The sequence below is a fragment of the Alteribacter salitolerans genome (assembly GCF_016901055.1).
In the GTDB taxonomy this organism is placed as follows: Bacteria; Bacillota; Bacilli; order Bacillales; family Salisediminibacteriaceae; genus Alteribacter; species Alteribacter keqinensis.
The window spans coordinates 57,672-112,392 of record NZ_JAFEUX010000010.1 but is presented as its reverse complement, the minus strand read 5'-3'; the positions used below and the strand labels follow the sequence as shown (position 1 = coordinate 112,392).

General features: G+C 43.3%; 70 protein-coding genes, 1 pseudogene and 1 riboswitch (1 of these 72 running past the window's edge). Of the genes and pseudogenes, 41 read left to right on the top strand and 30 right to left on the bottom strand.

Annotation, left to right across the window (positions count from 1 at the left end; all coding sequences use genetic code 11):
- Positions 1-117: 117 nt before the first annotated feature.
- Positions 118-438 carry a hypothetical protein gene (locus tag JSY36_RS17160; RefSeq protein WP_205167288.1) on the top strand — a complete coding sequence of 107 codons (321 nt, stop codon included), beginning with the start codon at positions 118-120 and terminating at the stop codon, positions 436-438.
- A 79-nt stretch (positions 439-517) separates the two neighbouring features.
- On the opposite strand, the gene JSY36_RS17155 is transcribed toward JSY36_RS17160, so the two are convergent.
- A complete protein-coding gene (locus JSY36_RS17155; protein WP_205167287.1) occupies positions 518-949 on the bottom strand; it encodes a ferritin-like domain-containing protein in 432 nt (143 codons plus the stop codon).
- Positions 950-1,152: 203 nt separating this feature from the next.
- On the opposite strand from JSY36_RS17155, the gene JSY36_RS17150 reads away from it, so the two are divergent.
- Together JSY36_RS17150 and JSY36_RS17145 are read left to right on the top strand one after the other, a co-directional pair.
- Positions 1,153-1,596 (top strand): VOC family protein, encoded by a 444-nt coding sequence (locus tag JSY36_RS17150; protein WP_205167286.1) that lies wholly within the window; start codon positions 1,153-1,155, stop codon positions 1,594-1,596.
- Between the two features lie 98 nt (positions 1,597-1,694).
- Positions 1,695-2,627: a manganese-dependent inorganic pyrophosphatase gene (locus JSY36_RS17145; RefSeq protein WP_205167285.1), complete on the top strand. Its 933-nt coding sequence runs from the start codon at positions 1,695-1,697 to the stop codon at positions 2,625-2,627.
- 54 nt (positions 2,628-2,681) lie between these two features.
- On the opposite strand, the gene JSY36_RS17140 is transcribed toward JSY36_RS17145, so the two are convergent.
- The 3 genes from JSY36_RS17140 to JSY36_RS17130 are packed head-to-tail and all read right to left on the bottom strand — an operon-like array spanning position 2,682 to position 4,781.
- Positions 2,682-3,359, bottom strand: a complete 678-nt coding sequence (locus JSY36_RS17140) for a P-II family nitrogen regulator (RefSeq protein ID WP_336511514.1) — start codon at positions 3,357-3,359, stop codon at positions 2,682-2,684.
- Positions 3,295-4,086: a DUF1538 domain-containing protein gene (locus JSY36_RS17135; protein WP_205167283.1), complete on the bottom strand. Its 792-nt coding sequence runs from the start codon at positions 4,084-4,086 to the stop codon at positions 3,295-3,297. The genes JSY36_RS17140 and JSY36_RS17135 overlap by 65 nt, the downstream gene beginning before the upstream one ends.
- Complete coding sequence (locus JSY36_RS17130) at positions 4,083-4,781, bottom strand: DUF1538 domain-containing protein (RefSeq protein ID WP_205167282.1); 699 nt, start codon at positions 4,779-4,781, stop codon at positions 4,083-4,085. Before JSY36_RS17130 ends, JSY36_RS17135 begins: the two co-directional genes overlap by 4 nt.
- A gap of 701 nt (positions 4,782-5,482) precedes the next feature.
- Between JSY36_RS17130 and JSY36_RS17125 the strand changes: the two genes are divergently transcribed.
- From JSY36_RS17125 to JSY36_RS17105, 5 genes are all read left to right on the top strand, one after another.
- Positions 5,483-5,689: a helix-turn-helix transcriptional regulator gene (locus JSY36_RS17125; RefSeq protein ID WP_205167281.1), complete on the top strand. Its 207-nt coding sequence runs from the start codon at positions 5,483-5,485 to the stop codon at positions 5,687-5,689.
- 1 nt (position 5,690) lies between these two features.
- Positions 5,691-6,137, top strand: a complete 447-nt coding sequence (locus JSY36_RS17120; protein WP_205167280.1) for a hypothetical protein — start codon at positions 5,691-5,693, stop codon at positions 6,135-6,137.
- Between the two features lie 2 nt (positions 6,138-6,139).
- The gene (locus JSY36_RS17115) at positions 6,140-6,634 is read left to right on the top strand and encodes a small multi-drug export protein (RefSeq protein ID WP_205167279.1); all 495 of its coding nucleotides are present in this window, start codon (positions 6,140-6,142) and stop codon (positions 6,632-6,634) included.
- A gap of 265 nt (positions 6,635-6,899) precedes the next feature.
- Positions 6,900-7,154 (top strand): hypothetical protein, encoded by a 255-nt coding sequence (locus tag JSY36_RS17110; protein WP_122896132.1) that lies wholly within the window; start codon positions 6,900-6,902, stop codon positions 7,152-7,154.
- 243 nt (positions 7,155-7,397) lie between these two features.
- Entirely contained in the window at positions 7,398-7,964 is a 567-nt protein-coding gene (locus JSY36_RS17105; RefSeq protein WP_205167278.1) for a hypothetical protein, read from the top strand.
- 34 nt (positions 7,965-7,998) lie between these two features.
- Here JSY36_RS17105 and JSY36_RS17100 read toward each other — a convergent pair whose 3' ends face one another.
- Entirely contained in the window at positions 7,999-8,622 is a 624-nt protein-coding gene (locus JSY36_RS17100) for a hypothetical protein (RefSeq protein WP_205167277.1), read from the bottom strand.
- Positions 8,623-8,807: 185 nt separating this feature from the next.
- On the opposite strand from JSY36_RS17100, the gene JSY36_RS17095 reads away from it, so the two are divergent.
- From JSY36_RS17095 to JSY36_RS17085, 3 genes are all read left to right on the top strand, one after another.
- Positions 8,808-9,383: a DeoR family transcriptional regulator gene (locus JSY36_RS17095; RefSeq protein WP_122896135.1), complete on the top strand. Its 576-nt coding sequence runs from the start codon at positions 8,808-8,810 to the stop codon at positions 9,381-9,383.
- Positions 9,384-9,404: 21 nt separating this feature from the next.
- The gene (locus JSY36_RS17090; RefSeq protein WP_205167276.1) at positions 9,405-10,163 is read left to right on the top strand and encodes a FixH family protein; all 759 of its coding nucleotides are present in this window, start codon (positions 9,405-9,407) and stop codon (positions 10,161-10,163) included.
- 160 nt (positions 10,164-10,323) lie between these two features.
- Positions 10,324-10,890 (top strand): biotin transporter BioY, encoded by a 567-nt coding sequence (locus JSY36_RS17085; protein ID WP_205167275.1) that lies wholly within the window; start codon positions 10,324-10,326, stop codon positions 10,888-10,890.
- Positions 10,891-11,174: 284 nt separating this feature from the next.
- Here the strand turns inward: JSY36_RS17085 and chrA are convergent, their stop codons facing one another.
- The 3 genes from chrA to JSY36_RS20540 all read right to left on the bottom strand — a co-directional run bounded on the left by chrA (position 11,175) and on the right by JSY36_RS20540 (position 13,409).
- Entirely contained in the window at positions 11,175-12,350 is a 1,176-nt protein-coding gene (gene chrA, locus JSY36_RS17080) for a chromate efflux transporter (protein ID WP_205167274.1), read from the bottom strand.
- Between the two features lie 169 nt (positions 12,351-12,519).
- The gene (locus tag JSY36_RS17075) at positions 12,520-13,032 is read right to left on the bottom strand and encodes a hypothetical protein (RefSeq protein ID WP_205167273.1); all 513 of its coding nucleotides are present in this window, start codon (positions 13,030-13,032) and stop codon (positions 12,520-12,522) included.
- Positions 13,033-13,160: 128 nt separating this feature from the next.
- Positions 13,161-13,409, bottom strand: coding sequence for an FbpB family small basic protein (locus tag JSY36_RS20540; protein WP_336511516.1), 249 nt, complete (start codon positions 13,407-13,409; stop codon positions 13,161-13,163).
- Positions 13,410-13,957: 548 nt separating this feature from the next.
- Between JSY36_RS20540 and arsC the strand changes: the two genes are divergently transcribed.
- The 4 genes and pseudogenes from arsC to JSY36_RS20740 all read left to right on the top strand — a co-directional run bounded on the left by arsC (position 13,958) and on the right by JSY36_RS20740 (position 15,702).
- Entirely contained in the window at positions 13,958-14,377 is a 420-nt protein-coding gene (gene arsC / locus JSY36_RS17065) for an arsenate reductase (thioredoxin) (protein WP_205167272.1), read from the top strand.
- Between the two features lie 55 nt (positions 14,378-14,432).
- Positions 14,433-14,789, top strand: coding sequence for an arsenite efflux transporter metallochaperone ArsD (arsD, locus tag JSY36_RS17060; RefSeq protein WP_205167271.1), 357 nt, complete (start codon positions 14,433-14,435; stop codon positions 14,787-14,789).
- A 15-nt stretch (positions 14,790-14,804) separates the two neighbouring features.
- Positions 14,805-15,530 (top strand): annotated as a pseudogene (locus tag JSY36_RS17055) (TRC40/GET3/ArsA family transport-energizing ATPase); the annotation flags it as partial.
- Between the two features lie 40 nt (positions 15,531-15,570).
- On the top strand, positions 15,571-15,702 hold the full coding sequence (locus JSY36_RS20740) for a hypothetical protein (RefSeq protein WP_272873319.1): 132 nt from the start codon (positions 15,571-15,573) through the stop codon (positions 15,700-15,702).
- A gap of 308 nt (positions 15,703-16,010) precedes the next feature.
- Here the strand turns inward: JSY36_RS20740 and JSY36_RS17050 are convergent, their stop codons facing one another.
- Both JSY36_RS17050 and JSY36_RS17045 read right to left on the bottom strand, forming a co-directional pair.
- The gene (locus JSY36_RS17050; RefSeq protein WP_205167269.1) at positions 16,011-16,877 is read right to left on the bottom strand and encodes a permease; all 867 of its coding nucleotides are present in this window, start codon (positions 16,875-16,877) and stop codon (positions 16,011-16,013) included.
- 88 nt (positions 16,878-16,965) lie between these two features.
- On the bottom strand, positions 16,966-17,289 hold the full coding sequence (locus JSY36_RS17045; RefSeq protein ID WP_205167268.1) for an ArsR/SmtB family transcription factor: 324 nt from the start codon (positions 17,287-17,289) through the stop codon (positions 16,966-16,968).
- 198 nt (positions 17,290-17,487) lie between these two features.
- Between JSY36_RS17045 and JSY36_RS17040 the strand changes: the two genes are divergently transcribed.
- The 3 genes from JSY36_RS17040 to JSY36_RS17030 all read left to right on the top strand — a co-directional run bounded on the left by JSY36_RS17040 (position 17,488) and on the right by JSY36_RS17030 (position 18,610).
- A complete protein-coding gene (locus JSY36_RS17040; RefSeq protein WP_205167267.1) occupies positions 17,488-17,901 on the top strand; it encodes a DUF3139 domain-containing protein in 414 nt (137 codons plus the stop codon).
- A gap of 106 nt (positions 17,902-18,007) precedes the next feature.
- On the top strand, positions 18,008-18,439 hold the full coding sequence (locus JSY36_RS17035; RefSeq protein WP_205167266.1) for a hypothetical protein: 432 nt from the start codon (positions 18,008-18,010) through the stop codon (positions 18,437-18,439).
- Positions 18,440-18,610: a hypothetical protein gene (locus JSY36_RS17030; RefSeq protein ID WP_183163659.1), complete on the top strand. Its 171-nt coding sequence runs from the start codon at positions 18,440-18,442 to the stop codon at positions 18,608-18,610.
- Between the two features lie 123 nt (positions 18,611-18,733).
- Here the strand turns inward: JSY36_RS17030 and JSY36_RS20735 are convergent, their stop codons facing one another.
- A complete protein-coding gene (locus JSY36_RS20735; protein ID WP_205167265.1) occupies positions 18,734-19,726 on the bottom strand; it encodes a peptidoglycan-binding protein in 993 nt (330 codons plus the stop codon).
- Between the two features lie 369 nt (positions 19,727-20,095).
- Here JSY36_RS20735 and JSY36_RS20525 point away from each other — a divergent pair, with 369 nt between their 5' ends.
- A complete protein-coding gene (locus JSY36_RS20525) occupies positions 20,096-20,884 on the top strand; it encodes a class I SAM-dependent methyltransferase (protein WP_236785055.1) in 789 nt (262 codons plus the stop codon).
- A 26-nt stretch (positions 20,885-20,910) separates the two neighbouring features.
- Here JSY36_RS20525 and JSY36_RS17015 read toward each other — a convergent pair whose 3' ends face one another.
- The 4 genes from JSY36_RS17015 to JSY36_RS17000 form a co-directional block, all read right to left on the bottom strand.
- Positions 20,911-21,462, bottom strand: coding sequence for a GNAT family N-acetyltransferase (locus tag JSY36_RS17015; RefSeq protein WP_205167264.1), 552 nt, complete (start codon positions 21,460-21,462; stop codon positions 20,911-20,913).
- Positions 21,463-21,586: 124 nt separating this feature from the next.
- Positions 21,587-22,165, bottom strand: coding sequence for a VOC family protein (locus JSY36_RS17010; RefSeq protein WP_205167263.1), 579 nt, complete (start codon positions 22,163-22,165; stop codon positions 21,587-21,589).
- 131 nt (positions 22,166-22,296) lie between these two features.
- Positions 22,297-22,923, bottom strand: coding sequence for a response regulator (locus tag JSY36_RS17005; protein ID WP_236785089.1), 627 nt, complete (start codon positions 22,921-22,923; stop codon positions 22,297-22,299).
- A 13-nt stretch (positions 22,924-22,936) separates the two neighbouring features.
- Entirely contained in the window at positions 22,937-24,058 is a 1,122-nt protein-coding gene (locus JSY36_RS17000; protein WP_205167262.1) for a GAF domain-containing sensor histidine kinase, read from the bottom strand.
- A 78-nt stretch (positions 24,059-24,136) separates the two neighbouring features.
- Here JSY36_RS17000 and JSY36_RS16995 point away from each other — a divergent pair, with 78 nt between their 5' ends.
- Positions 24,137-24,286: a hypothetical protein gene (locus JSY36_RS16995; protein ID WP_205167261.1), complete on the top strand. Its 150-nt coding sequence runs from the start codon at positions 24,137-24,139 to the stop codon at positions 24,284-24,286.
- On the opposite strand, the gene JSY36_RS16990 is transcribed toward JSY36_RS16995, so the two are convergent.
- Positions 24,283-24,750, bottom strand: coding sequence for a prepilin-type N-terminal cleavage/methylation domain-containing protein (locus JSY36_RS16990; protein ID WP_205167260.1), 468 nt, complete (start codon positions 24,748-24,750; stop codon positions 24,283-24,285). The genes JSY36_RS16995 and JSY36_RS16990 overlap by 4 nt on opposite strands.
- A gap of 59 nt (positions 24,751-24,809) precedes the next feature.
- On the opposite strand from JSY36_RS16990, the gene JSY36_RS16985 reads away from it, so the two are divergent.
- The 5 genes from JSY36_RS16985 to JSY36_RS16965 all read left to right on the top strand — a co-directional run bounded on the left by JSY36_RS16985 (position 24,810) and on the right by JSY36_RS16965 (position 28,510).
- A complete protein-coding gene (locus JSY36_RS16985; protein WP_236785053.1) occupies positions 24,810-25,241 on the top strand; it encodes a type IV pilus modification PilV family protein in 432 nt (143 codons plus the stop codon).
- Positions 25,241-26,101: a hypothetical protein gene (locus JSY36_RS16980; RefSeq protein WP_205167259.1), complete on the top strand. Its 861-nt coding sequence runs from the start codon at positions 25,241-25,243 to the stop codon at positions 26,099-26,101. Before JSY36_RS16985 ends, JSY36_RS16980 begins: the two co-directional genes overlap by 1 nt.
- Before the next feature lie 113 nt (positions 26,102-26,214).
- Complete coding sequence (gene map / locus JSY36_RS16975; RefSeq protein ID WP_205167258.1) at positions 26,215-26,970, top strand: type I methionyl aminopeptidase; 756 nt, start codon at positions 26,215-26,217, stop codon at positions 26,968-26,970.
- A gap of 286 nt (positions 26,971-27,256) precedes the next feature.
- Entirely contained in the window at positions 27,257-27,931 is a 675-nt protein-coding gene (locus tag JSY36_RS16970) for a DUF421 domain-containing protein (protein WP_236785051.1), read from the top strand.
- A 63-nt stretch (positions 27,932-27,994) separates the two neighbouring features.
- Positions 27,995-28,510 carry a hypothetical protein gene (locus tag JSY36_RS16965; RefSeq protein ID WP_205167257.1) on the top strand — a complete coding sequence of 172 codons (516 nt, stop codon included), beginning with the start codon at positions 27,995-27,997 and terminating at the stop codon, positions 28,508-28,510.
- Between the two features lie 67 nt (positions 28,511-28,577).
- Here the strand turns inward: JSY36_RS16965 and JSY36_RS20730 are convergent, their stop codons facing one another.
- Complete coding sequence (locus tag JSY36_RS20730) at positions 28,578-28,703, bottom strand: hypothetical protein (RefSeq protein WP_272873318.1); 126 nt, start codon at positions 28,701-28,703, stop codon at positions 28,578-28,580.
- A gap of 240 nt (positions 28,704-28,943) precedes the next feature.
- Here JSY36_RS20730 and JSY36_RS16960 point away from each other — a divergent pair, with 240 nt between their 5' ends.
- Together JSY36_RS16960 and JSY36_RS16955 are read left to right on the top strand one after the other, a co-directional pair.
- Positions 28,944-29,837, top strand: a complete 894-nt coding sequence (locus JSY36_RS16960; protein WP_205167256.1) for an STAS domain-containing protein — start codon at positions 28,944-28,946, stop codon at positions 29,835-29,837.
- Positions 29,838-30,055: 218 nt separating this feature from the next.
- On the top strand, positions 30,056-30,718 hold the full coding sequence (locus JSY36_RS16955) for a CAP domain-containing protein (RefSeq protein WP_205167255.1): 663 nt from the start codon (positions 30,056-30,058) through the stop codon (positions 30,716-30,718).
- Positions 30,719-31,158: 440 nt separating this feature from the next.
- Here JSY36_RS16955 and JSY36_RS16950 read toward each other — a convergent pair whose 3' ends face one another.
- Entirely contained in the window at positions 31,159-31,974 is an 816-nt protein-coding gene (locus JSY36_RS16950; protein WP_205167254.1) for a TerC family protein, read from the bottom strand.
- Between the two features lie 157 nt (positions 31,975-32,131).
- Between JSY36_RS16950 and JSY36_RS16945 the strand changes: the two genes are divergently transcribed.
- From JSY36_RS16945 to JSY36_RS16895, 11 genes are all read left to right on the top strand, one after another.
- On the top strand, positions 32,132-32,608 hold the full coding sequence (locus JSY36_RS16945; RefSeq protein WP_205167253.1) for a GNAT family N-acetyltransferase: 477 nt from the start codon (positions 32,132-32,134) through the stop codon (positions 32,606-32,608).
- A 148-nt stretch (positions 32,609-32,756) separates the two neighbouring features.
- Complete coding sequence (locus JSY36_RS20865; protein WP_205167252.1) at positions 32,757-33,611, top strand: GNAT family N-acetyltransferase; 855 nt, start codon at positions 32,757-32,759, stop codon at positions 33,609-33,611.
- Positions 33,612-33,631: 20 nt separating this feature from the next.
- On the top strand, positions 33,632-34,258 hold the full coding sequence (locus JSY36_RS16935; RefSeq protein ID WP_205167251.1) for a histidine phosphatase family protein: 627 nt from the start codon (positions 33,632-33,634) through the stop codon (positions 34,256-34,258).
- 32 nt (positions 34,259-34,290) lie between these two features.
- Positions 34,291-34,995 (top strand): aspartate/glutamate racemase family protein, encoded by a 705-nt coding sequence (locus JSY36_RS16930; RefSeq protein WP_205167250.1) that lies wholly within the window; start codon positions 34,291-34,293, stop codon positions 34,993-34,995.
- A gap of 133 nt (positions 34,996-35,128) precedes the next feature.
- Entirely contained in the window at positions 35,129-35,764 is a 636-nt protein-coding gene (locus tag JSY36_RS16925; RefSeq protein ID WP_205167249.1) for a hypothetical protein, read from the top strand.
- A gap of 20 nt (positions 35,765-35,784) precedes the next feature.
- Positions 35,785-36,327, top strand: coding sequence for a GNAT family N-acetyltransferase (locus tag JSY36_RS16920; RefSeq protein WP_205167248.1), 543 nt, complete (start codon positions 35,785-35,787; stop codon positions 36,325-36,327).
- A gap of 61 nt (positions 36,328-36,388) precedes the next feature.
- Positions 36,389-36,522, top strand: a riboswitch (TPP riboswitch).
- Positions 36,523-36,638: 116 nt separating this feature from the next.
- Complete coding sequence (locus tag JSY36_RS16915) at positions 36,639-37,241, top strand: YkoF family thiamine/hydroxymethylpyrimidine-binding protein (RefSeq protein ID WP_205167247.1); 603 nt, start codon at positions 36,639-36,641, stop codon at positions 37,239-37,241.
- Positions 37,242-37,257: 16 nt separating this feature from the next.
- Positions 37,258-37,863 carry an ECF transporter S component gene (locus JSY36_RS16910; protein ID WP_205167246.1) on the top strand — a complete coding sequence of 202 codons (606 nt, stop codon included), beginning with the start codon at positions 37,258-37,260 and terminating at the stop codon, positions 37,861-37,863.
- Entirely contained in the window at positions 37,844-39,538 is a 1,695-nt protein-coding gene (locus JSY36_RS16905; protein ID WP_205167245.1) for an energy-coupling factor transporter ATPase, read from the top strand. Before JSY36_RS16910 ends, JSY36_RS16905 begins: the two co-directional genes overlap by 20 nt.
- Positions 39,531-40,310: an energy-coupling factor transporter transmembrane component T family protein gene (locus JSY36_RS16900; protein ID WP_205167244.1), complete on the top strand. Its 780-nt coding sequence runs from the start codon at positions 39,531-39,533 to the stop codon at positions 40,308-40,310. Before JSY36_RS16905 ends, JSY36_RS16900 begins: the two co-directional genes overlap by 8 nt.
- A gap of 134 nt (positions 40,311-40,444) precedes the next feature.
- The gene (locus tag JSY36_RS16895) at positions 40,445-41,317 is read left to right on the top strand and encodes a hypothetical protein (RefSeq protein WP_205167243.1); all 873 of its coding nucleotides are present in this window, start codon (positions 40,445-40,447) and stop codon (positions 41,315-41,317) included.
- Between the two features lie 22 nt (positions 41,318-41,339).
- Here the strand turns inward: JSY36_RS16895 and splB are convergent, their stop codons facing one another.
- The 8 genes from splB to JSY36_RS16855 all read right to left on the bottom strand — a co-directional run bounded on the left by splB (position 41,340) and on the right by JSY36_RS16855 (position 49,299).
- The gene (gene splB / locus JSY36_RS16890; protein WP_205167242.1) at positions 41,340-42,368 is read right to left on the bottom strand and encodes a spore photoproduct lyase; all 1,029 of its coding nucleotides are present in this window, start codon (positions 42,366-42,368) and stop codon (positions 41,340-41,342) included.
- Between the two features lie 71 nt (positions 42,369-42,439).
- Entirely contained in the window at positions 42,440-42,691 is a 252-nt protein-coding gene (locus tag JSY36_RS16885; protein WP_205167241.1) for a transcriptional regulator SplA domain-containing protein, read from the bottom strand.
- A 156-nt stretch (positions 42,692-42,847) separates the two neighbouring features.
- Entirely contained in the window at positions 42,848-43,219 is a 372-nt protein-coding gene (locus JSY36_RS16880; RefSeq protein WP_122896171.1) for a phasin family protein, read from the bottom strand.
- A 22-nt stretch (positions 43,220-43,241) separates the two neighbouring features.
- The gene (locus JSY36_RS16875) at positions 43,242-44,888 is read right to left on the bottom strand and encodes an ABC1 kinase family protein (protein ID WP_205167240.1); all 1,647 of its coding nucleotides are present in this window, start codon (positions 44,886-44,888) and stop codon (positions 43,242-43,244) included.
- Between the two features lie 362 nt (positions 44,889-45,250).
- Positions 45,251-46,666: a PTS system trehalose-specific EIIBC component gene (gene treP / locus JSY36_RS16870; protein WP_122896173.1), complete on the bottom strand. Its 1,416-nt coding sequence runs from the start codon at positions 46,664-46,666 to the stop codon at positions 45,251-45,253.
- A 393-nt stretch (positions 46,667-47,059) separates the two neighbouring features.
- Positions 47,060-48,049, bottom strand: a complete 990-nt coding sequence (locus tag JSY36_RS16865) for an ABC-2 transporter permease (RefSeq protein ID WP_205167239.1) — start codon at positions 48,047-48,049, stop codon at positions 47,060-47,062.
- Positions 48,039-48,914, bottom strand: coding sequence for an ATP-binding cassette domain-containing protein (locus JSY36_RS16860; RefSeq protein WP_205167238.1), 876 nt, complete (start codon positions 48,912-48,914; stop codon positions 48,039-48,041). The genes JSY36_RS16865 and JSY36_RS16860 overlap by 11 nt, the downstream gene beginning before the upstream one ends.
- The gene (locus JSY36_RS16855) at positions 48,904-49,299 is read right to left on the bottom strand and encodes a GntR family transcriptional regulator (RefSeq protein ID WP_122896176.1); all 396 of its coding nucleotides are present in this window, start codon (positions 49,297-49,299) and stop codon (positions 48,904-48,906) included. The genes JSY36_RS16860 and JSY36_RS16855 overlap by 11 nt, the downstream gene beginning before the upstream one ends.
- A 222-nt stretch (positions 49,300-49,521) precedes the next feature.
- On the opposite strand from JSY36_RS16855, the gene JSY36_RS16850 reads away from it, so the two are divergent.
- The gene (locus tag JSY36_RS16850; protein WP_205167237.1) at positions 49,522-50,409 is read left to right on the top strand and encodes an NAD-dependent epimerase/dehydratase family protein; all 888 of its coding nucleotides are present in this window, start codon (positions 49,522-49,524) and stop codon (positions 50,407-50,409) included.
- Between the two features lie 41 nt (positions 50,410-50,450).
- Here the strand turns inward: JSY36_RS16850 and JSY36_RS16845 are convergent, their stop codons facing one another.
- Positions 50,451-50,900 carry a GNAT family N-acetyltransferase gene (locus tag JSY36_RS16845; protein WP_122896178.1) on the bottom strand — a complete coding sequence of 150 codons (450 nt, stop codon included), beginning with the start codon at positions 50,898-50,900 and terminating at the stop codon, positions 50,451-50,453.
- A 222-nt stretch (positions 50,901-51,122) separates the two neighbouring features.
- Here JSY36_RS16845 and JSY36_RS16840 point away from each other — a divergent pair, with 222 nt between their 5' ends.
- Together JSY36_RS16840 and JSY36_RS16835 are read left to right on the top strand one after the other, a co-directional pair.
- Positions 51,123-51,299: a hypothetical protein gene (locus JSY36_RS16840; protein ID WP_205167236.1), complete on the top strand. Its 177-nt coding sequence runs from the start codon at positions 51,123-51,125 to the stop codon at positions 51,297-51,299.
- Complete coding sequence (locus tag JSY36_RS16835) at positions 51,299-52,351, top strand: N-acetylmuramoyl-L-alanine amidase (RefSeq protein ID WP_205167235.1); 1,053 nt, start codon at positions 51,299-51,301, stop codon at positions 52,349-52,351. The genes JSY36_RS16840 and JSY36_RS16835 overlap by 1 nt, the downstream gene beginning before the upstream one ends.
- Before the next feature lie 474 nt (positions 52,352-52,825).
- Here the strand turns inward: JSY36_RS16835 and cydS are convergent, their stop codons facing one another.
- The 3 genes in view from cydS to JSY36_RS16825 are tightly spaced (at most 14 nt apart) and all read right to left on the bottom strand, a layout consistent with a single transcriptional unit that may run on beyond the window.
- Positions 52,826-52,948: a cytochrome bd oxidase small subunit CydS family protein gene (gene cydS / locus JSY36_RS20725; RefSeq protein ID WP_272873317.1), complete on the bottom strand. Its 123-nt coding sequence runs from the start codon at positions 52,946-52,948 to the stop codon at positions 52,826-52,828.
- Positions 52,949-52,961: 13 nt separating this feature from the next.
- The gene (locus JSY36_RS16830; protein ID WP_205167234.1) at positions 52,962-53,975 is read right to left on the bottom strand and encodes a cytochrome d ubiquinol oxidase subunit II; all 1,014 of its coding nucleotides are present in this window, start codon (positions 53,973-53,975) and stop codon (positions 52,962-52,964) included.
- A 14-nt stretch (positions 53,976-53,989) separates the two neighbouring features.
- A protein-coding gene (locus JSY36_RS16825) for a cytochrome ubiquinol oxidase subunit I (protein ID WP_205167233.1) crosses the window boundary here: on the bottom strand, positions 53,990-54,721 show its 3' portion. Its footprint extends 630 nt past the window's final position; 732 of the gene's 1,362 nt are visible here — the last part of the coding sequence; the start codon falls outside the window, past its right edge — the gene reads right to left on this strand; its stop codon occupies positions 53,990-53,992.

Here is a 54,721-nt window from a genome sequence, read left to right as displayed (position 1 = left end):
AGGTTACCCTGTCAAATATCACAGTTTTTCTTGATAATAACTGAATTTTATGAATTTATTTGTCGGAAAAGGGTAACGGAAATGTAGAGTACTCTTGATTTCGGAAAGGGGATTTCTGTGACTAAGAAGAGAAGAGTTATCCTGGTTCTGCTGCTCTCTGTTTTGGTTGTTGCTTTATCCTACGGTACTCTCAGGCCGAGTGCGGTCCATGAGTTTCCCGTTCCGTTCCATGCGGAGATCGAAACGGTTCATTCTGAAAACAGCTTTACCTACAAACACACAGGGATTAACCGTTTATATCTGCTTCAGGCACGACTGTGGGGATGGAAGAAAGTTGACAGCATGGGATCTCTGCAGGTCTTTGAGAAAGACGGAAAAAAGGTCGATGTGATCACGTTTCAGGATGGATTTGATATCGGGGCTTCCATTGAAGAATAGTATATGGATACTCTTACCGGAGGGTCTGGTAAAAGAAGCACGTACCTCAATGCTGATGGACGTGCTCTTTTCCATGTGCTTAACGATTTGTCAGTAAATACAACAGCCACACACCATGGTTTTGTTCATCCCATGAGGCTCTGCGAAAGGTGTTTCTTACGGCAGGTACGTCGGCCTGCTCGGCTGCATTCAAGTATTCAGCTACGTTATTCTGTTTGTTAAAGAATGCTTCTTTTAGTCCCCTTTCATAAAGATTACTGCAGACGGCAATCATTTGAGGAGTATGTTCCCTGCCTGTTAAATTAAAGTAAAGCTCAGCAAACATCCGATAATGACGGAATTCATCAGCGCGGATGGCAAGGATACGCTCCCTCTCTTCCAAAGAAGGTGCCAGTTGGGCAAGTGTTTCAAGACAGAATATAGATGTGTATTCCACGTTCATCGCTCTTGCAATGTTATTAATCTGTTCGGGGTTAATCCCTTCAGTCAGCTGCAGTGTCGAGTTATACATAAGACAGACTCCTTAAAAATCGTTATCGTGATCATTATGTTATTCGCTAAAAAGCTGTCCCGTGTAAGTTGTTATCCTGTGAAAAGCCAGGATTTTTTTCGCGGTGATTTCCAGGTTGAGACTCACTGTAAGTTATTATTAAACAGATCTGAAAGTAAAGAATGGTAAGATAAAAAAAGATAAATAAAAAGGAGGAAGTTTGCATGAAACTGGACAATTTACGCCTTCTTGTAACCTCTTTTGAAGAGTGTTTTTACTTTTACAGAGATACGATGGGCCTGACAGTCACATGGGGAGAGCCATCAGGGGAGTATGCGAGTTTTGAAGATTCAGGAGAAAATACGGTGGCCATCTTTAATCGCCAATTAATGGCCGAAGCTCTCGGAAAAGGAGAGCTTCCCAGCTTTTCAAACAGCCAGGATCGCTTTGCTTTAATTTTCAGAGTGGAGGACCTGACTGAAGAGGTCAGCCGTATCAGGGGAAATGGCGGAGATGTGTCTGACATCAGGAAGCAGCCGAGCTGGGGGATCGAATCAGCATATATCCGTGACCCTGACGGAAACCTGATTGAACTCATGTCCAGTATTCCGAAGTCATCGTGGGATGAATCGTTATTAAAAGAAGATGATAGATATTCCCGTCAGTGAATGAAGAAAAAGATAATGATTATTTGTCCAAGCCTTGTTAAAATGGCAATGGATCGTTAAAAATAGCAAAGAGCAACATAAAAAGGAGTTTTGACATTATGGCAAATGAAAAAGTACTTATCTTTGGTCACAAAAGCCCGGATACAGATACAATCTGCTCAGCCCTTGCGTATGCTGAGCTGAAAAAGGAATTGGGAATGGATGCTGAACCTGTCCGTCTCGGTGAAGTAAGTGAAGAAACACAATATGCTCTAGATCGTTTTAAGGTTGAAGCGCCCCGGCAGATTGACAAGGCAGCACCTGACGCAGATCTTGTTATCCTTGTGGACCATAACGAGCGCCAGCAGAGTGTCGAAGATATTGACAGTGTCCGTGTACTTGAAGTCATTGACCACCACCGTATTGCAAACTTTGAAACAAAAGATCCCCTGTACTATCGTGCTGAACCGGTTGGTTGTACGGCAACGATTTTAAACAAGCTTTATAAAGAAAACAATGTAGAAATCAAACCTGAGATTGCCGGGTTGATGCTTTCTGCCATTATTTCCGATTCATTATTATTTAAATCTCCTACCTGCACTGAAGAAGATATCCAGGCAGCCAAAGAGCTTGCTGAACTCGCCGGGGTTGACGCTGAGAGCTATGGTCTTGAAATGCTCAAAGCAGGTGCAAACCTTCAGGACAAAACAGTTGAACAGCTGATCTCTCTTGATGCAAAAGAATTTACGATGGGAAGCGCAAAAGTGAAAATCGCCCAGGTAAACACAGTAGACACAGACGAGGTATTTGAGCGGCGCAGCGATTTGGAAAAGGCCATCAACAACGATGTTTCTGAAAAAGGACTCGACTTATTTATCCTGGTAGTGACAGATATTCTAACAAATAACTCTACGGTTTATGTAGAAGGTGAAGCATCTGAGAGTGTGGAAAAAGCATTTGATGTGAAGCTTGATAATAAAACAGCCGTTCTTGAAGGTGTCGTTTCCCGTAAGAAACAGATCATTCCTCCACTAAATGGTGTATTAGCATAGTTGAAAAAGAGGCTGCCGCAATGGCAGCCTCTTTTGTCATGCTGTTTTTTCCGGTCAGTGATTAATCCCGATTGTTTCTTCTACCGGGAGGATGAAAGCAATTCCCTTTCCCGGCTGATTGAGGGAGGCTTCTTCTTCGATTTGGTGTAAGACTCGTTTGACCTTATCCCGGGTAACCAGGGTAAGCACGATTTCTTTCTCAGGTTCAATAATCATGGAAAGAAGCTTTGCCTGTTCATGAATGCCTGATCCTCTCCCTGATAATATGGTTCCACCTTCAGCCCCGGCTCGTTTGGAAGCATCAACAACGATACCGGCATCTCCTTTATTTACAATGGTCACGATTAAGTCAAAATTCACTTTGCCGGTCATTGTATCCAATGCCTCCTCTTCGAATGTCAGATCCATCTGATTATGAACAATCCCTCTTACAGCCAGAATATCAACAACAAATCCGATGCCGGTCCCTTGTTTATTTAATTTTGCTTCTTCTTTAATATGTTCAAGGATATTTGACAGCCGGTCTTCCGGAATAAGCGTGAACACGATCTCCTTTTCATAAAGCATATCAATTCCGAAAAAGGATTCTTTCTCATGAATCCCGAGCCCCGAACCGAGAAGAATCGTACCACCTTCAGCGCCGGCTTTTTTTGCTGCAGCCATTACTTTATTGGCTTGTTTCTTTTTCACGATTGTGATGATCAGCTTGTAATGGTTTTTTGATGTCTTCACGGTGTACATCCTCCTTTTTGCTATACAAGAGTCCGAGAACAAGTACGGATAGAATTGGCGTCAGTGCAACGAGAGAAATCATTCCAAACCCATCCAACAGAGGGTCCCGTCCTTCAGTTACATTTGCTACCCCGACAGCAATGGCCATGATAAACGTCACTGTCATCGGGCCGGTAGCCACTCCACCGGCATCAAAGGCAATAGTGATGAAGCGTTTTTTAGAAAAACGTATTAAACAAAATGCTGCGAGGTAACCGGGCACGAGAATCATCCATAATGGAATACCCACAATGATCCTGATCATTGATAAAGCGATAGAGACAGCAACCCCGATCGACAGCGTGAAAAGCAGGATATTACTTGAAATGGATCCTGCTGTGACTTTTTCCACTTCGTGATTGAGTATCCGTATGGCTGGCTCTGCGAATGTCACGACAAACCCAAACAATAATCCTATTAGGGGAAGATAGAGCCAGGCTCTTGTATTCTGCCCGAGTATCTCTCCGATAGCCTGACCTGCCGGGAAAAAGCCGATGCCTACCCCTTGGAGGAAAAAAGAGAGACCAAAGAAAGTAAGGGTAATACCAAACATCATCTTCCACACTTTCTTCAAGCTAAGGCGGAGAAAGAAAATCTGAAATGCGGCAAACAAAATAATTAAAGGTAAAACGGCCAATGCCACTTCATGAAGAATATGGTCAAAACCTTGAAAAAAGTGAGTGATCAACCAAAAATCACCCCCAGGATCATAATAGCCAGTACAGGACCGATCGAAGCCAGTGCTACAAACCCAAATCCGTCACTTGTCTGCTTGGAGTCGGCCCGTCTGACTACAGACGCCACACCTACACCAAGGGCAAGAATAAACGGTACTGTCATCGGTCCGGTTGTGACTCCGCCGGCATCAAAGGATATGGGAATAAAATTAGGAGGTGTGAAGAGGGCAAGGATAAAAATAAGGGTATATCCCCCAATCAATAAATGAATGAAATTTAAGTTATATAAAATCTTAACCATTGCCAAAGCAACGAAGATAGCAACCCCAAAGGCGACAGTATAAACAAGAAGGTCATTTGAAATACGCCCCCCTGATACCTGGTCAACCTGGAAGGCGAGAACCCGTACATCCGGTTCGGCAATGGTAACCACGAGTCCAAGAAAGAAGCCAACCCCGATAATGAGCCACGATTTCTTGATTTTTGGGAGAGAAGAACCGATCAATTCCCCAATAGGCAGAAGGCCGATATGCACCCCCACAAGAAACAGAAACAGTCCGATCCCAACAAGTACAACGCCTGCTAAAAAAGATATAAATACATCAGAAGGAAGACCGATGACAGTAAATTGAAGAACAATAACAACGAGGGCCAGGGGAATGATTGCAAACGTCACTTCTTTTAACTGATCAAGAATGTTGGCCATGTGTTTCTCCTCTCTGTGTTCTGCCAAAAGGAAAGAGAAGCCGGAACGCTGCCATCTGTTTTATGTAAGGAGTCATGTTCATTAACGTGACTTAGGTGAGGCGTTCAAATGTTACATAACTCTATAAAATTATTATATTATGTAACCTTTGGAGGATTCCTATGAAAAATGTCGATGCTGTAAAAAGATTTGTGCTCAACCAGAATATAGTGAGGCCGGTAATCCTCATAAATACAAAAAGAGAGACATCCTGATTTCAGGACTGTCTCTCTTAAATTTATTAAATATTCCTTTCACATTGCATAGTGACCGATGATTGCAAAGAAAAAGACAAGTCCAAAAGCAAAAAATGTACGGCGCATGCTGCAACCCTCCTCGATAAAATAGTCCGGAATAAGCGATAAAACCTGGTTGAATGCTATAAAGCATCATAAGAGTTGTTTACCGTTAACTAACGTTAATTAACTCTTAATAACTTGATTTTAAATCATATATCGACAGATTTAAAGTATTTTAATTATTATTTTTCCGTTTTTTTGTCAGTTAAAACATAGGATTTCAAAATGGGGAATATTTGAAAAATGACAATAAAATCACACATTTTGCCAATAAAAGATTACAAAATGCAAAAAAAACTTTACATTTTGTAATGGATACCGTACAATAAAAAAGTAAGATGATGGAAAAGGAAGGAATGCCATATGCTAAGAAATCGTGTAAAGGAGCTCAGGGCCCGGTTCAGCTTAACACAGACAGACTTAGCCAATAGAATTGGTGTAACCCGGCAGACAATCGGGCTGATTGAAAAAGGTGACTACGCCCCGAGTATTACCCTTGCCATCAAAATGGCAAAAACATTCGATACGTCCATTGATGAAGTATTCTGGCTTGAAGGAGATGAAGAGTAGGATGTTGGAAAAAGTGATTCGGTCCCCATTGGTTCTGATTGTTACTTTGTTGTTTATGGTCATTATGCTCTGGTCTATTTATTACGGAAATTTGTCTAATGTAACTGAACAAACATTGGTTGTTATCTTTCTAATCTGGAGTGTAACGTTTATAATCCTGATCGGTCTTCATAATCATCGGAGCCCGGAACGGAAAATAAGCTGGAAAAGCTGGACACCCTACGAATTACAGGAAGAAGATGAAGGTCAGCAGTGGGTAACATACCGGGCTACCCGTAAAGTGTACATCTTTTTCTATTTCGCTATTCCTGCAGGGTTATTGGTGGTGGCTGTCTTCAGGCACATTGAGTTCATGCCTTTGATCGTTTTGTTTGTATTAGGAACAACCCAGTATGGAATCTACTGGTATGAATCCAGAAAATATTTAAATGACCGGGAGGAAGTTTAAGAATGACTACATTTATTGCCTATGTTGTTGTGTTTTTACTCGCTGCCACTCCGTTTTTTGAAATGATTGCCGTTATTCCTCTCGGCGTTGCTGCAGGTCTTCATGTTGTTCCTGTTACGATTCTTGCATTTGCAGGTAACGTAGTAACTGTTCTTCTTGTTATTCTATTAATCAATCAGATTCAGGCCTGGTTAAAAAGAAGAAGAGAAGCAAAAGGAAAGGACGGCGATTCCAAAAGAGAAGGCAGGGCAAAGAAAGTATGGAAGCGATTTGGACTTCCCGGCCTTGCCATTGCGGGACCGTTTTTTATCGGGAGCCACCTTGCTGCTCTTATGGGAATGAGTTTTGGAGGAACGAAGAAACGAATGGCTGTCTGGATGGTGGGGAGTTTAACAATTTGGTGTCTTGTAACAGCTGTAGCTTCTCATATTGGAATAGACTTGTTCTTTACCCACACCGACCGGGAAGGTTTTCTGGTAGATTACCTGGATCAGTAGAAATAGTGAAATACAGGAGGGCGGCTTAAAGGTCCGAAAGTAGCTTTGATATGGCTCCACACACCGCTCGACCGGCAGGAGAAACCGACTCCTGCCGGTCTCTTTAAAAAGGACATCGGCTCCGCTCATTGCTTCGAGGTTGATCCGGATTTTGGGTCAACCTCTTTGTTTTGTATCTGGCGAAATAGTGTACGTAATTGGAGCATATAGTGAAATAACGTCTTTAGAATACAGATGAATCATTTAATAAGAGGAGTGAAACATCATGAGGGCAGCAACCATAAACCTGATCACTTTCTTGTTTGTTTCTCTGTTTGCCGCATTGGGGATTTCAGGTCAATTCACAGAAGTAAACAATGCTCCCCACTGGTGGCTGTACCCGAGCATTGTCTGGACCTTTGCATTATTCATTCAGCAGATTCCCCATCTTTGGGTAAAGTTGAGCGGTCTGGCACTTGCCTGCCTGAGTGCACTATTTTGTTTTGTATTTATTTTACCGGAGTTGTTCAACCTGCTTTAAGGACATTGGAAAAAATGGCAAGCAGGAAATCTCTGATCATCGTTGAATACGTTTATTAAGAGATGAACATTTAGATCTGCTGTGCGTCACGATTCGTTGTTAAATTAGTTACAACTGTACACGCTGATGTTTTCTAATGACACAGCCGGAGCATCGTTCCTTGAAACCTTTGAATAGAAAAATATGTTAAGATTATTTCTATAAACAGATAGAAAATAAGTAAAAAAGTTAGGAGAGGGCTTTATGAAAGGGTATCTGTTGATGATCCCATTCCTGCTTATGGCGGCCTGTTCAAATCAAGTTGAATCAGAAATTAATAAACAAATGCTTGATGATGAAGTTGATTTTTCATATACCATTCCTGAATTGGATGGATACCTGATTACGAAAATTGACGTCAGTCCCCGTGGCGGTGATGTTAGCCGAATAGATATTTACTACACGGATGTTGATAATGTTGACGATGACCGGCAGCTGCTGGATGCTGAAGAAGAATATGATGAAGAATTTAATATCAGGACGGTATACGGTCCTTATGAAGAGTGGGCGGAGCATGGAATTGTACTGATTCAAAGTCCGAAAGAGCTGGGTTATTCATACAATGAGGTCATAGAGGTTGAAGGCCGGGAAGTCCCTTATAATCATACGAAGAGCGGAAAAGAGTCTATCATTGCCTTTGAATTAACGACTGAAGAAACGTATTATTACGGGACGATCTTTAACGTGAAAGACAATCCGTCTGATAGACAGATCAGACGCAGCATTTCTCCAATCTTCGAACAAATTTTAGAGGAATACGGCGAGGAGTAAAAAGAAAGCCTGGACATAGATGCCAGGCTTTCTTTTATGTGTCCTCTGACTCTATAAGCTGGTGCTCAAGAATCTCCGCTCCGTGGGCTTCGAGAGTTCTAAAGATGTTCCGGCGCATGGATGCCAGGTTGTGGTCGTATGTGAGGGTGAAAGTATCATTGTTCTCGGTTCTGAAGACGAAGTGGGTATAATAATCCCCGTTTTCCTCTCCATAAGTCTGAACTTCTTCTATACTTCCCCATGGGTAATGGTCTGCCTGGTAGGAGGTGAGTTCGTTTATATGGAATCCCTCATCGTCAATAAAGTAATAGTTTGTTACACCGAGAGTGCAGATGGGAATAAACAGCAGACCTGCCAGTACAAAAGCCCAGCCGTGCTTCGTTTCCTTTTTTGCTCTGTCCCTCAGATGACTCACAATCATATAAGCTACCATGATAAGTACCGTCCAGAGCATCCCGGCCCCAAAAGTGTAATAGGCAGAACGGGGGGCTACAAAAATCCAGTGATCACGTGAAAAATAAAACACATCCTGTAAAATTAAAATAAACACTAAGGGCAGCATAAAACTGCTCAAAAAGATCATGACACTTAAAATCACGAGAACCATATTAAGCTGGTCCGGGTCAATCTTCCATTTTATCAGCCTTTCTGTTGACATATATACCGCTCCTTTTAAAGGGTTCTAGCTAAGTCTACGGTATGGTATCACGAAAGTTTCAGAAATTTCCATCAAAGAGGTTGTTAAAATTCATCATCTATTCACAAACTCCCACATAATCATCTTGTGATGCCATTGAAATTTCACTATAATTTACATACAGAATACGGATAGGAGGAGGATACATGCTTCGTGAGGAACGAAAAAAACGAATACTTAACTGGATTGATGAGGAAGAATACATTCGCATTACAGAATTGAGTAAGCGGTTAAATGTATCAGAAATGACCATATACCGGGATATTCAATCTTTATCTGAAAAGGGTCTGCTGAACAGGTCCAGTGGCGGGGTGACAAAAAAACACACTTCAACACATGAGGGTACTAACATTTGTGCGTATTGTAAAAAAGGACTTCACAGACGCCAGCAGGTACAATTGATCTTTAAGGATCAAAAAGTGGAAGAGCTGTGCTGTGCCCATTGCGGACTTCTACGTTATCAGGAAGTGGATATTGAAGTCTCTCACTTATTATGTAAAGACTTTCTCGATGATTCTACAATGAGTGCGAGTATGACGCATTTTCTAATTGGTTCAGATCAGGTAATGAACTGCTGTTACCCCCAGACTCTTCCATTTGCTTCCAGAGAGCAGGCTGTAAGGTTTCAAAAAGGATTCGGAGGACAGCTCTGTACATTAAAAGAAGCACTCAGTGAATTGAATAAACAGATGAACGTTTCAGGATGCTGTAAAGACCACTAGACACATCAAAGGAGTAATTCTATGAAAAAGTTTCTCGCATTTGCGTTGATAAGCGTATTAATGATCGCTTGTGGACAGGAAGAAGAGGAAAGCCACGGTAACGAATTGGAAAACCTGGGACCGATCGATGTTGAAGTAACGATGGACAGTGAAGGGGATCCTGGTGAGTGGACACTTGAAGCTTTAGTTACCCAGGGGGAAAATCCGGTAAATGACGCGGATGAAGTCACATTTGAAGTATGGAAGCAAGGGGAGAAGGAAAACAGCGAAATGCTGGATTATGAAGATGTCAATGAAGGAATGTACACAGCTTCCTACACATTCGAGGAGGATGGCCATTATTTTGTGATTCCTCATGTCACGGCTCACGGTATGCACGTTATGCCAACCCATGAACTGACAATCGGGGAACCGGAATCAACAGAATCTGAAGAAGCCGATGACCATGAGCATGGACACGATGATCACGACCATTCTGATGGTCACAGCCACCATTCTGACATTGTAGATGTGGAAAGTAACTTTGAGGATCTTGACCGTGATACTCCAATTGAAGTGACCATAACTGAAGATGGAGAAACCCTTGAAGATGCCCGTGTCCGCCTTGAAATCTGGCAGCATGGTGATGAGATGAGAACTTGGATCGATGCTGAAGATGAAGGGGAAGGTGTGTACAAAGCTGCCCACGATTTTGAAGAAGCAGGAGATTACCACGTTGTGATCCACATTGAAAACGATGAGATTCATGAGCACCTGGATGATTCATTTACAATTGAATAGAGGTCTATATTCCTCTTATTAGATAAAGCAAGAGACAAAAGCCTGTTATGGAGGCTCAGGAAAACTGGGTCTCTTTTTTATGCTTTGCTTTATACAAAAACTAATGCCTTAATATATGTTAACTTAAATTAGAGTGAAGTTAACATATGGAGGGATTTTATTGTTTAATGATTTATCAGTATTAAAAAAGTCGGGCTTATGTTTATTGTTTGCTTTAATAACCGGTGTTTTTGCACAAATCACGATTCCGCTCCCTTACATCCCTATAACCGGTCAGACACTGGCTGTTGGTCTGGCAGCAGTAATACTGGGAAGCAAGCTGGGAGCGGCTACCATGGTTGTCTACCTCCTCCTTGGTGCAGTCGGTCTTCCTGTATTCTCTGACTTGCAAAGTGGAGTTAATGTTCTTGTTGGACCGAGCGGCGGGTATATATTCGGGTTTGTGTTAACCGCGTATGTTACGGGGCTGATCCTGGAAAAGTCATCTTTCACGCTTGGCTGGGCGACAGTGGCTAATATTGTTGGAATGGGGATTACACTCGCATTTGGAATGATCCAGCTTATGATCGTGCTGGAATTGACTTTTACAGCCGCTTTACAGGCCGGTGTTATTCCGTTTCTTATAACAGGTGTTATTAAAGCTTTTCTGGCAAGTGCAGGAGGCGTCTGGGTGAGGCGTTTTTTAGGTCATGAGCCGAAAGAGGAACGACTGGAAAAAGCCAGCTGACTGCAGCTGGCTTTTCGTTTTAAAAATGAGTATAGATATACTTAAATGAAGCGTTTCATCTTAAATATGCATATCGTAGTAAAAAACGAGGTGCACAACATATGAACCCTGAAGAAGCATTTCAGTACTATGCTGCCCATTCATCTGCATGGTGACCATTTTGGAAGGTTAAAAACAGCTGCGGCCGGCAATCCGAATCAATATTACGCCTATGCTGAAAGAGAAGCCTATCATCGCTGGCAGGCTCTCTATTACCGGAGGTTTTTTAAGTCACCTCTGGCTGATTAAACGAACATAAAAATAATAGTTCCTCCTGCAGCACCGATGAGTACGACCATCCATGCCGGTACTTTCCAGAACACGAGAAGTCCGAACAAGCCTGCTGCCAGTGCAAAATCTACCGAAGATGTTACTGCGCTTGTAAAAATCGGATTGTAAAACGCAGCGGCTAAGATCCCCACAACAGCTGCATTGACACCTAATAAGGCTCCTTGAATAGTTGGATTTTTACGAATCACATTCCAAAAAGGAAGAGTGCCCAGGATCAGCAGAAATGCGGGCAAAAAGATTGCTATGGTTGCTACAAGTCCACCGGTCCAGCCGTTTGCAATCGTCCCGAGATATGAAGCGAAGGTAAATAACGGTCCTGGAACAGCCTGTGTGGCTCCATAGCCTGCAAGAAAGTCTTCAGCTCCTACAATACCTGCGGGAACAACTTCACGTTCAAGTAAAGGCAGGACGACGTGCCCGCCTCCGAAAACGAGAGCTCCTGCTCTGTAAAAACTGTCGAAAAGAGCAAGCAGATCAGATGTAAACACATTCCTCAGGGCAGGAAGAACGGTCAGAAGAGAGAAAAAAGTTACAAGACAGAACGAAGCGAAGCGGTAGCTTAGCCTGATTCCCATATCAACAGGATCTTCGTCCTTTTTTCCCCGGTAAATGATAAGTCCCGCTACGCCGGCAAGAACAATCAGCACTACCTGGCTGTAGACGGTCTGCCATACGAGCAATAAAATAAGAGTAATGATGGCAATGCTTGCTCTTGTCCGGTCCGGAGCCAGTTTTTGACCCATCCCGAGTATCGCATGTGCGACGACGGCAACAGCTACAAGCTTGAGGCCGTGAATCCATCCTGCCTGGCTGATATCAAAGCTTTGCATCAGCGTGGCAAAAATCATAAGGGCGAGAACGGATGGAAAAGTAAATCCGATAAAAGACAAAATAGCTCCCATAAGCCCGCCGCGCATCAGGCCGATGCCAATGCCTACCTGGCTGCTTGCCGGTCCCGGAATGAATTGGGCCAGTGCAACGAGATCAGCATAGGCTTTGTCACCAAGCCAATTCCTGCGTTTTACATATTCATTGTGAAAATAGCCTAAATGGGCAATAGGTCCCCCGAATGAGGTAAATCCAAGCCGGGTGGAAACGAGCAAAATTTCAAGTAATGTTTTAAGATGCATGCACAGCACTCCTGTTTCGCAGAATCGCAGTCATTATACCATAAGGATTTCAGTGGTTTGTTAATTCAATGTAAAAAATTGAGTGAAATGAAACATTTAGAATTTATATGTCTCAGGTATGATGAATGAGGAAACTGGAACTCCTGTATTGAGGAGTGGGTGAATATAATCAGCCAAAAAACAGCTTGTAAATGCCAATGGTGATTAATACGAGGGAGGGAAGTACTTTTTTGTTTTTTGTAAGGTAAGGAAATCGCGCAGAGTTTCCTATAATGATTCCAGTTACAAACAAGGCGAAAAAGCTGCAGGCAACAAACACACTTGTAAGAGGGTGAACTTCCTGTACACCTGAGATAACTCCGTATCCAATATTGTCGATATTAACAATGATAAACAGGTTCCTGACAAGCCGGCCGAACATAAACCCTCCCGAGTGTGTGAGCTGAAAAAATCCGATTGCCAAAAAAACCAGCCCTGAAGCCTGGTTTAAAAAGCGGGTCGATCCTTCAAACCCGATTATGGAGCCGAACATGTACGTAAAAAAGAAGACAAAACCTACTCCTGCTGAAAGGAAGAGGAGCTGCCCAACCGGGAAGTATATTCGCTTATAACCGATAATTGCTCCCCATAAGAGCCCGTCAAACCCAATCAGGAGGCAAAACACAAGTGTTGTTAATACCATTATCCTCACACCTTTACTACATGTGTATTACCCGGGCAGGACGAGTAGGACTTAGGGATAAAAAAAGGGATGCCCTTTGTGCACTTGCACATCGGACATCCTCTACGTTCGGGGGGCACTTCATTAAATTAATTAGCGCGTTTATTTTTCCCTGGCTTACTGCTTGTTTTATTGGCAAGTTTGTCGTCAAGGCGCTCTTCAATTCTAGAGAGCTCCTTTTCGTTCGTCATCAGTTCTTCTTTATTTTTATTAATAAGAATACTCATTGATGTTTTAATCACAAGAATCATCCTTTCCAGTTGATTTAACCCTGCGTTCATGACATCGTTTAAAGCGCTAAAGCTTATACTTATAATATAGATGATAACAATTCTCACCGTCAAGAAGATTGCACCCACTTCCACAGTTTCACATAGAAAGCCGGAATTATGCTTACTTTATAAACAGGGTTGTTCTAAGATGCTGGCGGAGCAAGAAGCAGGTTATCCCCCCAGGCATTATGAAAATAGCCTTTTTAAACCTTTGGCTTTGTTAAAGATCTTGTTGATTTTTTATAAATAATGTTAATTGCAGCGAATAAGTGACACTCCTGCTGGAAAAGCAAGTTCCGGGGAGACCCCGCATTCGCAAAGCGTCGAGGAGGCTCCCGAACCGCCCGCGAGTGCAATGAGCGGAAATCAACACCTGGCTTTTCTTAGCCTATTTTAAAGGGAATGGACTTTTTCAGTGGCCTCTGCGGAGCACTAGGAGGCTCACCGGCGCCCCCGTGGAAAGCGAAATGAGCGTAAACCAACAACTGAATTTAACAGAGCCCAACCTTTAGTAAAAGCGGGTATAAAAATAATATATTAGAGGTTGATTATATAACTGGTTGATTATATAATGGTGTCGAAAGCTGAATCCAGTAAAAAAAGGAGTTCTATCTATGACGAAACCAATCATTTACTTCTTATGCACAGGAAACTCCTGCCGCAGCCAGATGGCTGAAGCGTGGGGAAAACATTATCTGGACGGTAAATACGACGTTTACTCTGCCGGAATTGAAGCTCACGGGGTTAACCCTAAAGCTGTAAAGGCAATGAACGAAGTGGACATTAATATTAGTGATCAGACTTCAGATACGATCGATAAGGACCTGCTTGACCGTGCGGATCTTGTTGTTACGCTATGCGGACATGCCAATGACGTTTGCCCGGCTACGCCTCCTAACAAGGATCGGGTGCACTGGGGCTTTGATGATCCGGCCAAAGCAGAAGGTACGGATGAAGAAAAATGGGCTGTATTCCAGCGCGTCCGTAACGAAATTGGCGAGCGGATAAAACGCTTTGCCGACACAGGTGAATAAACCAAAGAAGCCGGGACGTTCTCGGCTTTTTCTATAGGAAAGGATGTTGAATAACATGACAGTCATTCGGGTTTATGATCCGGCTATGTGCTGTGAAACCGGAGTTTGCGGGCCCGTAGTAGACCCGGAACTTACAAGAGTAGCTAATGCATTATTTCTCCTGGAGCAAAAAAGTATTGATGTGAAACGCTATAATCTTGGAAATGAACCTCAGGCGTTTGTCGATGAAACACTCATACAAAAGCTTTTGGAAGAAAAAGGGGTGGATGCTCTGCCGGCAGTCATTGTAAATGGAACTGTTGTAAAAACAGGAGAGTATCCAACTAACAAAGAACTAGCTGAATGGGCAGCGGTCCGGGAGGATGAACTTCAGCCTGAGAAGAAAGAAAAAGACGATTTGACTTTATTTTAGCCGGAGGTGTACAGCATGTTTACCAATTTTACTTTACCGGAGGTTTCCCGGACACCATTTATTTTTTTTACAGGGAAAGGTGGAGTCGGGAAGACATCGACTGCAAGTGCCACAGCTGTAGCCCTCGCTGATGAAGGTAAAAAAGTTCTTCTCGTCAGTACCGACCCGGCCTCAAACCTCGAGGATGTGTTTGGGATAGGTGTTAGCCTGAAACCTGTCAGGGTTCCGGAAGTAGAAGGTCTGTTCATGATTAACATCGACCCCGAGGCGGCTGCTTCCGACTATCGGGAGAGTGTGGTCGGTCCTTACAGAGACAAACTTCCTGAACCTGTTGTTACTCAAATGGAAGAGCAGCTGTCCGGAGCTTGTACTGTGGAAATTGCGGCTTTTAACGAATTCGCTTCATTACTTACAAAAAAAGAAGTAATTGACTCTTTCGACCACATTATCTTTGATACTGCACCCACAGGCCATACATTACGGCTTCTTCAGCTGCCTGCCGCATGGTCTGGTTTTTTGGAAGAAAGCACTCACGGAGCTTCCTGTCTTGGCCCATTATTAGGGCTTGGAGAAAAGAAAGCTTTATACGAAAGCACTGTTCAGGCGTTGTCGGACCGTGAAAAAACAATTCTCATTTTAGTTACCCGGCCTGATGAAAGTGCGATATGGGAAGCAGAGCGGACAGCTCGTGAACTGAATGACATCGGATTGTCCAATCAGCGCCTGCTGGTCAATGGTCTTTGGTGTCCGTCTGGAGGAAGCGCAGCCTGAAGATGAAACAATGGAAATAAACGGCGTTAACGTTGCGATTGATCCGACGATCAAGGGTCAGGCTGCAAACGTGACTCTGGATTTTGAAGAACGGGAAGGCTCAAGAAGTATTGTCCTGCACGGCCTGGATTACTGTTGTTGATCAAATGCTATTTTTGTTCTATAAACAACGAAGAAGCAAATGAAGCCTGACTATTATCCTTCGTTTATTCATTCTCTTCACTAAAATAAAAGGCGGCTCAGAAGGTGGAATTATCCCTTCTGAGCCGTCTTTTTTGATAGCCGGTGAAACCCCTGGCCCCGCAGCTCATCCTCTACTTCTTTTTCGCATTTTCTTTTACTTCAGTGATTTTAACGCTGCAGCAGGAAGGTTTTTTCTGATCTTTCTTCAACGAAAAAACGAATTTTTTAAACACCACAATCCCTCCTTTCCCGGATAATAGCAACGCCTTATACAAAATAGAAGATAAACCCTGATAGTGTGGACATGGTAAGAACCGATACTACGAAAGCGAAAATCAATTGTTTTTTAAAGATCGACTTAAGCAGAACGATTTCGGGGAGGCTTGCACCTGCAGAACTGATGAGCATAGCCATCACTGGCCCGGTTGCCATCCCGCTTGAGATCAGAACCTGGGATACAGGGACCATACTGGAAAGCCGGATGTAGAGGGGGATTCCAATAATTGCAGCTGCAGGTATGAGCCACCATGCATCTCCGCCGAGATGACTGGCAATGAAATGAGCGGGTACAAGACCGTGAATAACTGCACCGATAGCAGCGCCAATCAGCAGATACGGATAAACGGTTTTCATCATGTTCCACGTTTCTCTCAGTGCACCTTTTAATGAAAAATGACGTTCAGCCTCTGGGTCAAACCCCTCCAGAACGACTTGCTTTAAGGATGAGGCAAAGCCGAGTTTCTCTAACGTTAATCCCATTACGATGGAGAAAGTGACGGTTACAAATGTATAGATGAGTGTGACTTTCCATCCCATGATTACAGCCATTACAGTCAATATGGTTGGGTCGAGAATCGGTGATGCGAATAAGAACACCATTACGACGCCAAAGCGAACGTGGTTTTTCAAAAGGTTTACGATAACCGGGATGGTAGAGCAGGAGCAGAATGGTGTGATAAAAGCGAAAAGGACTGCCAGGAAGCTTGCTTTCACAGGGCTGGTACGCTTTAACCAGCGCTCCACTTTAGCGTAGGGGATGCGGGACTGGATAAAATAAAGGGCAAAAGAAACAGCGACAAACAAGACGGTAAGCTGTAGTGCGATGTGGATAAAACTTTGAATGGTTTCGATCATGGTAAGAACCTCTTTTCGTTTTTTTATCAAATATATTTGATGTATAAATCAAAAAAAAAATTGATATTAAGTCTAAGTCCTGCCGGTACTATTCGGCAGGACGGAAGAGGCAGCAAAGGTCTTCTGACAATAAAGCTGAAAGCTGTGAACCACTGCTGCTGTAGTAGTTCCAAGTGCCTCTTTTTTCTCGTGTAATTAACTCTGCGTCAAGAAGAAGCTTCAGGTGATAGGACAGTTTGGATTGAGGCATGTTCATGTCTTCCTGAAGGTCACACACACAAACTTCGCCTTTATTACAAAGCAAAAAAAGAATCTCCAGTCTTTTTTCATCGGCAAGTGCTTTAAATTGTTTTTCGTACGTTTTAAATGGCGTTGGGCCTGACAACTGGTCTTCAGATAATGTACGGCTCATGTGGAAAGGTCTCCTTTGATCAAAAATATTTGATGAATTAATCATAATGGAAAATAAATGAAGATGCAAGTGTTTCATCAAGAAAAATTGATGTATTCTTTTGTCTTTTTTTGTCTTTCACCTGTGGTACAATCATGATGATGGAAAATAGCACCAGTCACCTTGTCTTTGGAATGTAATTCTTCAGGAGGGACGTCTATGAACAGCAAACCGTCAGCGATGTTTACGATGATTCTTGTTGCTTTGTTTTTACTTATTCCCCCGCTGATTGTTTTCCTGCATAGTACAGGTAATCCTATTACAAATAACCAAATTGAACAGGACATACTTGCCTACCTGGAGGACCGGGGATACTCGGAGTCTGACATCACATCGTACAAACAGATCAGGAATGCAGACGACAGTCTGAATACTCATCGTACCCGGCTGAAGGTTGTTTTTGAGGATGAGCCGGACCATGGGTACGTTTACGTGAAGATGGAGAGCGGTGATGTACAGCAATTATGTACGGTTCGCCGGTTAAATTCGGGCAATGTAAGTGGGAATGAATCAGATCCCATGCATCTTGACGACCATTGCTACAACCCTGAAAGAGGGGAAGCATCAGGTTAGAAACGCTTTTACTTAATTGAGATAAGCTTCTTGATATATAAGAACGGGGAAGCTCTTTTCCAGCTGTTTAGATAAAGAGATGATAATAGAATAGGAGAAATGGGAAATGGAGTATGGTTTTGTTGCAGCTTGTTTCGTTTTTATAGTTGGTTTTTTAGCATTGTACAGTAAAGTGATGGGCCCGGTGTCACGCGAAGAAGCAGGAAGAGAGGAGTTTCGGAAGCTGCAGACTGCTTTTTTCATTCGTTTTGCCATTATGGAAACGCCGGTTATTGCAATTATTGTTCTCGTTTTTATATTATTGGAGGGTCAGGTGGGGATTGACTTTATCATGCCTGCAGCTATTATAATGGTGGTGACTCTCGTTGGCATTGTTTTTACGTTTATCATGGCAAGGGGCGCATGGGAAAGCAGGGGTGGAGAAAAGTTCCGGTTTTCACTTCATACGTTCTTCTTTATCGGTGTGGCACTGATTACTGCCATCCCCATTGTATGTGTGGTTCTCCTATATGTACTAAGAGAGCAGGGAGTGTCGTAATTGCGTGGAAAGAATAGTTTCTCTCCTTTGTATGTTATAGGAGGAGCGTGTTTTTTAGCAGCCATGGCAGCGGCTCATATTTATGATTCTGATTTATTCAGGGCTGTTGGCAGAGCGGGACTGCTGGGGTTGCTTATCGTTCTTTTCTTTCAGACGAAAAGAGGGAAATGAATGTTTCAATTTAAATATTTCAGGCTATATGAAGTAATACAAAAGCAGACGACTCATAGTGAGCCGTCTGCTTTAATCATTCTATAAAATCAGAGAGATTTACAAGAATGGAAGGATTATTGATTAATTGGATTCAAGAATTTGAACTTCTACTGTCTGACGGCCGAACTCTAGAGCTTCCTCTTTTGTAGCCATGTGAAGATCGATACGGTTACCTTTGATTGCACCGCCGATGTCGCCGGCAATTGCTTCTCCGTAACCCTCAACATATACTTTAGAACCTAGAGGAATGACGTCCGGGTCAACGGCAACAACTTTTTTGTCTGGGTTAGCACGAAGATCCTGCCCAGTGTAAGTGATGCCTGTGCAACCGTCACAATATGCAGTGTAAGCAGTTGCTTCCATTTCAATTACAGATTGTACTTCAGAAGAAGACTCTTCTTCTGAGCCAGAAGTTGTTTCTTCAGTCGCTTCCTCTTGAGCTGGCTCTTCAGATGAAGATTCTTCCTGAGCTGGTTCTTCAGACTCAGTGGACTCTTCTGCCGGAGCTTCTTCGGAAGTTGTTTCTTCTTCTTTTGCCGTTTCATTAGAACCTGTCAGTGCGGCATGCAGCGTTCCGTAGGTTTGTGGGCCTGCTAAACCGTCAACAAGAATGTCTTTAGCAGATTGAAAGTCTTTTACTGCATCGTGAGTGCCACGATCAAATTCTCCATCTGCATCTGCCTCAAAATATCCAAGTTCCTGCAGGCTTTCCTGAAGGGCTGCAACAGCTTGTCCTTCATCACCTTCACCCAGGATCGATAATGCACCGACTGTTTGTACCCCAGCCAGTCCGTCTACTAAAATGTCAGAGTCCGTCTGGAACTCTACTACTGCTTCTTTTGTTTGTGGATCAAATACTCCGTCTATGGCATCCTGATCTAAGTATCCGCGCTCATGAAGAAGTTCCTGAAGTTCTTCAACCTGGGAGTTCTCCTTACCTTCAAGAAGAAGTCTGTCCCCTAAGTTTGTTTCACTTCCCGCTTCACTGATCGCCGGTGATACAAAGAAAAGTGCACCTGCTGCGATTATGGGTAAGCCAAGTGTTTTTAGTTTTGATAAACCAAAGCTTTTCATATGTCAGCCTCCTTAAAGTTTAAGTGATCTTCGCTAACGAGTTCAATACTACCAATCAGGCCGATACAAAAGCAATGGAAAAAGGGTTACTTAAAGGAATTGAAATATAGTTGTAATTGCTGCAATCTGTTTTAACACATTCGCCATGAATGTAACTGTATTTGTGACAAATACCGCTAAATTACGTACTTTATTTGACGCAAATTCCAATAAAAGGAACATTGTGTGGGTGATTGTGGGAGAGTGCAGATATTATATCTTTAAAGTAATATATTAGTTTACCATATAAACAAAATAAAATATTGTCTCTTTTATTCAGCGAAATCCGATATAATAGAATAGAGTCTTAATTGGAGGAGTGAATGCAGCTTGGTTCTATATAATCGAATCGGGTCAACTTATGATGTCTCGAGAAAAGCTGATGCTGAAATTGTCAACCGTCTTCTTTACTTGTTGCAGATGAATTCAAAAGAACAGGCGAGTATACTTGATATTGCTTGTGGTACAGGAAATTATACGATTTCTATTAAAGACAAAGGATACTCCGTCAGCGGCCTGGATATCTCTGAAACAATGCTGGATCAGGCCAAAAGAAAAAGTGCTGACATAGAATGGATTCATGATGACATTAGAAGCTGTAATTTACCGGAGAGTCGCTTTGATGGGGCTACATGTGTTCTCAGTGTACATCACTTTGAGAACCTCGTTGAAAGCTTTTCCAACGTATATAAGACATTAAAACCGGGTGCGAGGTTTGTTATTTTCACCTCAGGGTCTGAGCAGATGCAGCGATACTGGCTGAATGCTTATTTTCCTGAGATGATGAAAGCATCCATGGCAAAAATGCCGTTGATCAGAGAAGTGGCGAAAGCGTTGAAGAAGGCCGGATTTACTTTTCAGGGGTCCGAGTCATTTCTCGTGCAGCCTTCGTTGGAGGATGCCTTCCTGTATGTAGGGAAAGAAAACCCGGAGATGTATCTTGATCCTGATGTGCGAAAAGGGATCAGTTCTTTTTCAAGCCTCATTACAGATGAGGAACTTGAGAAGGGGCTTGATTTATTAAAAAAAGATATTGAAGAAGGGACCTTTGCCGAAAGAACAGCTTCATTCGACAGCCGCAAAGGTGATTACTTGTTTATGGTGGCAAAAAAATCATAATAAAAAACGATGGTCCAGCGCTTTTTCTAAGCAGGATCATCGTTTTCTATTTTTTGTACATAATCTTTTTTTAACATGGCCATTTCATACATATCCCAGTATTCATCCCCAACACGTCTGAAGTCACGGAAGTATCCTTCCTCCGTAAAGCCCGTCTCCCGATACAGTTGGTAAGCCGGGGTATTAAATGAGAAAACGCCTAAAGCAAGACGATTCAGGTCGAGGTATTCAAAGGCGAATTCCAAGGCTTTTCTGATGGCTGGCTTTGCAAATCCTTTTCCGCGGTAATCTGGAGAAATAAGAACTTTACCAAGCCTGGCACAGCTGTGGTAGCTGTCAATTTTCCGTAAAGCCAGGTGACCTGCCGCCTCATTTGTCTCATCCACAACCACTTTAAAGATAAAAGCGTCACTGCCGGATTTGTTAGCTCCTTCCGAATAGTTATTGAGCTGTTCTATTGTGAGGGGATAGGTAAAGGTAGGGCCGCTCCACTTCATAAAAAAAGCAGGGTCAGTGTCGTTCACCCATGAAATGAGATCGTCAAAATCCTCTTCCGTAAAGTAGTCCAGTCTGATCACAATTTGCTGCTCCTTTGTCATCGGTTTCTGATCATAGTTTATCATAAAACGAATGAGCAAGGTTCAATCTTTAAATAATGAAGGGAGTCTCATAAGGCGTACAGCCACCTTATGAGACTCCCTTTTAGAAACGGTTGATCCGCTGGGAAAGAAGGCGGTTGTAATTTTCATTTACAACGGCTTTTTGTCTGGGGATATAAGGTTTATAATGCTGCGTTTCGAGTGTCGGTTCCGCTTGAACAGGACTGCTCGTGTGTTTTCCATGTTTCTTTTCCCAATCACTGAAGTAGATGACTTTAGGATCATGATCAGGTGGTTCAGGCAGGTTGGCTGCGAACTCAAGCAGGTTTCCGTCCGGGTCTTCAAAGTAAACAGAAGCCATCGGTACCCACGTATGAACGAGTGGCTCTGTGGGATCGAGTCCGAATGCTTGTTTTGCAACAATTTCACGGTCTTTCAGCCAGCTGATCGCTGCTTTCATATCTTCAACAGGGATTTGAAAGGCGAAGTGGCTTTTTTTCCATTCCACCTCGGGTTTTTCCCAAATGCCAAACACCTGGCCGGAGCCTCCGGGAGTGTAAAAAATGACGCCCCGTTCTTCCATTACTAAAGATGGCGTCAGGCCTAGCTGTTCTTCATAAAACGCTCTTGCTTCTTTCAGATTCCTTACATCTGCATGGGTTTCATATATGCCGTTAATCATTAGGATCTGCCTCCTTAAGGATTTTCTTATAATTTCATTATAGGAAGGAGGCAGGTTAAAAAAATCGGGTCCGGGATTGATCTTTTTCCGGTAAAGAGAATGATTTTTTCTAAGACCTGAGTCGTATTGAGCTACAGAAGTTTATGGCGGATGGCGAGAAGAGCGGCCTTTGTTCTGTCTTCAACAGCTAATTTTGCAAAAAGGTTTGTTATGTGTGTTTTAACTGTTTTTTCAGTAATAAATAAAGTGGCGGCAATCTCGCGGTTGTTTTTCCCTCTGGCGATTTCAATGAGCACTTCACGTTCCCGTCTTGTGAGCGATTGAACTGCTATTACCTCGTCTGACTTTTCGTGGTGGACGTGCTGAAAAAGGTGACCTGCCACTTTTGGATCAATATTTTTAGATCCTTTTACTACTCTTTGGATCGCTTTAAGGAGCTCTTCAGGGTCCGTGTCTTTTAAACAGTAGCCATCGGCACCGGCTTGAACGGCGGAAATGACATGGTCCTCGTCCTCAAAGCTGGTAAGGACAAGAACCTTAACAGAGGGATATTGTTTTTTTACAAAGCTGGTTACTTCAACGCCCCCTATACCGGGCATGGAAAGATCAAGGAGGATCAGGTCGGGCTTTGTCCCCTCTGAAAGAATCTTCATTGCTTCCTCTCCTGTGCCGGCTTCTGCTGTTATCTCCACGCTTGCTTCCTGTTTAAAAAAGTAGCAGAGCCCTTTACGGACTACAAGGTGATCATCTACAATCATCACTTTAATTTTGTCAGTCACCCGGTTCACCTCTCTTCAATACCGTAATTGTAATCGTTGTTCCCTGCTCAGCTTCGCTTTCTATACAAAAGGACCCGCCGAGAAGAGAAGCGCGCTCTTTCATGCTGATCAGTCCCATCCCGTCAGATGTAAGAGTATCGGGTTTAAAGCCCTTTCCGCTGTCCGAGACTTTCATTTCATAGTAGAGGCTGTCTTCTTTCAGGGATATTGTACATGTATTTGATCCTGAATGTTTCGAGATGTTGTTTAATGCTTCCTGCCCTATCTTCCACAGCCCCACTTCGATTTGTGAAGGAATGGAAGTGAACTGTCCGGTGGTGATAAGTGTAAGGCCGAGCTTTTTTGAATACGTACCAAGCCGGTTTGCAAGCCCTTCTTCAACTCGGTCTGACCTGAGTTGCCAAATCAGAGCTTTCATTTGAGCAAGGGCATCTTTTGACATCGAATGGATGTCTTTAAGAGCAGCATTGACAAGGGGGTCTTTTGTCTGGCGCTTTACTCCGGTAGCTGTATACATGATGGAAAAAAGCTGTTGATTAACTGAATCATGGAGATCTCTGGCAAGTCTGTTGCGCTCTTCAAAAACTTTCATTGTTTTTTCTTTTTCAGAAAGGCGGATCCGTTCATATGCCGAGCCGATCTGATAAGCGATGGATTCAAGGATATGCAATTCATCCTGAGTAAAAGAATTTTTGACAGGGGCGGCAACGTTTAAAATACCGAAAAGTTCTTCACCGGATTTCAACGGGACACTAGCATGGTGGGTAATATCATCAATTTTTCCTCTGTCTGAGCGAATGGCGTCTTCGATCCGTTTGCATTCAATGATATTTGCTGCCTCTTTCAGGCGCCCGTCTATATATTGATTAATGCAGTAGCATCTTCCTTCACAAAGATATCGTTTATTTTCGTATGCCAGTGCTTCAGGTAAACGAGAAGAAGCGGCAAGAGTGTAGTGTTGCTTCTCGTCGAGGAGGAAGATCCAACCAGTCTGCAGGCCGGTTAAGTGGAGTAATTTATCAAGGACCTGCTGAAGCATTGAGGTCAGATCAGTTTCTTTATTCAAAAGTTCAGCTATGTTTTTTATAAGGTAAAGTTCCTGGTCACGGTTCATATAGCATTCTCCTTTGAGCTGGTGACGGATATGAATTCAGTGTAGCAGAGAAGTGTGAAAAGTTGGGAGGAAAAATGAATGGATTTGAAAAGTGAGGGAGGTGAAAAGCAGTGGAGTCAAACGATCACAGTATTTTGGCAATGTCTCCGCACGCTGCTCCTCCGGCAGAAGAAAACCACCCCTGCCGGTCTCTTTAAAGCGGGCAACGACTCCGCTCAACCTCTTTAGTCTGTTGTATAGTTAAATGGTTGATTAGACGGGGTGAGGGTAGTCAGGAGATCATAGGAAGAGCTCTTGTTTACAATAGTAAATGAAAGGGGGAGAGCTTCTGCTCTTAGAATACCCTCCTCGCAATGGGGGCCTGAAACGAGATCCTTGTCAGAGTAGATTTTAAATGAATCAAAAGGGATGCTTGAAATTCGAGTGTGATTATGAAATAAATATCCGTCTTCAATACATAGTGTATACGAATCTCCCATTTCTTCTGTCTGGTGGATACTTCGTAATTCCGACACGACCAGGTTTGCTTCCTGTGTCAGTGAAATGTCCGCCCCGGTCCGTACGTGGAACAAATTAGCCTGGATTAGAAATGTAATTGCAATGGCACCAATGACACCGAACAAGGCCAAAGCAGCGAGTAATTCGATTAAGGTGACGCCTTTTTGGTTCGAATTTCTTATTTTTTTCATCATATCACCTTACAATTTGTGAGTTTTATACTATTATTTATTATATAGGAATTCATAGGGAAATGGTGAAAAAAATGGCTCAAACAAAGAAATGGTACACGACTGAACAGGGATTTACTCTTATAGAACTTCTGGTTTCAATATCTATTTTGTCCATCGTTGCAGTGGCTTTCTTTTCTTTTTTCACTCAGGCTTCCCTGTTTAACCAAAAAGCGGATACTCAGGTCGCAGCAGTGAATGTTGCAGAACGGGTACTGAATGATATAAAAAGCAGCGGTCCAGCACTTGGTTGTGATGAAAGTCAGTTAGGATATGAAAATGACGGAAAGGGGTTCTATATAGTTAACGGTAAGGAAAAATATTATGTAAGTGTTACTTGTGACGATACTTATGACGTAAATGGATTAATGCTAGTTGAAACTGTCCTTTACGATGATGAGGATAGAGAGTTAGTAACCATGTATGATTATTTCATTGACTGGGAGGAAGAGTGATGATCAGAAATGAGAGAGGTGCCGCTCTTATTATTGTGTTACTGACTATTGTTGTAATTGGATTAATGTCTGTGGCGTTGGTGAATCAGGTTGCGGGAAGCCACCTTCAAGGACAACGGGCTGAAGAGAAAGTAATTAGTAAACATAATTCCGGGCTCGGTAAAGTCCATTTCCGCCAGCTGGTTATAGATGAAGTAGGTAGGTTACCCGGAAACATTGCGGATGCAAAAAAGATTCTGAAGAATACTTTGGAAAATGAAAGGTTTATATTTTTGATCGGACATAATGGAAAAGAACATAATGTGGAAATAGATGGTGTAAAAGTGAATGTTGGTTCTGATAATGAATCTATTGAGATATCCTATTTAAGTTACGGTTATTATGATGATGTTTTGAATATAGAGCATGAGATGCTTACCCTTAATTTAACAACAAAAGAAGTGGAGGTTCCTGGCTGGAACTTGGAGGGTTACGATAAAAAGGAAAACCGGGTTTTTAACAGGGGACGAAACAGACAGAATTATGGGGCCCCTAATCCAACCTTAACAGGTAATTTTCATTTTTATAACGCAGAATTCAGAGGAAACAGTCATGTGACTGTAGGTGGAAACTTATACATTTCAGGTGATTATGTTATGGTTCCGCCCGCTAAATTAACTGTAACAGGTGACTTAATTATTGGTAGAGGAACGAACATAAATTTAATAAACAATGATGATGTTTGCGTCTTAGGAGTCATTCATATAGAAGGTTTGAACGATATCAGAGGTGAAAATGGTTCTTGCACGATGCTGGAAAACGGATATTATAACAATGGAAATTCTCGAATGGAAGAAACAACATGGTCAATAAGAAACTAATCACATTTGCTCCAACCTCCTTACAATTGGTATGATAAAACCGGTCACCTTTTTGAGGGTGATAACATTATTTAAAGGTAGGCATTTAGATTAGTGTGGAAGGGGTTCGTCCAGTGATTACAATAAAGTCGGAGCGTGAAATAAAATTAATGCATGAGGCGGGAAAACTTTTGGCCCGCTGCCATAAAGAAATAGCAAAGATGATCAAGCCAGGCGTAACAACGATGGAAATTGATACGTTTGTTGAAAAATACTTAGCAAAGCACGGTGCCACGCCTGAACAGAAAGGGTTTCACGATTACCCTTATGCAACGTGTGCGTCGATTAACGATGAAATCTGCCACGGGTTTCCCAGAAAAGAGCCGTTGAAAAACGGAGATATCGTTACCATTGACTGCGTTGTCAATCTGAATGGGGGACTGGCTGATTCGGCATGGACATATACAGTGGGAAACGTGTCTGATGAAGCAGAGGAATTGTGTAAAGTAACGAAACAGTCTCTTTACCGCGCTATTCGTCAGGCAAAACCGGGAAAACGTCTCGGTGATATCGGGCATGCGATCCAATCCTATGTGGAAGCGAAAGGCTACTCTGTTGTCAGGGATTTTGCAGGGCACGGTCTCGGACCTACCATTCATGAGGAGCCGAACATCCCTCACTTCGGTGTCCAGGGAAGAGGTCTTCGTTTAAAAGAAGGAATGGTCATCACAATCGAACCGATGATCAATCTCGGTGCCTGGGGTTCACAGATGGATTCCAACGGCTGGACGGCAAGAACGGTAGACGGATCCCTGTCTGCCCAATATGAGCATACCCTTGTGATTACAAAAGAAGGTCCGGTTATTTTAACCGAACAGGATGATATATAGAATCAGGCACTCCTCTCTAAAAGAGGGGTGTTTTTTTATGGCTGTGTTTAAGATCATTGTTAATTTAATGCATCAGATGCACCACACTCCTGTTTGAAGAGGTTCACTGGCGACCCCGGTGCAGTGAGCGTAAATAACACCTGAGTTTAACAGAGATTTTATTATATAGCCGGATTCCCGATAACCAGTCAAATGATCCGGCAAACCAGCCTGAGACCACTTCGATACATAGGATCACCCCTGAAAGGAGACCCTAATTCAATATGTATAAGGGCAGGTGGGACAGTTGGACAGCCAAATTACGGAAGTTGTAATCCGGAGCTTTGGTGCGTATACCATTCTTTTGATTATTAACAACATGCTCGGGAAGCAGACTTTGTCACAGATGACCAATCATGATTTTATTACATCCATCATGATGGGAGCGATCGCCGCCAATCTTGCCTTTGATACTCAGGTCAGCTACTGGCACTCCTTTATCGCCCTTTTAATTATCGGAGGAATCGGGTATTCGACCACGTATCTTTCCATGAAAAACCGAGGTGTCCGTAAGTGGTTTTCAGGATCACCGTCAGTGTTTATCGAGAATGGAAAAATACTTGAGAGCAATATGAAAAAACAGAAGTATAATATGGATTCCCTCAATCAGTCACTGAGGGAGAAGAATATTTTCAATATAGAGGAAGTTAAATATGCTGTTTTGGAGCCGGACGGTCACCTCTCCGTTATGAGAAAGGAAAAAGGGGCGAATTTATTCCCGGTCGAACTTATAATGGATGGGAAAATTGTAGAAAAAAACTTAAGGGACATTAAACTTTCCGAAGATTGGCTGATTAAGGAAGTGAGCAGACGTGGGTATGCGGTTAATGATGTATTTTACTGCGTCCGTGGGCCTGATGGGACACTTGCTTTTGATTATAAGGATGACAGGCTTAAGGCACCGATTGACCGTGAGCGGTAGGCAAGCACCCTTCCACTTTTCCTGACATAGTTTATTAAGAACTATTTGAAAGGGGAGGGCACTGTGTATAACGACGACAGACAATTTCCTGGCGGGATTTATTCATTCCTGTTACCAGGGCAGCAACAACAGTTTGGACCTTCAGGACAACAATTCGGACCACCTCCATTCGGACCGCCACCAGGACAGGGGGGACCGCCATTCGGTCCACCACCAGGGCAGGGTGGGCAGGGGGGCCCGCCGCCGTTTGGACCGCCGGGACAGGGACAGCAAGGAGGCCCGGGGGGACCTCCTCCAGGCCCGCCGCCATCGACACCGCCGGCACAAATGCAGGCAGGTCCGGCAGCTGCATCCGTTCAAGGAGCTGGAGGAGCTCAGGTATTTGCAGTTGATCCCGGATCATTGTATGGATGTTTGTTCCGCTACACCTACATCCGTTTGATTACAGGTCAGCGTTTCTGGTTCTGGCCGGTATTTATCGGCAGAACTTCCGTTGCAGGGTGGCGCTGGAGACCACGTGAGTACCGCTGGGTTTATACCGGCTTTGATACGCGCTTAATTCTGTCATTTTCATGCTAAGAGGTTTTCAACTGTCATAAAGAAGAAGTCCCGAAAGGTAACGCGCTTTTGGGACTTTTTCAATTAGTCATTCAAAAGCGCTTTCTGAGTATGTCAGTTCATAGCTGTTGCTGTCATCCGCTTCTTGGAAGTGATCGGCTTTTTTTACGTCAGGGACTGTGAGACCGATGAAGGAGACAGATCGTGGATACATGAAAAACCTCTTTTAGGTAAAATGGTTGACCATACATGTATATACCTTTTGTTTTTCCTTTTTTTAACGGCAAAATGTTCTCGTATTACGTGTAAATATATGCCATAATTAATCCTGTCGATCTATTTTATGTTTAGATTAAAATTAATGTATTTTGTTTAAAAAACAGGTTTAATTAAGTTTCGTTTGAGGTAAAGGCTTAGGATATCTACATTAGAGATAAAGCGGGAGGAAAGAAAGATGATGAGCGAAAATCATATGGTTAAGATAGGTGAGGCGATTATTGAAAGAAGTGAGGAACTTTCAATCCGTCTTTCCCGGGAGCATGATGGCAAGTACAGCTCCTCCCAAAATCTCAGTTATTCTGCTGAAGAAACCATTGAACATCGTAAAGGCTTTTTTGTTTTGCTTGGAGAAGCATTGCTGACCGGGGATATTGAAGAAAAATTAAATCAGGTTTATATGTGGGGGAAAAATGCCGGGAAAGAAGCTGTCAAGCATGGAATTTCGGCAGATACAGCTGTATTAAGTTTAAACCCCATTAGAAAAGCGCTTTATGAAGCAATCAGAGAAGAGTTCAACAAGCTCGGCTTAGGATTCGATGCTTATTTTGATGTTTCGGACAGGCTGGATCCAATTATAGATCACGCTGTTTATTCATTTACCCAGGCGTTTGTAGAATATAATGACGAAACGTTTTCGCAGGCACAGGATGAACTTTTAGAGCTTTCTGTTCCTGTTGTTCCCTTGACAGGTAATGTGGCTATACTTCCTGTAATTGGAACGATTGATACATTCAGATCCAAAAAGATGCTCGATCAGGCCCTGGAGAGAGGAACAGAACTCGGTCTCTCTTATATGATTATTGATCTTTCAGGAGTACACATGATTGATACTGCCGTAGCTCATAATCTTTTCCAGCTGAACGATGCCTTAAAAATTGTAGGGATTAAAGCCATTATCAGCGGATTGCGCCCCGAGCTTGCGCAAACAATTGTAAGTTTAGGCATTTCCTTTAACCATATGACCGTTACGAACAGCCTTGAGCAGGCACTGATGAAAACCGGCTTGACGATTCAGCCGGAGGATACAGTTGAGACTAAAGAAAACTTCAAAAAAGGTTTGCTTATATAAAAAAATGAAGCACTCGCGCCTTGCGGGTGTTTTTCTTTGTTTTTTGTCCGTCGCAAAAGTATGAATATTGTTTACATTTTCAAGAAATGAATGATAATAAATGGCATTTACCTCAATCTTTAGCTCGATTTCTAGGTTTTAATCACTGGAAATCCTTTCCCTTTGCACACAATACGGAATTCTTATGGCATAATGATGTCCGTGGAGGTGTTGAGTACATGTTAAAAAAACTCATTTACTCAGTATTGGCTGTTGCAGTTGCAGTTCCTTTGGTTGTGGGGAACACAGCGGAAGCGAGCTCAACTCATACAGTTGAATCAGGAGACACATTGTATAAAATTTCTCAACAATACGATGTAAGTCTTTCTGATATTATTGATGCAAACAGTGACATCGATAACCCGGACATGATCTACCCAGGGCAGCAAGTGACATTGCCTTCTGCTCAATCAGCTCAGCAACCAAGTCAAACGTCTGAGCAGACTTCAAGCGAACTTAGTGAGTTCGAGCAGGAAGTTGTTCGTTTGACGAATGAAGAGCGTGCACAGCACGGCTTACCTGAGCTTGAGATTGCAGAGGACGTTTCAGAAGTTGCTCGTGATAAGTCGGCTGATATGAGAGATAACAACTACTTTGATCACAACAGCCCGACCCACGGAAGCCCGTTTGACATGATGCGCAGCTACGGAGTAGATTACAACGCAGCTGGTGAAAACATTGCTGCAGGTCAGCAGACACCAGAGCAAGTTGTCGATGCTTGGATGAACTCTCAAGGTCACCGTGAAAACATCCTCAGCAGTAACTACACTGAAATTGGTGTAGGGCACGTTGAAGGCGGACAGTACGGCCACTACTGGACACAAATGTTTATTTCTCGATAAAGAGATTGCAAGAACAATAGATTATCATGTTAACCTGAGCACCTGCCTCCAGAAATGGAAGCAGGGTAAGCTCGGGTTTTTTTATTGTGTTTTTAATAGAGAGGGGGATTTTACTGAAATTTGCTACCGGCTGAAAAAAAGCTGAAATATAAAATGCCAGGCCCGTTAATGTGGATCTTTAATTGAAGAATGACCTCATTCATGTGTGAAAAAATATAGCGAAAGAATTCAACGTGTTTTTGATAGAATTAATGGCATTTTCGGTAGAAAAAATGGAATTATTGATAGAATTAAGAACGGTTTCGGCAGAATTAAATACAGTACCGGCAGAATAAACAATTAATCCCGATGGCAATCCCCCAATCCCCAGCAATCAATTCACATATAACATAAGCAGCCTTAAATTGTCGGGGGACAGACCCCGCACAATTTCGCACAATTTAGAGGAGGTTGTCTTCGGTTTGGAGGGCACGGTCTGTTTCAGGGTTATCGGGTCCGGGGGGCACCGCTTTTGTGAGGAACCAGCCTCCGATCGCAATAATGACCAGTACAGACCAGAAGGTTATCTTCCAAGGAGTGGATTCCGGAAACGAATGTGGAATAACGGCAACATCAGGATGTGCAAGGGTAAAGACCACCAGCTTTACACCTACCCATCCAACGATGAGAAACGCTGCAGTTTCAAGTCCGGGTCGTTTGTGAAGGATACGAACAAAGTAGGTTGCTGCAAATCTCATAATGATCACTCCGATCAATCCCCCTGTTAATATGACGGCAAACTGACCCCCGTCCAGCTCCCCGACGTTCGGAAGCGGGGTCGGAGACAAGGTCAATGCGAGGGCAATGGCCGCAAGAATAGAATCAACGGCAAAGGCAATGTCTGCAAGCTCCACTTTCAAAACGGTCATCCAGAATCCCGATGAGCCCTTTTTCTGTGCAGCTTTTTCAAGCTTATTTCCGTATTTTTTAAATACATATTTCTTAAATAGATGATTACAAGCGATAAACAATAAATAAGCGGCTCCGATAGCCTGGACCTGCCACACATTTACGAGAAACGATATAGCAAACAGGGATAAAAACCTGAAAATAAAAGCTCCTGCAAGCCCATAGAACAATGCTTTTTTTCGTTCTTTTTCCGGGAGGTGCTTTACCATAATGGCAAGAACGAGAGCGTTATCTGCAGCTAAGATTCCTTCAAGTCCGATTAATACAAGCAGAACCCATCCGTATTCCAGAAGAAGTGTAAGATCCATAATGAGCAGCCTCCTTCTTCCTACTTTGTCCAACATTTTTGAAATTAGTAGTAAGATTACACAAGTTTAATTTGAATTTTTAGAAAATAGACGATAATTCACCTAAATTATGGTACGATTAATTACAATCATGCGTTATAAAGTGAGGTGAACTCGTTTGTTTGATTGGAAGTGGATGACGAAAGAGGACGCGTTGACAATTGCAAACTGGGAATACGAAAAACCTTACGACTTTTATAACATGAATGAAGATTCGGAGGACTTGGATGAGTTTTTGAATCCGTTTAACTGGAAACACATGTGTACAGCTTACATGGATGGCAGACTTGCCGGTTTTGCAGTTTTTAAGAGGTCCGATGAAACAAATGAAGTAGAAGTAAGCCTGGGACTCAGACCGGATCTTACGGGAAAAGGATTCGGTACTGCGTTTGTTGAAGCAACAATGGACAAGGCGTTTGAAAACGGCCATGTGGATGTTCTGGTAATTAACGTAGCTGCGTTCAATGAAAGAGCAATCTCTGTTTATGAACGTACAGGTTTCAGGAAAACAGCGGCTTATTTGCAGAAGACCAACCAAAGCTCCTATCCATTTGTGGAAATGAAAAAGGTCTCCAAAATGGAAATAAGTAAATAATTTATGATGAGAGTATCTCAAAAGTAGATTGGCAATGGCTAGGCTCATTGCTTCGAGGTTGATCCAAAGGTAAATACCTGCCTTTTGGGTCAACCTCTCTTCACAACCTGAGAGAAAGAAGAAGCGCGAAGAAGGTGAGGTGATAGAGGTGGCTTTAAGAAAGTTTGATTCCCCTCGTGAATTTTTACATTATACTGAAGCCTTTCTTGAAGAACGGGAAGCAGTCCATAATCTTCCGCTCGGACTGCTTGGAAGGCTTATAAAAGACGAAGATGTAAACAAAAAATATGAGAACCGTAAAGCCCCGTTTATGGCCGGAAGTACAAATGGAAGGTTCTGTATGATTCAAACACCTCCATTTAACCTGATCATTGCAGGAAAGGAAGAAGGTGTCCCTGATGCCGTTTCCTGGCTGGTAAACCAAGGGATTGATATGCCGGGTGTAACAGGTGAAAAAGAATTAACATTTGCTTTCATTGATGAATGGGAGAAGCAGACAAAGAAAAAAGGAAAGCCTTTTATGCGTCAGCGGATTTATAAGCTTGAAAAGGTAAGGGACGTCATAAGGAAGAACGGTACTTTAACCGTGGCAAAAAAAGAAGACCTTTCCCTTATTACGGAGTGGGTTCAACTCTTTCATAAAGAAGCCCTGACACCAATCAGTAAGTCGGAAGCAGAAGACTTTGCCGGCAAATCAATTGAACAAAGAACAATCTATTTATGGAAAAATGAAAAAGATGTACCTGTTTCCATGGCAAAGAAAGCCCGTGAAACAAAAAACGGAGTATCTGTAAGTCTCGTCTATACCCCGGATCAATATAAGCGTGAGGGCTATGCTACAAGCTGTGTGGCTGCACTTAGCGAACATCTACTTAATGAGGGATATTCGTTTTGCTGTCTTTACACCGACCTGGACAACCCCGTCTCAAATTCAATTTATACAAAGATAGGGTATGTACCTGTAGCTGATTCCATTGATTATCGATTTGGATGGGATAACTGACGTAAAGCAGGGAGGCAACTATGTTATCACTTTATTTTACAAGACATGGTGAGACAATGTGGAACCGTGAAGGACGCCTTCAGGGCTGGCATGACTCGCCACTCACAAAAGAAGGAGAAAACATCGCAAAAAGTCTGGGCCATTATTTCAGGGATATCCCTCTTTCTACAATCTATACAAGTACGAGCGGAAGAACGATTCGAACAGCTGAATTAATTAACAGTGGACAAAAGACCCCGATCGTACTTGATGAAAGACTAAGAGAAATTCACCTTGGTGAATGGGAAGGAAAAACAAGAGAGGAGATTGCTTCAGGCTACTCAAAAGAAAGACTTGAGGCGTTTTGGAACAATCCTGAAGCCTACAAGCCTGCAGGAGGAGAAACCTTTTGTCAGGTTGAGAGCAGAGTGAATGATTTCATCAGTGACATTTACAGGAACCATCAAAATGGGCATGTGCTGCTTGTTACTCACACAGTAATTGTAAAGCTTTTGCTGAAACGGTTTAAAAACAGGATGCTCCATCAATTATGGGATCCCCCTTTTATACACCCGGGATGTTTAAACCTGGTTGAAATAGACCGGAACAGACAGATGAACGTCCTTCTGGAGGGAGATTTGAGTCACGAAAAATATTATGGCAGCTGACAGGTGCTGGTTAATTCAAGGGAGGACAGTCGATGAAGACGATAGGTGTAATTGGCGGTATGAGCTGGGAATCAACGCATATTTATTACAGGTTGTTAAATGAAAATATAAAAAAACGGATGGGTGGTCTCCATTCTGCTGAATGCATTATTTACAGCGTTGATTTCGCACCTGTGGCTAAAATGCAGGAGGAATCAAGCTGGGGAGAAGCAACCGAAAAGCTTGTTGGGATTGCAAGAAATTTGGAAAAAAGCGGTGCAGAGGGTATTGTAATCTCGTCTACTACTATGCACAAACTTGCCTGCGGGATTGAGGATGCTGTTTCCATTCCCCTTATCCATATCGGAGATGCACTGGCAGAGAGTGTAAAACTTCGCGGCACTGATAAAGTTGCCCTTCTGGGAACCCGCTATACGATGGAAGAATCTTTTATGACCGACCGGTTGGAACAACACGGGTTACAGGTGATAACGCCTGAAAAAAATGAACGTGAACTCATTCATCATATTATCTTTGAAGAGCTTTGTGTCGGGAAAGTCCGTGATACGTCAAGAAAGCGTATGCTTGAAGTAGTAGAACGGCTTTATGAAGAAGATGTACAGGGTATTATTCTTGGATGCACGGAACTTCATATGCTGATCAATCAGGAAATTGTAGATCTCCCTATTTTTGATTCAACCCAGCTTCATGTCGAAAGAATAGCCGATTTTATGCTTGATGGAGTGGATGTCAGATAATAAACGGAAACGTCATCGTGTTATCAGGTGCACAATTCTTTAGAGGAGGGAATGCGCCTTGAAGAGATGGATGATTATTCTGTCATGTGCTTTCTTCATGGTTTTTGCAGGGTGTTCACAGGAGGAACCCGTGATGAATTCGGATGCGGAGGAAACGGCATATGAAGAACGGATAGGAGAACTTGAAGAGGAAATAAAGGCTCTGTTATCAGAGCTTGATGAAGACCAAAAAGAACACGATCTTTCAAAACAGGAGTATCAGGAAAGAATTGACGTGCTTGAGAGCAAGCTTGCTGAGCAGCAGAATGGACTGGAAGAAACAGAATCCGGTGTCAGTCAATTTCAACTGTCAAATGAGGAAGATTTCTATACTCAGTTCTGGTTTTCAGATGACAAAACCGACATAGAAGAAGAATTGGGGTTTGAGCCTGGAATAACGGATTGGCAAACCTTTGCTCACGAAGGAGATGATCATGAAGGTGACGGCGGTTTATCCATTTCGGCACTTGCTCTTGACTGGATACGTGAACGTGAGCTGGATGTTCACATGGATACAGAGGAGGAACTGGCTTTTCGTACACAGATAAATTACGAGTCAGGCATCGGAAAGGTATTGGTCCTGCTTTGGGGACTGAAGGATGATGCTGTTGCCGGTACTGATTATCTGCTTCATTTTAACAGAACAGAAGAGAAGTGGAATCTCGAAGAAGTGGAAGTGAGGCACTACTGCAGGCGCTCGGTTACAGAAGACAGGGCTATGTGCAATTAAAGAATCAGAGGGGAAAAAGCATGTTTTACTATACAATAAATGAAGTTACAAAGCTTGAAATCCTACAGGAAAAACACGGTGACGCTCTTTTTGCTTTAACAGAATCAGGAAGAGAATATCTCAGCCAATGGATGCCATGGGCGCCTGATATTAAAGGAGCGGAAGATACGAAAGCGTTTATCCGCTCTACTTTAAAAGCTTTCGGAAACCAGGGAAGCTTGTCCTGTGCCATTATTTATAAAGAGGAAGTTGCAGGAGTTATCGGTTTTCATGAGATTGATTACCGCAATAAAAAAACGAGCATGGGTTACTGGCTGGGAGAGGGATTTCAGGGGAAAGGTATCATGACTGAAGCATCACGGGCTTTTGTTCAATATGCCTTTAATGAAATCGGCCTGAACCGCCTGGAGATCCGTGTAGGTGTCGAAAATAAAAAAAGCCGTGCTGTTCCTGAAAGGCTTGGGTTTATGTATGAAGGAACTCAGCGGCAGGTGGAAGTCGTGAACGGACGTTTTATTGATCATGCCCTTTACGCCATTTTAAAGGAAGACTGGAAAGGATAATCATTTGGTGGTTTACAAGAAAGGGATTTTGTGGTTAGAATACAACTAACAACATATTCCGCGATCGCACTAGGGGTGCATAAAGAACTGTTCTTACACGGACAGCTCAAATAGCTGAGATTCAGGTGAAAATCCTGTTAACCCTTTGAACCCGAACTAGGTAATACTAGCGTGGGGAAGTGCAGTAGACGTCTTTAGCGTAATTGCGCTTTATCTTTCTGACTAACACTGCATTTCTCACTTTGAGAAATGCAGTTTTTTATGTTTTTGCGGCCGGACATGTTGAATACGATCATAATGGAGGATACAAAATGCAAGGTTTAAGCTGTGGTACAAGCAGAATCGTAGGATGTCGTTTTTCCATCTATCCGATGGCTGACAACTTCGTAGACATTATTATAGGAGCCCTTAAAGAAGTTGATACGAGTAAAGTGTGGATGAAAACAGATGATGTCAGTACATGTGTAAGAGGAAGAAGTGAACATGTTTTTGATGTTACAAAAGCAATCTTTACCCATGCTACAAAAACAGGTGTTCATGTTGTGTTCAATGGTACCTTTTCGATCGGCTGCCCGGGGGATTCAGAGGGAGATACGTACATGTCGGAAAGTGATGAACGATTAAATGAAGAAGCAAGCAGGGTTGAAAAAGTAGAAGTAGCGACACAGTTTGCTCTCTATCCCCTCAACAACCCTGACTATATGCAGGTGATCGCCGACCAGGTTGGTGTCGCAGCCGACCACGGAACATTTACGAAAGGTGTTCATTATGCGAGCCGCCTGGATGGAGATGTACACGACGTGTTTCAAAGTTTGGAAGAAGCCTTCGTAAATGCATCAAAAACGGACGATCGCAGCCACGTAACAATGACAGCTGCAGTTTCTGCCAACAGCCCATCAACGAAAGACAACTAAAAGGACGGTGCAGCTAATGTCACATGCATGGAAACTACGAGAAATTGTTTTAATGTCCATATTAGGCGTCGTGTTTGGCGTCATCTACCTGATGTTTTATTTCTTCGGTCAAGGTCTTCGAAACGTTCTTGCCCCGTTTGGTCTTGGGCCGTTTGGCTACGAAGTGATTTTCGGGATCTGGTTTATCGTTTCAATCATTACCGCCTATGTGATCAGAAAGCCGGGTGCTGCATTGATCTCGGAAACCATTGCAGCTACAATTCAGGTGCTGATCGGAAGTCCCGCCGGACCCAGGCTGATTGTTTCAGGTCTCATTCAGGGACTGGGAGCAGAAGTCGTCTTTGCCGCCACCCGGTGGAAGAATTATAACCTCAGCGTTCTCGTTCTGGCCGGGGTTTCAGCAGCCATTTTCAGTTTTGTATGGGGCTGGTTTATTTCCGGGTTTGCTGCCTTATCCACTTCGATGGTCCTTGCCATGTTCATTGTCCGCTGCATAAGTGGTGCACTGCTTGCGGGGCTTCTTGGTAAGTGGATCAGTGATCAGCTGGCAAACACCGGCGTATTACGAAGCTATGCCCTCGGAAAGGAGTGGCAGGCAAAGCGTGAACAAAAAGCATCGTAACCGCACGCTTGTAGAAGTGGATAACTATTCCTTTGACTACGAGGAGAACAAGGATGATCCTCTTTTTAAAAACCTGACGTTTTCCATAAAAGAAAAAGAAACCATCCTTTTAATGGGGCCCAGCGGGGCAGGAAAAAGTACCCTCGCTCTCTGTTTAAATGGATTGTATCCCGAGGCTGTGGAAGGATGGGCTGAAGGAGACATTTGCTTTAAAGGAAAGTCGATAAAAAATTTCAAGCCGGGTGAACTCAATAAGCGTATAGGGGTTGTGTTTCAGGATCCTGAAAGCCAGTTTTGCATGATTACCGTTGAAAATGAACTCGCCTTTACTATGGAGAACCTATCGATTCCAACTGAAGAGATGGACGACCGGATGGAACTTGTCCTGCAGGCAGTTGGGATGACTTCAGAGCGCAAGAGAAATATCCATGAGTTATCCGGTGGGCAAAAACAGAAGGTCGCACTTGCTTCTGTTCTTCTGCTTAATCCGTCTCTTCTAATCCTTGATGAACCGACGGCTAATCTGGATCCGGCTTCCAGATATGAGTTTATCGGACTCATTGAGAAGCTTAAGCGGGAATGGGGAATGTCTGTATTGATTATTGAACACCAGCTCGATGACTGGATTGCTCAGACCGACAGGGTTCTCGCGATGAACAGCAGGGGCGAGGTGTTCATAGACAGTCCGCCACGGGAAGCTTTTTACGGACGCTGTACAGAGCTGGAACAAGAAGGCATCCACCTTCCAAAAGTCGTCAAAACCGCGGTGAATATGGGTGTTGAGGCATTTCAGAAAGAGCCTCTTACAGAAGAAGAACTGGGGTTGCTTTTGATGGACAATCCGGGAGTTCAGGGAGAATCGGGTGAGATTAAAGCCGGCGTTAAACAAAAATTCAATGGAAGTATTATCGCCCTTAACGATTTGTATTTTCACAGGAAAAAGAAGGTTCCAATCCTATCAGGAGTAAACCTTGAGGTGAACAAAGGGGAATTTATCGGGATTGTCGGTGAAAATGGAGCAGGAAAATCAACGTTGCTTCAAATTATGGCTGGGATCCTGACACCGCAAAAAGGTGAACGGCGCTTTATAGACAGAGATTATGAGAAGTGGGGACAACGTGATTTGCGCCGAGAGCTTGGCTTTGTTTTTCAGAACCCGGAACATCAGTTCATTGCAGATACTGTGTATGATGAGATTTCGTTTGGAATGAAACTGAACGAAAAGGATGAAGGGGTCATTTTGGACCAGACAGAGGAACTTATGCGGAAATTCCATCTTGAAAAAAAGAAATGGGCGAATCCATTTTCCTTAAGCGGCGGGCAGAAAAGACGGCTGAGTGTTGCCACCATGCTTGATGAAACCCCCGGTGTTTTATTATTTGATGAGCCCACCTTTGGGCAGGATGCTAAAACGACGAAAGAGCTCATGAAAATGGTGACCGATCTACGGGACCAGGGGACGGCTATCGTGTTTGTGACACATGACATGGATCTGGTGGATCGTTACTGTGATCGTGTTTATGTATTAAATGAAGGAAAGATCGACTTTGATGGATCACCAGCTGAACTTTGGAACAACCGGCAGCTCATAAGAGAGGCAAAGCTTCGTCTTCCATACAGGGTCCGCATCCAGGACAGGAAAGAAGTCAAAGAAGAGGTGGCTGGTCATGCTTAGTACGATAAATCCTACGATGAAAGCTTTGACGATCTTTATTCCGGGACTTCTCCTTGCCTTTGTATTTGATCCGTTCACGCCGCTGGTTTATCTGATATTTACAATTCTGATAACCTTTTTACTTAGTGACTTGTCAGTGAAACGGTGGCTGCTGATTTTCGTACCATTTGTATTCGTTGCTCTCAGTTTTTCATGGATGACGATGCTTTACTCAAGTGATACTTTCAGCGACGGAAATGTTTTGTTTTCATTCTGGTGGTTTGAAGTAACGGAAGGGAGCATGATAGTAGCGGTAAGTCTGGGACTACGTTCATTATGTCTGGTTGCCCTCTCCCTTATGTTTGTGCTTACTACTGATTCCACAAAGTTCATGCTGAGCCTGATGCAGCAGGCTAAACTGCCGCCTAAACTCACTTATGGAATACTGGCGGGATACCGTTTCCTCCCTACGTTTAAGCATGAGTTTGAGGTTCTTCGCCAGGCACACAAAATCAGGGGTGCAGGAAGAGCAAAAGGTGTAAAGGGCCGCATTCGGCAGTTTCGCCGCTATGCCATTCCTCTCCTTGCAAATGCCATCCGCAAGGCAGAACGTGTTGCTGTAGCCATGGAATCAAAAGGTTTTACCGGCTCTACAGAACGGACTCACTACCATAAAATGAGTATTAGAAAGAGGGACTGGATGTTTTTCTCTGCCTTTGTATTCGTTTTCTTTGTAACTGTGTTTGCTTCCTATCTTTTCGGTTATTTAAATATCTTTGGCCGGCAGTTCTGAAGTGGAAGAGGCCCCCGGGAGTGCAATGCTTCCGGGGCTTTTTTGTATTGATGGATTAAAAACAGCACTCAAGGCTCTTTATAATCCCGGAATGATAATCGTAACGAAGAAGGTGAGTTTTCAGAGGGTTTTAATTGATTGATCTCGAAGAAGACAACAAATGTAAACTGGAGGCGTTTCATGTGAACAGCGAACGTGATCAAAGGATACCGGTTCAACGGGAGAAAGTGAAAAGCCGTATGGAGGAAGATCTGATCTGTGACGAGAACGTGATTGGACTGTATTATGGCGGTTCAGCAGCAGCAAATAATATGGACCTTTATTCAGACCTGGATGTCAGGGTAGTTGTCAAAGACCATTCGTTCCAGTCTTTTATCCATAATAAAAATGAGCGGACAAGAGGGTGGGGGACTGTATTGTTTTTTGAGGATCCGGGCAGTAACGTGCCTTATACCATTGCTCATTATAAGTGGTTTTTTAAAGTAGACCTTTTCATTTATAAACTTAAGGATCTGCATCCTTCTCCGTGGCTGAAAGGAATAAAAATCATACACGACCCTTGTGGAGAAATAGGCAGCATACAAAGGGAATCGGCTGCATTAACGATTCTGTTTACCAAAGACGACTTTCATAAGTGGCGGGGAAAGACTCTCGCTTATGTACATGAAGCTTACCGGCGGACTCACAGAGGGGAGTGGTACTACGCCAGCCAGTGTATCGATTCGATCAGGTGGTCAATTGCAGCAGGCTGGCTTGTGGAAATGGGACATCTGATGAATGGAACGATGGACTGGGCAAAAATCGAAGGAAGCAGAAGTCCTCTTACCCCTAAGCAAAAACACATTCTTGCCTCCTGGGAGACAAAACGATCTCCAAGTCACCATAATGAGCTGTTAAAAGAAATGGTGGAGCCTTACCTTGAAGTAGAGAAGAAGCTCGCCAGTCTGGTAAATGAAAAAGATAGAACGGGTGAATCGAAAGACATATGGGAAATGGCGGTTTATTAAAGGGTTTTAGCTTGAATGTGTTTCATGTGAAATATTCCAGTTTGGCACTTGGAAAGTATTTGTCAATGTAGCTGTTGAGTGTTTCTTTTAAGTCTTCCTGCTCATCTTTTTGATAAATGTATTTTCCGATTCCGTATTTTCCCCATTTGTATTTTCGCTTTTCCTCGTCAAGTTCCAGCTTGGTCATTGGATAGTTTTTCTGAATCACACGTTTTGCAGGTTTGGTGAACCGGTGCTGAATCAGCTCAAAGGTAAGATCATCACGAGCCCTGCCCGAAAGCTCTGCATCCAGTTTCTTAAACATCTCTTCGTAACCCTGCTTCCACCCTTCGTGAATATAAAGAGGAGCTACGATAAAACCGAGCGGATACCCTGCATTTGCTACTTTACCTGCAGCCTGGATACGGTAATCAAGAGGTGAAGTGCCCTGCTCAAAATTCTTGATTACATAATCGGCATTGATACTGAAACGGAATCTTGTTTTCCCTTTGTGATCGGCATCCAGTAAATGATCAACGTGGTGGTATTTAGTCACAAACCGGAGTTTACCGTTCTCAGAATTACCAAAGTATTCAATGGCTTTTTTCAGTGAATGGGTAAGGTGATCGATTCCTACTATGTCAGACGTGCATGCCGCTTCAAACCTTGTGTCCTGGGGAGCCCGTTCACTCATGTACTGCTCGGCCTGATTAAAGATATCTTCAAGATTGACGTATGTCCGGATATAAGGTTTATCTCCCATGGTTGTCTGCAGGTAGCAGTACTGGCAATGGCCCATACAGCCGGTAGCAAGGGGAATGGCATATTCTGCAGATGGCTTTGAGGTGTCAAACTTCAGTGTTTTTCTGACTCCGACCACAAGAGTAGACTTTGCATTCCGGTACTTTTGAAGATGGTTTTCGCCCGGTATGTTGCGTACCTGGTTATGGGAAGTGGTTTTGCGAATCTCTACACCCAAATCCTCGAATTTCTTTTTTAACTCAGCACCCAGGGGGTATTCTAATGCTCCCGGTTCAATATATACGAGCTGAGGCATGAACGGTTTAATCACAGGTTTTCACACCTTCCTAAAAAAGTTAAGTTTACAATATCTCTTTACTTCAGCTGCATCACAGCTAACAGCTAATATAGATCCTCATCCTGAGGAATATCAAAATACTGATTATACATTTCTTCTGCTTCCTGATAACTTGTGTACATGGCATATTCATCTCTTAATGGAAAATGTTCTTCAAAAAGATATAAACTCATTCTCCCCGGATTATGAGGATCTTCAATTATCGAAGCCTCCTGTATCTGAGCGACATTCTGTGTGTGCGGATTCCGGTAAATCACATATACCGTGTCTCCGGAGGTTAATTCAGAAATATTCATCAAAACTCTCCCTTTAACTGTATTACGTATAGGTTGAGTCAGGTGAGTATTCTTATACCAGCTCATATCTGTAATATATTGTAAAGTATACAAAAAAAGAGACCGTCCGCTAAGGGGAACACCCGAAGTGAACAGTCTCTTTACATTTGATTATAGTTATTCGTTTCTGTCCGGGTCTTCGTAAGGGACAGGGTCATTCTCCACGCCGGGCTCGTTTTCACCGCTGTTTTCAAGTGAAGCCACTCTTGCATCAAGCTCAGCGATTCGCTGTTCGAGAGCCGTAACTTCAGCCTTTGATGCAATATCCAGATCACTGAAGAATTTTTGAGCCTTCTCCTTTGAACGACGGTTCCAAGTTTCTTCAGTCTGAGTTCCTTTCTTCTCGAATTCCTTCATCATTTCATTTGCTTCATCGGGAGTTACTTTCCCTTTGACAATCAGCTCCTGAAAGTATTTCTCAGCTTTTTCCTTACTCGTAATAGCGGCACCAAGTCCGATTAAAAATCCTTTTTTCAATAGATCACTCACGATTATCACTCCTTATAAAATTTCAATCATTATTCTCTCTGAATCCTGAAACCCAGCGTTTATGAAGATACAAAAACATGATCGTCGAACCAAGTCCTGTCGCGGAAAGTGCAGCAGTTACACCAAACAGATTTTGAACATCCATAATGATGCTGAGAAACAAAAAGATAAGGCTGATCAGAAAGGTAAGGCTCGAAATACCGATAAACAGAAGGTAGCGGTGGTGATCGTATCCACGCCATTCCCTCCTGGTTTCGGCCCGTCTTGCATATTTTGGGCCCTGCAGCCATTCATTTAAGTTACGGGGCACAGCCAGTAAAGGTTTCGCCGAATCTTTAAGAACCTGGAACTGGAGGCTTCCTTCTTCTTCCTCGGTATCGTTAATCCAATCCTGTACTACAGGTTTCCCGAGTTTTATAAAATCAATTTCAGGATCAACAATTGTCAGTAAGCCTAAAGCGATGGATGCTGCCCGCCCGAGAAAGGCAAATTCCGTAGGAAGCTGGATCGGCTGCTCCTGGACGAGTTCCTGAATGTCTTCAAAAATCTCTCCAATCAGCTCCTGGTCCACAGTTCCGACACCGTTTTCCAGATACGTTTCAACAGATTGTCGCAGGATCGCCTGAAGCTTGTGCTTGTTTGCATGGGGGAGGAGAAAGCCAAGCTCCCCCAACTGCTTCACTACAAGGGCATAATCTTCAAGGACAAGTCCCTGGACCACTTTTCTTAACATAAGAGCATCCTGTTTTTTTATAACCCCGACCATTCCGAAGTCAAGTACTACCAAAGTTCCATCGCTCTTTACTAAAATGTTTCCCGGATGAGGGTCGGCATGAAACATCCCATCTTCAAGGAGCTGATCCATAAAGAACTTAAAAACCTTCTCAGCCAGTTGTTTTTGATTAATGTTATGTTTTATTAGAAAAGACGTATTGTTCATTTTTTCAGCGTCTATCCATTCCATTACGAGAACACGGCGGGTGGAGAAATCCTCAAAGTAATGGGGGATATACAGCTCGTTGCTGTCATGGAACCGCTTCTTGAAATAAACACCGTTTTTCAGTTCCTTAGAGAAATTAAGTTCATCACTCATCACCCTCACCAGCTCTTTGTGAAGGGATTTCAGATCTGCCTGCTTACCGAATTTAGTAAATCGCTTTGCGATCCATAATACAATCCGAAGGGCTTTAAAGTCTGTTCTGAAAATCTTTTCAATATTATGGCGCTGGATCTTGATGGCTACTTCTTCACCGTTATGTAACCGCCCTTTATAAACTTCTCCGATCGAAGCGGAAGCAACGGGTTGATCACTAATTTCCACAAGCCAGTCACCTATATCACGTCCCCATTCTTTTTCCAGGATCTGTCTTGAAATCCTCGCCGGAACAGGAGGAACACGGTCGATCAGGTCTTCAAGTTCTTTGAGGAAAACTTCAGGAAACAAATCGGCCCTGGAGCTTAAAAACTGTCCGGCTTTAATCATAAGGCCTTCCAGCTTAATCGCTTTATCCCGGTACTCCGCTGCTTGTTTCTTTAGAAGCTCCTCCCACTTTTCACGGGTAGCAGCGTCCCAGTGTGTGTGGCGTTTGTTGAAGAAATAAAGCTGTGCAAGAAATTTAATGAACATCGTAACAATAACGAAAATGCGGTATAGTGAATTATTCTTCATCGGCTGACCTCCTGACTGCCCCGCGCATCATGCTAAAACTACCTATTCCCTTAAACGTGCTCAGATATGTCACAGATTTATGACTTTTGTCAGGGATTTTACGTTTCTTCGGTTATGCCTGAAAGCCTCTTGTATACTGCCGGGGGTCTTGTCTGTCCCTCAAGACCGGTCTACTCAACGATTAGGCTCGACGCGAGTCCGCGTCAATGGAGCGTATTACGTTCAGCACAGTGGAGCGTTAATGAAGGATAATAGTACCTTCCCAACTTTATTTTCAGGGCAGCCGATACAATAAAAATTATTTATACCCAATAGAAAAAAAAGCACCCAGCCTGTTAAAGGTTGGGTGCTTTCTTTCTGTTCTATACTTCTTCTTTTGTAACGAATTTTGCGTACAGGAATGTGAGTGCAAAAGGAACAACGATTGCAATGATCATACCGATAAAGAATGACATCCAGAAATCAGGAATGATGGAAAGTATTCCTGGGATACCGCCGATACCGATGGAGTTGGCCAGTACACCGTTAAGGGTGATAAACATACCCGCTGTTGCCGCACCAATAATCGCGCAGATGAACGGAAACTTGTAACGGAGGTTAACCCCGAACAACGCAGGCTCCGTAACCCCAAGGTAGGCAGAAACAGATGATGTAAGGGAAAGACCTTTCATGTTTTCATTACGTGTGGCGAACATAATAGCCAGTGCAGCAGAACCTTGGGCAATGTTGGAAAGAGCCAAGATCGGCCACAAGAATGTTCCATTTCCGGTACCTACGAGCTGAAGGTCTACGGCCAGGAACGCATGGTGCATTCCGGTAATAACAAGTGGAGCATAAACTGCTCCGTATAACAGACCTCCAATGGCAGGCAGACTTGAGAAAAGCCATATAAATCCGCCGGTAATAGCATTGGCAATTGTAAATGTAACAGGACCGATAACAATGAATGCAAGAAAACCGGTAATAAGCAAAGCCACAGGTGCAACAACCAGCATTTGAATGCTGTCCGGAACACGCTTTCTTAAGTAAATATCAATCTTAGCCAGAACCCAGGCGGATACAAGTACAGGAAGGACTTGTCCCTGATAGCCGATAGCTTCTACCTGGAGGCCGAATAAGTTCCAGGTTGGAACGTCTCCTTCAGCACTTGCATCTGCATATTCCCAGGCGTTAAGTAAGTCAGGGTGAACAAGGAATAAACCAAGTACAATACCAAGAAGCTCACTTCCGCCAAATCGTTTAACTGCCGACCAGCCGATCAGGGCGGGCAGGAACACGAAGGCAGCACTGGCAATAATATTAATTATTTCAGCGATTCCGGCCCATTGAGGGTAACGCTCTACAACGGATTCAGCAAAGAAAATCCCTTCTCCTGTAAGGATGTTGTTAATCCCGAGAAGAAGACCAGCTGTTACGATTGCCGGCAGGATTGGAATAAAGATGTCAGCAAGCATCTTAACGCCTCGCTGGAGCCAGTTTTGCTTGGAAGCTGAAGCCTCTTTAACATCGTCTTTTGTTGCTTCGCCAATCCCGGTCATGGCTACCATTTCCTTGTAAACCTTATCTACCGTTCCCTGGCCGATAATGACCTGAAACTGCCCGTTCGTGGAAAAAGAACCTTTGACAATATCAATGCTCTCCAGTTTCTCTGAATCCACTTTTGATTCATCTTTCAGCGACATTCTAAGCCTCGTCACACAATGTGTGGCTTTTTCAATATTCTCTTTGCCGCCAATGGCTTCGAGTATTTCTTTCACTTGCTTTTCATATTGAGCCATTTTGCATCCTCCTTAAAATTACGATTTCGTTATAAGTAAGTGGAAGTAAAAGGGAAGGTAATCGTTTTCATAACCGGGCTTAACAGAGCCTGTCTCATAGATTTCCCTATGACTGAGCGATTATGAGCAAAAGAAAGGCTCGCTCCTTTATACCTCTGAACTTGCCATGTTAAACATTTGAATCAAGCTTTTGGCTGAAATTTTGTATATACAAGTATCTCGTGAACATTTTCTATTTTATCTTGTATATACACGTTTTGCAAGCGTTTTAATATCGATTTTCGACAAAAAATGCCGGAAGTGTTTTTTCCCCGCTGCAACAAAGCTTCTGCCATGAAAAATGGGTGAAAACGAAAGCGTTTTACACCTTCGTTTTCACCCTGTAAAGTAAGACTATTTATTTTTGACCATCACATTCATTTTTAAAAGCCTTCTGGCGATGAGGAAGCTGAAAATGGTAAACACCGCGAAACCTAACCAGTAAGCAGTAATCTGAAAGTCAGTCATGCCCCAGGGAACAATGGCAGAGACAATCATGCCTCCCAGCAAGGCGAAGCACGCAACAATTCCAACCAGAAAGACAGGGTGGAGCTGTTTAAAGATGAGGAATTCGCCGTTATGCTCAACTTTGTTGCGTTCATAAAGGAGGAAGCCCCCGATCAGGGTGGCGGCAATCCAGATGATCCCGAGCAGGACCGGGTTTGCCAATTCCTCAGCAGGATTCACAAAGGCAAACAATAATGGGGACACATATGCAAGCCATAAAGGCGGGTTCCAGTTAAACCCGAAGTGAAGGTCTGCAAGGTAACCTAAAAGAACGAATGCACCGTAGGGAAAGATGGCAAATATAAAAGTCAGAACCACCTGAGTAATCATCTCTCCTGCAATCGTACCGATAAACATGGCAAAGGAGAAGAACAGGATATATCCAAGCAGGGGTGTGAGAAACAGCTCCGTCAGGGTAAATGAACCCAGCCGGGAGGCAAACTCAGATGTTGCGACAATGGCATAGGCTGTGAAAAAGGTAACTGCATGAAGAGTGGCTATGATTAATACACCATAAATCCATTTGGCAAAAAATATGTCCCTTCTTTTAAATGGCAGGGAGAAAGTAAAATCATTACGTCTTGTGTTTCGTTCAATCCCTATTAAAAGCCCTGCGAAGATCGCGGAGGCAAAAAGAATGAATACAGGCAGTGTACCGCCTATAAAAAGCCTGTAAACTTCATAAGCTGAATTACTGTACATGTAAGAATATTCACGCCAGTTTTCGAGTGTAATCATCGTCTGGAATGGAAGGTGGACGGCAAAAATTATTGCGAAAATCCAGACAAGCATTTTTGATTGTTTATAATTTTGTAACCAAAGTGCCTTATGAAACAAATTCTTCGCCCCCTAACTTAACTACAAACACATCCTCCAGGCTCATAGACAGTTCTTCATAGAGAAGAGGTTTCTCATCTAAAATCACCGCTTCAGCATCGGATCCGTTCTTTTCAATGATAATGGTATATACTCGGCCGGTTTGATTTAGGATACTCACTTTTCTTTTAATCTTTTCAGGCATGTAATCGGAGAAAACAACCTGAACTTTTTTGTACATGCTTTTCATTTCATCCAGCTCGTAGTGACTGTCTACTTTTCCATCTTTAATCATAATGATGTCATTTGCCATGAATTCCAGTTCATCAAGCCTGTGAGACGAGATAATAACTGACACGTCGCTGAGGGCAACTTCTTCCACAAGGATTTTAAGTACTTTCCGTTTTACGATGACGTCAAGACCATCTGTTGGTTCATCCAAAATGATATAACGGGCCCGTGTTGAAAAAGCGACCACAAGGGAGAAGAGAGCTTTCATTCCTTTTGAATAATTGCCGATCTTTTTCGTTTCAGGAAGGGAAAAGCGTTCCATCAATTCGTTAAAATAGTCATTGTCAAACCGGGGATAGACAGCTTTATATAACCTTACGAGCTCCTTCGTGGAATAGTTCTTCAAAGCTTCGGACGAATCAGGAACAAAAATAACGTCCTGCTTTGTTTCGGGGTTTTTAAAAATACTCTTGTCGCCGATTTTCACATCACCCCGGGTTGGATCGAGAATGCCTGTCATCGTCCGTAAAAGGGTGGTCTTACCTGCTCCATTACGCCCTACAATGCCGACAATACTGCCGGGTTCAATATTGAATGTAATGTCTTTAAGTATCTCATTCTGATGAATTCGTTTAGAAAGATTTTCAACTCTCACGGTTTTCTCCCCCAATTTCCTGATAAAACTCTTCAATCCACGATTCAACTTGTTCTTTTTCTATGCCAACGTAGTGGCTGTCGATAACGGCTTGTTTTAATGCCTGTTTGATTGCTTCTGACTTCCGCGGGTCGTGGGTGAAATGAAAATCCTCTGAAATGAACGTTCCCCTGCCGCGAATGGTCATAATCACCCCTTGTCTTTCCAGCTCTTTGTAAGCTTTACTTACGGTATTCGGGTTGATCACAATCTGAGAGCTCAGTTCTCTTACAGAGGGAAGCTTTTCTTCCGGCTTCAAAAGGCCCTTCGCACACATCTCTTTAACCTGATGGATGATTTGTTCGTATAAAGGGACGTTCTTTTTAGGATCAATATTAAAATACATTAATTCACCACCTTGATTGTTTCATTCTGTGTGATGTGTGTATTACATTTGTTAGTACACTTGTAGTTTATCGGGATTGCCAGCGGTTGTCAAACTTTTCCTTGAACATTTTTACAAGGAGTGTTGGGAATTGTCCTCAAAGGCTAAGATTACGGGCATTAGAAGGAAAAGGCCGTGTGAGTATAGAAACAGCATTAGGGGAAGAAAAAGGAGGAAATGGCGATGTCGAGAAAAATACTTGTTTTAGGCGGCACACGATTTTTTGGGAAAAGGCTTGTGGAGAAACTTGCGGCAAATGGCGATGACGTTACCATAGCAACCCGCGGACAGCAGGAGGATTCATTTGGCGATCAGGTAACCAGAGTCAAAGTGGACCGCAGTGAACGAGAGTCGATGGAGATTGTCTTTAATGGAACGAAATGGGACCTGATTTATGATCAGATTTGCTTTTCACCGGATGATGCAAAAATTGCGTGTGATGTGTTTAAGGAAAAAACCAGGCACTATGTTCTGACATCGACTTTGTCCGTGTATGGCTTTGATGAAAAAGAATTAAAAATTGAAAAGGACTTCGATCCATATACATACGAAATTACCATGGGTGGGAGAGAGGATTTCAGCTACGGAGAAGGAAAACGGCTGGCGGAATCCGTGTTTTTCCAGGAGGCAAGCTTCCCTGTAACAGCCGTTCGCCCTCCGATCGTTTTAGGAGAGGATGATTACACGGAGCGGTTGCATTTTCATTTGGAAAAAGTGCTGAAGGAAGTGCCGGTCCTTATTTCAAACGTGCACACCAAGCTTTCTTTTGTAGAAGCGGGAGACCTTGCTGACTTTCTGTTCTGGACAGGGAAGAGTGAGTTGCACGGACCTGTTAATGCCTCATCACCGGATCAGGTATCGCTGGGGGAGTTAATCGCCATGATTGAACAGGAAACCGGCCGGGAAGCGAAGATTGCAGCGCCGGAGTCACCTCAGAACCAGTCCCCCTTTAATTTTCCCGCATCAACGTATCAGGATGTGTCACTGGCTGAAGCTTCGGGGTATACTTTTAAACCCCTTACAAGTTGGCTGCCTCAGCTGATCAACCATATTCATTCTCTTTATAAGTAAGTCTCAACAAACCACCAGAACAGTTCTGGTGGCTTGTTTTTTTAGAGGGTATCAATTTTTAAGATCATTGTAACGTGAGGGATACCGTCTTCCAAGTATTCATCTGAAACTTCTTTAAACCCATGCGACTGGTAGAAGTGTTTAATATAAGTCTGGGCGGAAAGGGTTATTTCGGTCTCAGGATTCTTTTGGAGGATAAAGCGAATGGCACGCTCCATGAGGTCATTCCCGTATCCTTCTCTTCGGAATTCCTTGTTTACAATGACACGGCCGATTGTATATGGAGCATTCCTGTCTTCTGGAGGGAGTATTCTGGCATAGGCAATTATCCGGCCGTTTTCTTGTTTGAAAAGGTGGCAGGCTGTTAAGTCTTTATTATCAATTTCAGGATATGGGCACTTCTGTTCAACGACAAAGATATCGACTCTCTCTTTTAAAATGCGATAAAGTTCTGGAGTGGTAAGTTCTTCAAATTGTTTTAAATGCCACATTGTATCACCTCCGGTTATTTTTAGTTTAATCGAGGCGGACAGACCATTCAATCATCGGCATTCGTACATTTTTCCTTTATTATAGGTCTTTGGTTATGCGTAATTTCACACGCAGCATTTACTGTAGTAAGGAGTAGACAACCTATTTATTAATAATCCTGTGTGCTCATTTATCATTTATGAAATACTGTCTGCTCTATTAGTCCAAAAGGAGAATGACATTTGAGGGAACATACTGAATGTGTTTACTGTGGAAGAACGATAGAGAGACTGAATATTGAAACCTTTAAAAGGGGTGAACATGGAGAACCTGAATGTGATGATGCTGCGTGCTCAGAATTTCGTGAAGCTGGTGTTATCTCTGATGATGACATCTATGTTGAAGGAGGCGAGGTGTAATGGTATTGCCGATTAATTTAGGAAGACCAGTCAGGATTTTCATAGATCCAGGTCATGGCGGAAGTGACCCTGGGGCAGTAGGGAACGCTTTACGGGAAAAAGACTTATGTCTGAGTACAGCTTTAAGGCTGAGAGATATTCTTCAATCCCAGTTTCAAAATGTTGAAGTGCGTCTGAGTCGCACAACCGATGTTTTTGTAAGTCTTGCAGCCCGGGCTCAGGCTGCAAACAGCTGGAATGCCGATTTATTTGTTTCGATTCATTATAACGCCGCAGTTGCAGCAGCACGCGGTTTTGAGACTTTCCGTTTTACGAATGCACCGAACCGGACCCGTCAGATTCACCAGGAAATGCACCGTGTCATGTACAATCAGGCGTGGCGGGGACGCACACTTGATCGTGGTACAAAATCGGCAGGCTTTTATGTACTCCGCTACACAAACATGGCTGCCATTTTAACAGAAGGAGGCTTCGTTACGAATGCGCAGGATGCTAACTTCCTTCGTTCTTCAGCCTTCATTCAAGAAGCAGCAGCAGCCCATGCTGAAGCGATTGCTGCCTTGTTTTCGAATGTCCGCAGAAGAAGCAGTGGAGGTTCAACGGGAACGGGTGAATGGACCGGACAGGTGTTAAGAAATGGTGACCGTGGAGCGCTGGTTCGCAGTTTGCAGGAAAAACTGCTTAATCTTGGGTACGATCTTGGCTCGTTTGGTGGCGATGGTATTTTTGGCAACGCCACTGAAAATGCTGTCCGTGCCATTCAGCGCAGTGCAGGAATAACAGTTGATGGAATAGCGGGACCGCAGACGTATCAGGCAATCCAGAATGCACGGCCGTCAGGGCTTCTCGTTATTGTAGATGCAGATACACTCAATGTCAGAAGCCGGCCTTCCTGGGACGCCAGTGCTGTAGCGGGAACGGTCCGCCGAGGAGAAGCTTTTACGGTGATAGAACGAGTTAGTGTTCCAGGAAGCAGTACCGACATGTACCGGTTAAAAAGCGGGCTGTATATTACGACGAGCGAAAGCTTTGTCCGGACCCGGTTAGTCTAGAGAATAACAGAGGCTGAGTTGAAGGTTATCTTCATACAGTCTTTTTTTATGAAAGAAAACGTTTACTTCACCCGTGAAGACAGCTGTGGTTATCTAAAAACATCTAAAGAATGATAGCCTAAATCTCGAATTGCAAGTTCGTTGTACTTAATACTTTCAACGGTATTTTGTGCAAAGGCTACATCACACTCTCTCCCTTCCTGCAAGCACTCAAATAAGAATGTAAAAGAGGATGCAGCCGGAATGTTCGAGACTCCTGCGGGAGCAACGAGCGGTTACACCTCGAATAAGCTGCGAGTTGCTTCGACGCACATCTCTACGTAGCGTTTCTGGTAGAGGAAGAAGCAGGCATAAACCGCCCGGAGGCTCACCGGCGCCCCCGCGGAAAGCGAAGGGCATTCCGGCTACATCCTGACTTCTTCTGCTTTAAAATTTGTAAATCCCTTAACTTGATGGCTATGGGGACAGACCCCGTCAGTCTTTGTCCTCCAAATAGTGAGGGGGCTTTGCTTTTGCTCCCCAGATAAACATGAAGGCAACCGCGCCAACGAGAACAAGGGGAGGAGCAATCATGATAAGAAAGAATGTCAAATCCATTGTTATTCCTCCTTTATTTTTTCCCTTCTACGTATTCTGCGTCAAACAGGAACAGACGCATAAGCAGAATAAGGGAAGGAATCAGAAGCAACAAACCGCCGATAAACGCAACAATCAGGGCGATAGCCATCGCTTCATTTGTAAATCCATCATAAATGGTCAGGTACGGATACAGAAGATACGGCAAATGTGCCGCTCCGTATGCAAAAAAAGCTGTAAAGAACTGAATCATCACAAGTACAAATGCCGTACCGTAATTACGGCGCTTCCAGATCAACACTGTGGCACCCACAAATGTCACAAAAGAAATACCGAACATCCACCAGAGATCCATCATGTTTGAAAAGTGCTCCGGATTTCTTTTTCCAAGCAGAAAGAACACCACAATCCCGGTAATAATCGTCGGCAGAGACCATGACAGGGCGTACTTACGGACAACTTCAAGTGCAGGCTTATCCTTTGCCCTGCTTGCGTAATAGGTCAAAAATGCTGCAGAAATAAACAGGACACTTACAATTGCAAGAAACACAACACCCCAGGAGTAGGCACTCGTAAAGAGCTCCCCGTAAAGCAGCTGAACGTTTCCGTTCTCCACAGACAAGTACCCGCCTTCAGAGATGGTAAGGACTGTTGTTAATGAAGCGGGAATTAAAAGCCCGGTTGCTCCGTACAAAAACGAATAAAGGTGACTGTCTTTCGCACCGTACGTAGCAAAGGCATAATAAGAACCCCGGAGTGCAAGGAGAATGATGGCAATGCTTCCCGGAATTAGAAGTGCTGTCCCGTAGTAATAAGCCGTGTCCGGAAAGAAGCCGACAATTCCCACGAAGAAGAAGACCAGAAAGACATTTGTTACTTCCCATACAGGAGAAAGGTAACGCTGAATAATATTATGAACCACATGTTTTTTATTTGTAATACGGCTGTAGTAGCTGAAGAAACCGGCGCCGAAATCAATCGACGCCACAATTAAATAGCCGTAAAGGAAAATCCAAAGTACCGTTATACCAACGACTTCATAACTCAAGGTCGGTACCTCCTTTATTCATTGCTGACACGTTTTGGCTGTTCCATGCCGCGTTTTTCAAGCTCGTGTTCAACAGGGTTTTTCTTGAACATTCTGCGAAGAACAACTGCACATGTAACACCAAGAATGATATAGAGTGTAACGAAAAGGACGAACATAATATCCACGTGTGCGGAAGTAGTTGCACCTTCTTCTGTTCTCATGATGCCGTTAATAATCCATGGCTGGCGTCCGACTTCTGCGAAAACCCATCCGGATTCAATAGCTATCATGGATAGCGGCCCGCCTGCTGCAACAGCCCAAAGCAACGGTTTGTTAAGCGGGTTCCATTTCTTCCTCCAGCTAATGACAACAAACAGAACGGAAACAGCAGCCAGGTACATTCCGATACCGACCATCAGGTCAAAAGCGTAGTGAACCCATAGCGGGGGAAGTTCGTCTTCCGGGAAATCGTTAAGGCCCACAACTTCAGAACCAGGTGTACCTCCCGCTAAAATACTGAGAGCATATGGAATTTCCAATGCATATTTCACTTCATTGTCTTCCGTAAGAATCCCTCCCAGTATCAGAGGCGCTTCCGTTTCTGTTTCAAAATGCCACTCGGCTGCGGCAAGTTTTTCAGGCTGATATTCGTGAAGGTATTTACCGGATAAGTCACCAATCACAGCCGTTGCAATAGCGAACACAGCACCTGAAACCATCGTTAGGTGCAATGCTTTTTTGTGATACACATGATTGTTTCCTTT

Bases quoted from the DNA above. Each gene is read 5' to 3' on its own strand.
- JSY36_RS17130 (WP_205167282.1), bottom strand. From the start codon at position 4,781: ATGGCCAACATTCTTGATCAGTTAAAAGAAGTGACGTTTGCAATCATT.
- JSY36_RS17115 (WP_205167279.1), top strand. From the start codon at position 6,140: ATGACTACATTTATTGCCTATGTTGTTGTGTTTTTACTCGCTGCCACT.
- JSY36_RS20730 (WP_272873318.1), bottom strand. From the start codon at position 28,703: ATGTATCCACGATCTGTCTCCTTCATCGGTCTCACAGTCCCTGACGTA.
- JSY36_RS16875 (WP_205167240.1), bottom strand. From the start codon at position 44,888: ATGAAGAATAATTCACTATACCGCATTTTCGTTATTGTTACGATGTTC.
- arsD (WP_205167271.1), top strand. From the start codon at position 14,433: ATGACAGTCATTCGGGTTTATGATCCGGCTATGTGCTGTGAAACCGGA.
- JSY36_RS16835 (WP_205167235.1), top strand. From the start codon at position 51,299: ATGGTATTGCCGATTAATTTAGGAAGACCAGTCAGGATTTTCATAGAT.
- JSY36_RS17075 (WP_205167273.1), bottom strand. From the start codon at position 13,032: ATGGTATTAACAACACTTGTGTTTTGCCTCCTGATTGGGTTTGACGGG.
- JSY36_RS20740 (WP_272873319.1), top strand. From the start codon at position 15,571: ATGGAAATAAACGGCGTTAACGTTGCGATTGATCCGACGATCAAGGGT.
- JSY36_RS16850 (WP_205167237.1), top strand. From the start codon at position 49,522: ATGTCGAGAAAAATACTTGTTTTAGGCGGCACACGATTTTTTGGGAAA.
- JSY36_RS17040 (WP_205167267.1), top strand. From the start codon at position 17,488: ATGAACAGCAAACCGTCAGCGATGTTTACGATGATTCTTGTTGCTTTG.
- chrA (WP_205167274.1), bottom strand. From the start codon at position 12,350: ATGCATCTTAAAACATTACTTGAAATTTTGCTCGTTTCCACCCGGCTT.
- JSY36_RS16885 (WP_205167241.1), bottom strand. From the start codon at position 42,691: ATGAATATTTCTGAATTAACCTCCGGAGACACGGTATATGTGATTTAC.
- JSY36_RS17045 (WP_205167268.1), bottom strand. From the start codon at position 17,289: ATGAGCCGTACATTATCTGAAGACCAGTTGTCAGGCCCAACGCCATTT.
- JSY36_RS17105 (WP_205167278.1), top strand. From the start codon at position 7,398: ATGAAAGGGTATCTGTTGATGATCCCATTCCTGCTTATGGCGGCCTGT.
- JSY36_RS17120 (WP_205167280.1), top strand. From the start codon at position 5,691: ATGTTGGAAAAAGTGATTCGGTCCCCATTGGTTCTGATTGTTACTTTG.
- JSY36_RS17010 (WP_205167263.1), bottom strand. From the start codon at position 22,165: ATGATTAACGGCATATATGAAACCCATGCAGATGTAAGGAATCTGAAA.
- JSY36_RS17150 (WP_205167286.1), top strand. From the start codon at position 1,153: ATGAAACTGGACAATTTACGCCTTCTTGTAACCTCTTTTGAAGAGTGT.
- JSY36_RS16855 (WP_122896176.1), bottom strand. From the start codon at position 49,299: ATGTATTTTAATATTGATCCTAAAAAGAACGTCCCTTTATACGAACAA.
- JSY36_RS16950 (WP_205167254.1), bottom strand. From the start codon at position 31,974: ATGGATCTTACACTTCTTCTGGAATACGGATGGGTTCTGCTTGTATTA.
- JSY36_RS16845 (WP_122896178.1), bottom strand. From the start codon at position 50,900: ATGTGGCATTTAAAACAATTTGAAGAACTTACCACTCCAGAACTTTAT.
- JSY36_RS17125 (WP_205167281.1), top strand. From the start codon at position 5,483: ATGCTAAGAAATCGTGTAAAGGAGCTCAGGGCCCGGTTCAGCTTAACA.
- JSY36_RS16980 (WP_205167259.1), top strand. From the start codon at position 25,241: ATGATCAGAAATGAGAGAGGTGCCGCTCTTATTATTGTGTTACTGACT.
- JSY36_RS16990 (WP_205167260.1), bottom strand. From the start codon at position 24,750: ATGATGAAAAAAATAAGAAATTCGAACCAAAAAGGCGTCACCTTAATC.
- treP (WP_122896173.1), bottom strand. From the start codon at position 46,666: ATGGCTCAATATGAAAAGCAAGTGAAAGAAATACTCGAAGCCATTGGC.
- JSY36_RS17035 (WP_205167266.1), top strand. From the start codon at position 18,008: ATGGAGTATGGTTTTGTTGCAGCTTGTTTCGTTTTTATAGTTGGTTTT.
- JSY36_RS16995 (WP_205167261.1), top strand. From the start codon at position 24,137: ATGGATTTGAAAAGTGAGGGAGGTGAAAAGCAGTGGAGTCAAACGATC.
- JSY36_RS17090 (WP_205167276.1), top strand. From the start codon at position 9,405: ATGAAAAAGTTTCTCGCATTTGCGTTGATAAGCGTATTAATGATCGCT.
- JSY36_RS17100 (WP_205167277.1), bottom strand. From the start codon at position 8,622: ATGTCAACAGAAAGGCTGATAAAATGGAAGATTGACCCGGACCAGCTT.
- JSY36_RS16915 (WP_205167247.1), top strand. From the start codon at position 36,639: ATGCAAGGTTTAAGCTGTGGTACAAGCAGAATCGTAGGATGTCGTTTT.
- JSY36_RS16935 (WP_205167251.1), top strand. From the start codon at position 33,632: ATGTTATCACTTTATTTTACAAGACATGGTGAGACAATGTGGAACCGT.
- JSY36_RS17145 (WP_205167285.1), top strand. From the start codon at position 1,695: ATGGCAAATGAAAAAGTACTTATCTTTGGTCACAAAAGCCCGGATACA.
- JSY36_RS17000 (WP_205167262.1), bottom strand. From the start codon at position 24,058: ATGAACCGTGACCAGGAACTTTACCTTATAAAAAACATAGCTGAACTT.
- JSY36_RS16925 (WP_205167249.1), top strand. From the start codon at position 35,129: ATGAATTCGGATGCGGAGGAAACGGCATATGAAGAACGGATAGGAGAA.
- JSY36_RS16960 (WP_205167256.1), top strand. From the start codon at position 28,944: ATGATGAGCGAAAATCATATGGTTAAGATAGGTGAGGCGATTATTGAA.
- arsC (WP_205167272.1), top strand. From the start codon at position 13,958: ATGACGAAACCAATCATTTACTTCTTATGCACAGGAAACTCCTGCCGC.
- JSY36_RS16910 (WP_205167246.1), top strand. From the start codon at position 37,258: ATGTCACATGCATGGAAACTACGAGAAATTGTTTTAATGTCCATATTA.
- JSY36_RS17110 (WP_122896132.1), top strand. From the start codon at position 6,900: ATGAGGGCAGCAACCATAAACCTGATCACTTTCTTGTTTGTTTCTCTG.
- cydS (WP_272873317.1), bottom strand. From the start codon at position 52,948: ATGGATTTGACATTCTTTCTTATCATGATTGCTCCTCCCCTTGTTCTC.
- JSY36_RS17005 (WP_236785089.1), bottom strand. From the start codon at position 22,923: ATGATTGTAGATGATCACCTTGTAGTCCGTAAAGGGCTCTGCTACTTT.
- JSY36_RS16920 (WP_205167248.1), top strand. From the start codon at position 35,785: ATGTTTTACTATACAATAAATGAAGTTACAAAGCTTGAAATCCTACAG.
- JSY36_RS17095 (WP_122896135.1), top strand. From the start codon at position 8,808: ATGCTTCGTGAGGAACGAAAAAAACGAATACTTAACTGGATTGATGAG.
- JSY36_RS16930 (WP_205167250.1), top strand. From the start codon at position 34,291: ATGAAGACGATAGGTGTAATTGGCGGTATGAGCTGGGAATCAACGCAT.
- JSY36_RS20735 (WP_205167265.1), bottom strand. From the start codon at position 19,726: ATGAAAAGCTTTGGTTTATCAAAACTAAAAACACTTGGCTTACCCATA.
- JSY36_RS17155 (WP_205167287.1), bottom strand. From the start codon at position 949: ATGTATAACTCGACACTGCAGCTGACTGAAGGGATTAACCCCGAACAG.
- JSY36_RS16955 (WP_205167255.1), top strand. From the start codon at position 30,056: ATGTTAAAAAAACTCATTTACTCAGTATTGGCTGTTGCAGTTGCAGTT.
- JSY36_RS17050 (WP_205167269.1), bottom strand. From the start codon at position 16,877: ATGATCGAAACCATTCAAAGTTTTATCCACATCGCACTACAGCTTACC.
- JSY36_RS16985 (WP_236785053.1), top strand. From the start codon at position 24,810: ATGGTGAAAAAAATGGCTCAAACAAAGAAATGGTACACGACTGAACAG.
- JSY36_RS16900 (WP_205167244.1), top strand. From the start codon at position 39,531: ATGCTTAGTACGATAAATCCTACGATGAAAGCTTTGACGATCTTTATT.